Here is a 57671-nt window from a genome sequence, read left to right as displayed (position 1 = left end):
AGACGTCGATGATCGGGCTCAGCCCGGGCACGTAGAGGAACGACCAGAGGATCGTCGCGATGACGCCGGGGATGCCGTACGGCAGGAAGTAGGTGGCGCGGAAGAAGCCCGGCCAGCGGGACGACGCGGACTCCAGGAGCAGCGCCAGCACCGTCGCGGCGATGATCATCACCGGCACCTGCACGACGCCGAACAGGAGCATGCGCCAGATCGACGCGACGAAGTTCCCGTCCTCGAGCACCAGCCGGTAGTTCTCGAACCACGCGAAGCTGCTGGTCACGCCCTCCTCGCCGAAGAGCCCGGCGCGCGTGACCGTCGTGAAGCTCTGCCCGACAGCCACGCAGATCGGCAGCACGAACGTCAGCAGGAACAGCACGAGGAACGGGGAGACGAGGATCCACGGGGCGCGGTTCACCACCGTGCGGCGGCTCGGCGAGCGGCCGGTCGTGGCACGCCGGGCGGACCCGGGGGTGGTCGTGGTCTGGGCGGTCTGCGTGCTCATCGGTCGTCCGCCTTCCGGATCGTCAGGCCCTTCTGCCGGAACACCTCGATGGTCCGCGCCTCCGCGGCGACGACGGCGTCCACGAGCGTGCCGCCCGTGGCCTTGCGCCGGAACCCGTCGCCGAGGATGTTGAACGTCTGCTGCGTGATGGGCCACCACTGCCAGTCGGGGTTCTGGTCGCGGCTGGCCGGCTGGAACACCTCGGTGTTGTACCGCTGGCCGCCGAAGAACTCGCTCGGCTTCTCGCGCGCGGCCCCGATGTAGTCGCGGGCCGGGGACCAGCCGATGCCCGAGTGCTCGATCATCGCGTCGATGCCCTCCGGGCTGGTGTTCATCCAGACGGCGAACTCCATGGCCTCCTTCGGGTGCTTGCTGTTCGCGAGCACCGCCGAGGTCGAACCGCCGATGAACGACGAGCCGTACCCGTGGTCCCAGCGCGGGGCGGGCGCGACCCGCCACTTGCCCTCGGCCCCGCTCACCCCCTCGAGGAGGGCGTCGCCCCAGCTGGCCTGCACGAGGGAGGCGATCTTGTCGTCCGCCGCGGCGGCGAACCACGCCGGGGAGAACGCGTTGGCCGAGGTGGTCACGAGGTCGTCGTCGATCGCCTGGTCGAAGAACCGCGCGACCTCGAGCGTCGTCTCGCTCGCCATGTCGATGACCCAGCCGTCGTCGGCGCTGCGCAGCCACGTCGCGCCCGCCTGCATCGCGTGGCCGGCGAAGATCGAGGCGTCGTCGAGCGCGAACATGTCGATGTAGGCGCCGAGCTCACGGAACGCGGGCGCCACCTCGGCCCACTGGGCCCACGTGGTCGGGACGTCCGCGCCGACCTGCTCGTACAGGTCGGGCCGGTAGTACATGCCCACGGGCCCCGAGTCCTGCGGGATGCCGTAGACGCCGCCCGCGAAGCTCACCTGGCTCCACAGGGTCGGGTCGAACTTGTCGGCGTGCTCGGAGACGCCGTACCGCTCCAGATCGACCAGCCCGTTGACGAGCATGAACTCCGGCACGGTGCGCATCTCCACCTGCGCCAGGTCCGGCCCGCCGCCGGCCGCGAGCGCGGAGTACAGCTTCTGGTACCCGCCGCCGTTGCCTCCCGGGATCCAGGACACCTGGACCTGGACGTCGGGATGCTGCGCGTTCCAGACGTCCGCGACCTTCTGCAGGTCCTTGAGCCACGCCCAGTAGGTGAGCGTGACCTTCTCCCCGGCGGCCGCCGGCACCACCGGCTGGGTGTTGACCGACGTCGTGCCGGGCGTCGCGCACCCGCCGAGCATCGTCGCCGCTCCGCCGGCGAGCCCCCAGCCGAGGAGCTCCCGTCTCGTGACCTCTCGCATCCGTCCCCACTTCGTCGTGACGTCGGCCGGGGCACGTGCCCCGGGCTCGCGTGTGAGCGTGGTCACGTTAACAGCGTCGACGGCCGGCGGGTGAACGCATCCCGGGGCGTGTCAGACGCGCGGCCCGAAACTGTTGTGGGCGTGCGAAGGGGGACTATCCGGAGTCGAATAGTCCCCCTTCGCACGCCCACAGCACGGATCGCGTCAGGCGAGCACGTCCTTGACCGGCGGCCACGGCGTGCCGGTGCCCGCCATGGACGCGTGGAACGGGTCGCCGGCGACGATCTCCCCCGCCCGGACGGTGACGTCGGTGAACGCCGACCGGTAGATCGCCGCGGCGAGCTCGAGCGTGGCGCGGGTGTCCGCGACCGTGACGGGCGGGGTCCGCCCCTCGGCCAGGGCCTGGTAGGTGGGCACGAGCTGCGCCAGGTGGCCGCTCGCTCCCCCGTCCACGGACCCTGCCGACGATGCCGACGACGCCGCGTCGGCGGCCCACGCCTCGGCGACGTCCTCGCGCCCCTCGACCGGGGTGACGGTCCAGCTGGAGTCGTCGTACCCGTACAGGTGCTCCAGCTCGACGGTCGCGGCCTCGGTGTCGAAGCGCAGGCGCGACGTCTGGCGCGGGGAGATGGCGGAGTTCGTGATCGTCGCCATCGTGCCACCCGCGAACCGCACGAGCGCCGTCGAGACGTCCTCCGTGTCCGTGTGCCGCGCGAGGCGCCCGGCCATCGCCCGCACCTCGGTCCACGGGCCGAGCACGGCCAGCAGCAGGTCGAACTGGTGGATGCCGTGGCCCATGGTGGTGCCGCCGCCCTCGGTGTCGAAGCGGCCCCGCCACGGCACATCGAAGTACTCCGGGGTGCGGAACCACAGCGTGTCGCACTGCGCGACGTACGCGCGGCCCAGCGTGCCGTCGTCGAGGAACCGGCGCAGCCGCTGGATCCCCGCGCCGAACCGGTGCTGCACGACCTGCGTGAACCGGCCCGGCAGCCCGGCGTCGACCGCCTGCCGCTCGGCGTCGGCGAGCGCGTCCGCCTCCGCCAGCGACAGCACGGCCGGCTTCTCCACCACCACGTGCGCCCCCGCCCGCAGCGCCGCCACGGCCGCGTCCAGGTGCACCGACGGCGGCGTGCAGACGTGCACGACGTCCACCTCGCCGGCGTCGAGCAGCGCCTGCAGGTCGGTGCCGTGGTGCGGCACGTCGTGCTCGGCGGCGAACGCGGCCGCGCGGTCGGCGTCGAGGTCGACGACGTGCGTCAGCTCGACGCCCGCCGGGCCGCCGTGGGCCGCCAGGGCCCGGATCGCCTGGGCGTGGGCGCCGGCGATCGCGCCGGCGCCCAGGATGGTGACCTTCATGGGTTCCTCTCTGCCGAGGTCGTTCGGATCTCGTCGAGGTCGTTCGGATCTCGCGGGGGTGGTGCGGTCAGGAGAGCTGCGAGTCCGCCATCGTGAACCACTGGTCGACGAACTCGTCGACCGTGATGTTGCCGTACGCGAGCTCCTCGCCGAGGCGCTTGAACTCGGCCTCGAGCGCCCCGAAGCCCTCGACCGGGATGGGCGCCGGCTCGGTGATGTCGTCCGCGTGGTCCTCCTCGTACTGCACCACCCGCTCGTCCACCGAGCCGGGCTCGAGCTCCATGGCGTCGCGCTGCGCCTGCGTGACGGGCACGCCCTTCGAGGTGCCGAAGATCCGGCCCACCTCGGGCTCGTTCACGAAGAAGTCGAGCAGCGCGGCCACCGCGGCGGGGTGCTCGGTGTGCGCCGAGCCCGCCATCTGGAACGTGCGGGCGAACATGTGCTTCTCGCCGTCGGACCCGGACGGCGAGGGCAGCATCGTGATGTCGTCCTGGCCGGACCCGGCGGCGTAGCCGGCGAGGAAGTTGTCCCAGCTCATCTCGAGCGCCTGCTCGTTGACGGTGAACCCGCCCTCCGGCGCGAGCTGCTGCGCGCGCTTCACGGGGAAGTAGGCGCCGGCCTCGCGCAGCGCGTCGCCCGAGTGCAGCCACTCGGCCATGTCGTCCCGGGTGAAGCCGAGGGTGCCGTCGTCGGTGAACGGCGTGACGCCCTCCTGCACCAGGTGCTGCAGGAACGCCCAGAACACGCCGGTGTAGTCGTTGGCGCCGTACAGCGCCGGGTCCTTGCCGGCGCCGGCCTCGCTCGCCTTCGCCGTCCAGGCCGCCAGGTCGTCCCAGGTGAAGTCCTCCGACGGCGGCTCCAGGCCCAGCTTCTCCACGACGGACGGGTTGTAGAACGTGGCCCAGGTGTTCGTGGCGGTCGGCACCGCGTAGACGGCGTCGTCGATCGCGCCCGAGTCGATGAGCTCCGGCGCGACGTCGGACGTGTCGATCGCGGCGTCGTCCTGGTCGCCCAGGTAGGGCGTGACGTCGAGCAGCTGCCCGGTGCCCGCGTACTCGCGCAGGTAGGAGGAGTCGAACTGCATGACGTCGGGCAGGGAGCTGCCCGCCGCCTCGGTGGCGCGCGCCGTCCAGTAGTCGTCGAACGCGACGAACGAGCTCTGGACGGTGATGTTCGGGTGCTGCTCCTCGAAGAGGTCGAGGGCCTCCTCGTAGCGCGCGGCGCGGTCGTCGTCACCCCACCAGGCGACGGTCAGGGTGACCTGCTCGTCCGGGTCGAGCGTCTCGGCGACGCCCGACGGGGTGTCGCCGCCGGAGCAGGACGACGCGAGCAGCGCGACGGCGGCCGCGGGCGCCGCGACGGCGGCGAGCCGGCGACGGCGGGTGGTGATCTTCATGGTGTTCCTCTCTGGCGAGGGAGCTCCCGTCCCGCGCAGGCGCGGTGGGTGGCACTACCTCAGCGACGGGACGGGGACCTGCGACCAGTCGGTGTCGGACGCGAGGTAGAACCCCGGGTACGACGGCTGGTTGTAGGCGGTCTGCTGGCGGGCCACCTCGGCCCGGTACTGCGGGTCGTGCAGGAGCGTGTACATCGCGATGTCGCTCACCTCGGTGGGGGTGAACAGCCGCAGGGCGGACGAGTCCGCCGTCCGGACCAGCACCTCCTCGCGCCAGTCGCCCAGCACGTCGGCGACGAGCGACGGGTTGCCCTTGGTGGAGTTGTTCGTCCGCGTGCCGTCGAGCGTCTCGACCACGGTGCCGTCGCCGTCCACGATCTGCGGGGTCACGTCGACCGCCCCGGTGAGCACCTGCGTGCTGCCGTCGGCGGCCCAGCGCACGGACTGGTTGGTGCCCGGCGTGGTCGTGGCCAGCTGCTCGCCGGTGGCGCTGAGCAGGCCCGAGCCGGCGGTGCCGTCCGGCATCGACGCCCAGACCTCGATCCCCGGGGTGGCGGGGTCGACGTCGCCGGCCAGGCAGCGGCCGGTGTCGCGCCCCGAGTAGGCGCCGAACAGCACCTCGCCGGTGGCGGCGTCCCGCATCGCCGAGCCGTACGGCGCCCACGTGCCGCCCTCGTGGCAGGTCCAGATCTCCAGGCCCGGGCGCGCGGGGTCGATGTCGGTCACGTGCATGGCGTCGCCGTGGCCGAGGCCGGCGGTGGCGCCCGGGTCCGCGCTGCCCTCCGGCAGCGTGTCCGCCGACGAGTAGAGCAGGGAGCCGTCGTCGTCGATCGTCGCCGACCCGTAGACGATCTCCTGCCGCCCGTCGCCGTCGACGTCCGCCGCCGACATCGAGTGGAAGCCCTGGGTGGTGATCGACCCGAAGTCGGGGTCGGTGCCGGGGACGCCGTGCGGCGAGTCGTCGAACGGGTTGCTCATCGGCGTCCAGCCGGAGTCCACGTCCCACCGCTTCGACAGGTGCCGGCCGTCCCAGTCGTAGGCCGCCAGCGCGGTGCGCGTGTAGTAGCCCCGCGCGAAGACGGCCGACGGGTGCTCGCCGTCCAGGTAGGCGACGCCCGCCAGGAAGCGGTCCACCCGGTTGCCGGGCTCGATGCGCGCCATCGCGTAGTCGCCCCAGCGCAGGCCGTCGTCGGTGCGGCCGGGCTCGTAGTCCACGGTCTCCAGCGGCGTGCCGGAGCGCCCCTCGAAGACGCTGAGGTACTCCGGGCCGGAGATGACGAAGCCCTCGAAGGTCCGCAGGTCGTTCCGTGCCGAGCGCGACGGCGCGTAGTCGTCGATGAAGTAGTCCACGAGCTCGCGCGCGTCCGCCTCGGACAGCGGGTAGTCGTAGCGCGGCTCGATGCCGAACGCCTCCTCGAGCGTGGCGGGCCACTGCCCGGACGCCACCTCCGGCTGCTCGGTCCACCCCTGGAACATGTCGACCAGGTGCTCGGCGTAGTCGTCGGCGCTGTACCGGTAGTCGTCGGCGTGCGTGACGCCGGCCCTGCGGTCGTCCTTCGGGATGGTCACGAACTGCGTGCGGCCCGGCTTCCCGTGCCGGTACGTGGTGACCTTGGTGCCCGGCGCGGTCTTCACCATGAGCTCGGCCTGGCCGTCGCCGTCGAAGTCGTACACCGGGAACTGCGTGTAGTGGGCGCCGGCGCGGATGTTCACGCCCAGGTCGATCCGCCACAGCTGGGTGCCGTCGAGCTCGTAGGCGTCGAGGTACGCGGTGCCGGTGTACCCCTTCTGCGACACGTCCTTGGAGTTGGAGGGGTCCCACTTGAGGACGATCTCGAGCTCGCCGTCGCCGTCGAGGTCGCCCACGGACGCGTCGTTCGCGGAGTACGTGTAGCTCTCGCCGGCGGGGGTGACGCCGCCGGCGGGCTTGTTCAGCGGGATGTCCAGGTGGTCGTCGGACCACGCGGTGACGGCGTCGCTGCGCCGCCCCTCCCGCTCCCTGCCGTGCTTGTCCGCGGTGAGGGGCGCGACGGCGTAGCGCGAGGTCGCGGCGCCGTCGGCGTCCACGTAGCTCGTGGAGCCGGTGACCGTGGCGACGCGCTTCCCGTCGCGGTAGACGGCGAAGTCGGGGCCGGCCATGCCGGTGTCGGTGTGCCCCGTGACCTCGTCGCCGAGCAGGCGCCAGGAGAGGAAGACCCCCTCGCTGGTGCTCGCGGCCACGAGCCCGCGGTCGAGGTGCTCCAGCTGGACACCGGCGGCGTCGCCGGGGTGCCCGCCGTGGGCGGGCGGCGCGGCTGCTGCCGTGCCGGTGAGAGCGAGCGCGCTCACGGTCATCGCGCCCACGGTCAGCGCGGCGACGGCGCGCGCGGCGGCTCGGGTCGTTCGCATGGGTCGTTCCCTTCTGCATCGTTGCACTACGGAACCAGCGAGAGTCGGGTCGATCGGGTGAGACGGGGCGGGCGGGCGGGTCGGCCGGTCGGGCCGGGGGGATCAGGCCGGAGCGGTCAGGCCGTGGCGCGGCCGCTGCGGCGGATCTCCACGCCCACCACGGCCAGGGAGAGCAGCCCGCCGACCACCAGCACGAGCGGCGGGAGCATCCACACGAAGACGACGCACAGCGCCGCCGCGACGGCGAGGAGCACCGAGCCGGTCAGGTCGTCCTGCGTGCGCTGCGTGCCCACGGCCAGCGCCTGGCGCGCGGTCAGGCCGGCGCCGTCGGCGGACTCGGACCAGGCTCCCGCCGCGCGGGCCAGCACGACGACGACGGCGGCCGCGGCGACGGCGACCACCACCGCGACGACGCTCGCGCCGGGCAGCACGTCCGCGCGGGCGAGCTGCCAGTCCAGCGCGAGGAGCAGCGCCACGCCGACGGCGGCGAGGCCGAGCGGCCAGAGGGCCCGGACGGCCGCCCACCAGTCGCGGGCGAAGCGGGCCACGCCGATGTCGTGGCCGGTCACCTGGCGGCGGACGTGTGCCACGCCCGCCGCCAGGGAGGGAACCGCGGTGACCAGCAGCAGGCTGCCGAGCGCGACGAGCACGCCGGCGAGCACCACCTCGGCGAACAGCCCGAGGGCCGCTCCCGTGCGGGTCTCGCCCCTGCCGGCGGAGCGCTTCCGCCTGTCGCGGCCGCGCTCGCGCCCGGGTCCTGCCGTCATGGCCACCTCTTCCGTCGTCGTGCCGCCCACCATCCTCAGCCCTTGAGGCCTTGGGTGGCGACGCCGTCGACGATGTAGCGCTGGAACAGGATGAAGAAGATCATCACGGGCAGCAGGGCCAGGACGGCCATGGCCATCTGGGCGCCGTAGTCGGACACGCTGGTCTGGTCGACGTAGAGGCGTAGCGCGATGGGCAGGGGGTACATGTCGGGCTTCTTGAGGTAGAGCAGGGGGCCGAGGAAGTCGTTCCAGGACCAGATGAACGCGAAGATCGAGCTGGTGATGATCGCGGGGCGCATCAGCGGGAGCATGATCGAGCCGAAGATGCGCGCGTGGCCGGCGCCGTCGATGCGGGCTGCTTCGTCGAGCTCGCGGGGCAGGTTGCGCATGAACTGGACCATGAGGAAGACGAAGAACGCCTCGCCGGCGAGGAACTTCGGTGCGAGCAGCGGGATGAACGTGTTCACCAGGCCGAGCTCGTTGAACATGATGTATTGCGGGATGATCACGACGTGGAACGGCAGCAGCAGGGTGCCGATCATGATCGCGAAGAACAGGCCGCGGCCGGGGAAGTCGATCCGCGCGAACGCGTACGCGCTGACCGTGGAGGACAGCACCACCCCGACGACCGAGGCGACGGCCAGGATCATGGAGTTGCCGAAGAAGGTCCAGAACCCGACCCCGCCGATCCCGGACAGCGCGGTCGCGAAGTTCGCGGCCGAGAAGTTGTCCGACCACAGGCTGATGTTCCCGATGATCTCGTTGGACGGCTTGAACGAGCTGGTCAGCATCCACGCCGCGGGATACAGCACCACGATCGTGCACACGATCATGAAGGCGTGGAACCCGACCGAGCGCCCGGTCCGACGCCGCTTCGCGGCCTGCCGCAACGAGGAGTCGATCGCCGGACCCGAAGGGCCGCCCGGACGGGTGCCCGAGCCGACGGGGACACCGGCCGCGGCCGCCTGGGCCGACAAGGGAGGGGTGACGATGTGTGTGTCGCTCATCGGTTGTCTCCGGAGTAGTGGACCCAGGCGTTGGACGTCTTGAACAGGATCGTGGTGATGACACCGACCACGATCACCAGGACCCATGCCATGGCCGAGGCGTACCCCATGTCGAACTGGGCGAAGCCCTTGATGTACAGGTACAGCGTGTAGAACAGGGTCGAGTCCGCCGGCCCGCCGGTGCCGCCGGAGATGATGAACGCCGACCCGAACACCTGGAACGCGCCGATCGTCTCCAGCAGCAGGTTGAAGAACAGCACCGGGGACAGCATCGGGATCGTGATCCGCCAGAACTTGCGGATCGGGCCCGCGCCGTCGACCGCGGCCGCCTCGTACAGCTCGGTCGGGATCTGCTTCAAGCCCGCGAGGAAGATCACCATCGGCGCGCCGAACGTCCACACCGCGAGCAGCACGAACATCGGCATCGTCTTGGACGGGTCACCCACCCACCCCCCGGCCGGGGCGCCGAACAGCTGCTGGATGCGGTCCACGATGCCGTCGTCGATGAACATCGCCTTCCACACGATCGCGATCGACACCGACGCGCCGATCAACGACGGGGCGTAGAAGATCGACCGGTACGCGCCCTGACCCCGGTGCTTCATGTTCAGCACCATCGCCACACCCAGCGCCGCGGCCAGCTTGATCGGCGTGCCGACCAGCACGTAGATCGCCGTGACCTTCGCCGACGTCCAGAACCTCGGGTCCTCGAACAGCTTCACGAAGTTCTCGACACCCACCCACGACGGCGGCCGGAACAAGTCATAGTCCGTGAACGCCAGATACAACGACGCCACCATCGGGAACGCCGTCAACACCACGAAACCCACCAACCACGGCGACAAGAACGCGAACCCCGCACCAGCATCACGCCGGCGGGAGGCGCGCCCCCGCTCGGGGGACGCGGGCCGCGTCCCCCGGGCGGTGTCGAGCGTGGAGCTCGAGGTCACGGCAGTCACGACTGCTTCACCGTGCTGTCGGCGAAGGAGAACCACTGGGTGACGAACTCGTCCACCGTGACGTTGCCGTACTGCAGCTCCTCGCCGAGGCGCTTGAACTCCGCCTCGATCTCGCCGAAGCCCTCGACCGGCACCGGCGCGGACTCGGTCACGTCGTCCGTGACGTCCTCCTCGTACTGCACGACCTGCTCGTCGACCGAGCCCTTCTCGACGTTCATCGCGTCGATCTGGCCCTGGACGGCGGGCACGCCCTTCGACGTGCCGAAGATCTTGCCGACCTCCGGGTCGTTGACCAGGAAGTCGATGAGCGCGGCCGCGGCCTCGGGCTGCTCGGTCTGGGCCGACGTCGACAGCAGCATCGACGGCTTCCAGAACTGCTGCGGCCCGTTCTCGCCCGACGGCATCGGCAGCATCTGGATGTCCTCGCCGGACTCGGCGACGTAGCCGGCCAGGAAGTTGTCCCAGGTCGCCTCGGACGCCGACTGGTTGACGTGGAACCCGCCGAGCGGCTCGAGCTGCTTGGTCTGCTTGATCGGGAAGAAGGCGCCGTCGTCACGCAGCGGCTGGCCCTGGTTCAGCCACTCGGTCATCTGCGCCTCGTCGAAGTTCAGCTGGCCGTCGGCCGTGAACGGCTCCACGCCCTGCTGGATCAGCCACTGCAGGAAGAACCAGAACGTGCCGGTGTAGTCGCCGGAGCCGTAGATCACGGGCTTCTCGCCCGCGCCGGCCTTGGAGACCTCGGCGATCCAGGCGTTGAGGTCGTCCCAGGTGTAGCCCTCGGCGAGCGGCTCGACGCCGATCTTCTTCAGCAGGTCGGCGTTGTAGAAGAGCGCGAGCGTGTTGGTGCTCGTGGGGACGCCGTACTGGCTCCCGTCGATCTGCCCCGAACCCAGCAGCGAGTCGTCGATGTCGTCGACGTCCAGGTTCACGCCCTCCTGGCCGGCGAGGTCGAGGAGCTGACCGGTGGCGCCGTACTGGCGCAGGTAGGACAGGTCCATCTGGATCACGTCGGGCAGGGCGCCGCCGGCCGCCTCGGTGGCCCGGGCGGTCCAGTAGGCGTCCCAGTCCTGGAACTGGGTCTGCACCGTGATGTTGGGGTGGTCCTCCTCGAAGAGGTCCACCGCCTTCTCGTACATCTCGGCGCGGGCGGGCTCGCCCCACCAGGCGAGCGAGATGGTGATGTCCTCGTCGGTGCTCACCGTCTCGGCGGAGCCGGGCTCGGCGGGGTCGGTCCCGCCCCCGCAGGCCGTGAGGGTGAGGGCGACGGCGACCATCGCCGCTGCCGCGCCGGCGGCCTTGCGCGTGATCCTCATGTGAGCCTCCTCGCTCGTCGATCGTCCACGATCGTCGGCGGCGAGGACGCCCCGTTGACTCCCCACCGGCTGCCGACTGAATCGATAAAACAGGATTCGGTAAGCGTTGTCCAGCCCCAGGGTGGTCCGACTCACATCACGATCCGGCAACGAGGGTACGGCCTCCGCGCTCCGCTCCGGACCACGGCTCCCGCGGACCGGCAGCGGGAGCCGCCGGCTCCTCCCGCCGACCGGTTGTATCGATGCAGGTCAGGCGCGACGTGCGCCGGGGCGAACCGTCGCCCGGCGCACGTCCGCGCGCTCCCGGACGGTCACACCGCGGCGAGCGCCGGGACCTCGGCCACGACGGCGTCCACCAGGCGCTCGTCGGTACCCGCGCCGTCGGGCAGGAGGCCCGGCATCGCGAGCAGCGCCCGCGCGACGTCGGCCGGGGCGGCCGCCGCGGGGTCGCCGTCGCCGGCACTGGCCACCGCGTCGGCGAGCTCCTGCGCGCGGGGGTCGTCGAGCAGCCGCCCCGCGGCCGCCTCCCGGCGCACCACCTCGCTCCACGCCGCCAGGCCGAACGCCGCGCCGGCCGGGACCGCGCCCGCCGCGAGCCGGTCGGCGACGATGCCGCCCCACCGGATCGGGATCTTCTGCGTGCCGTCCATCGACACCTGCAGCGTGGTGTGCCCGGTGGCCGGGTTGGCGAAGCGCTCCAGCAGCGACTCCCCGTAGGCCCGCAGGTCGGCGCCGTCCGGCGCGGTCAGCGTCGGCACGGCGTCGTCGACCATGAAGGCGCGCGCCCGCTCGTGCAGCGCAGGGTCGGTCACCGCCTCCGCGAGGGTCGTGTGCCCGGCGAGCCGGCCCGCGTACGCGAGCAGCGAGTGCGTGCCGTTGAGCATGCGCAGCTTGGCCTGCTCCCACGGGGCCACGTCCTCGGTGAGCGTGGCGCCCGCCTCCTCCCACGCGGGCCGGGGGCCGGCGAAGCGGTCCTCGATCACCCACTGCCGGAACGGCTCCCCCACGACGAGGCCCTCGTCGCGCGCGCCGAGCTCGCGCTCCACCGCGTCGCGCTGCGCCGGCGTCGTCGCGGGCACGATCCGGTCGACCATCGAGCACGGGAACGCGACGTCCGCGGCGAGCCACGCCCGCAGCCCGTCGCCCACCGCGCCGGGCAGCGCCGCGTCCACCGCCTCGCCCACCAGGCGCTCCAGCACCCGGCCGTTGTCGACCATGTTGTCGCAGGTCAGCACCGTGACCGGGCGCCGCTCCCCCGACTCCTCCGCGGCGCGCCACCGCGCCGCGAGCCCGCGCACCAGCAGGCCCACCGCCGTCGTCCCCGGTACCGCCTCCGCGCCCGGCGCGACCGCCTGGTCGGCGGCGAGGGCGTCCAGGTCGGGACGCACGCGCTCGACGTCGAGGCCGCCGTCCGCGCCGCGGGCGTACCCCTTCTCGGTCACGGTGAGCGTGACGACGTGCGTCGTCGGCGCCGCGATCGCGTCCAGCACCCGCGCCGTCTCCTCGGCCGGCCACGCGACGTCGAGCACGGACCCGACGAGGTCGAGCCGGCTCTCGTGGGTGCCCGCCGTGAGCACGGAGTAGACGCCGCCCTGCGGCCGCAGCTGGTCGCGCACCGAGGCCGAGCGCTGCGTCACCCCGAGGATGCCCCAGCGGCGGTCGCCCGTGGCGCGGGCGGCCAGCTCGGTGAACACCGCCTGGTGCGCCCGGTGGAACGCGCCGATCCCCAGGTGCACGATGCCCACCTGGTCGGGGGACGCGGGAGCGTCCAGCTGCGCGGGCAGCGCGGTGCGACGGAGTCGGTCGGTCATGGTTCCTCCCGGGCCCGGCGTCGACGCCGGACGGTCGTGGGTCGGCTGATCAGGACGGGTCGGGGCGGTCCACGGCGCCCGGCCGGGGCGGCGCGGTCGAGGAGCGGACGACGAGCTCGACGGGGCGCGTCTCGACCACACCGGGCTCGGACGCGTCGGGCGCACGGCCTTCGATGCGCCGCAGGAGGTGGTCCACGGCGACGCGACCGACGTCGCGCAGGTCGCTGCGCAGCGTCGTCAGCGCCGGCGTCACGAGCTCGGCCACGTACGCGTCGTCGCAGCCCACGACCGAGACGTCGTCGGGCACGGCGAGACCCCGCGCGCGCAGCCGCTCCACCAGCCCGACGGCGACGAGGTCGTTGAACGTCACCACGGCCGTGGCGCCGGTGGCGACCACGAGGTCCGCGGCCGCGCGGCCGCCCTCCACCTGGGGCCGGAAGGCCCCGAGCGGCACGACCTCGACGCCGCCGACCCGACGCGACGCGGCCGCCAGGCCGGCCCGCCGGCGCGCGTCCGACCATGAGCTCTCGGGCCCGCCCACGTACGCCACCCGGCGGTGGCCGAGCGCGCGAAGGTGCTCCAGCGCGCGGAACATCCCCGCCTCGTGGTCGACCACCACCGAGGGCACGCCGTCCACGTGCTGGTTGACCAGCACCACGGGCCGGTCCGCGAGCGCCGCGACGGACCGCTCCGCCGCGCGCGGCGAGCACAGCAGCAGGCCGTCCGTCTGCGGCGCGAGCCCGAGCACCGCCTCGACCTCGAGGTCCGCGTCCTCCTCGGTGTCGACGACGAACAGCCCCAGCCCTCGTTCGCGCGCGCGGGCCTGCGCCCCCTTCGCCATGGCGGCGAAGTACGGGTTGGCGAGGTCGGGGACCACCAGGCCGAGGGCGCCGCTCCGGCCGGCCCGCAGCACGCTGGCGGCCCGGTTCGGGCGGTACCCGAGCTCTCGTGCCGCCGCGGTGACGCGTTCGCGCGTCGGCGCGGCAACACGCTGGGGCGTGGCCAGCGCCCGCGACACGGTCGAGATCGACACCCCCGCGGCGCGCGCCACGTCGTGCACCGTGACCACGGGCCACCTCCATCGGTCGATGCGCTCGTTGCGAACGTTTGCCAGATCATGCCACAGATGCTCGCGGGCTGGCCCAGACCGTCCCTCTTGCGGCCGCCCGTGAAGATCACGTTAGGATGCAAACGTTCGCAACCGCTCGACGACGAGGACACGCCCGTGGACGACCGCTGGACCCTGCACCCCGACCGGGCACTGCCCGCCGACCCGGGCATCCGCCCCCTGGCCCGCGAGATCTACTCCGCGGTGCGCGACCTGCCGGTGGTCTCGATGCACGGCCACGTGCCCGTCGAGTGGTTCGCCGACGACACGCCGTTCCCGGACCCCGCCCAGCTCGTCGTGGTGCCCGACCACTACCTCACACGGATGCTGGTCTCCCAGGGCGAGACGCTGCCCCGCCTCGGCGTGGGCTCGACGGCCGACGAGGACGCCGAGACCGACCCGCGCGAGATCTGGCGGCGCTTCTGCGCCGGCTGGAAGCACTTCCGGGGCACGCCCACGCGGTACTGGCTGGAGCACGCGCTGGTCGAGATCTTCGGCGTCACCCAGCGCCCGTCCGCCGAGACGGCCGACGCGCTCTACGACCAGGTCGCGGCCCGCATCGCCGAGCACGACTTCCGGCCCCGCGCCCTGCTGGACACCTTCGGCATCGAGGTCATCGCCACGACCGACCCCGCCTGGGCCACCCTCGACGCGCACGCCAAGCTCGCCGCGGACGGCTACGGAGACCGGGTGCTGCCGACCTTCCGCCCAGACCCCCTGCTGCACGTCGACCGCGCGACCTGGCGCGACGACGTCGCCCGCCTGGGTGAGGCGGCCGGGGTCGACGTCACGTCGTACGACCGCTACCTCGAGGCCCTGCGCGCGCAGCGCGAGCGCTTCGTCGCCGCGGGCGCGCGCGCCACGGACCACGGCCACCTGTACGCGGACACGACGCCGCTGGACGACGCCGAGGCCCGGCGCATCCTCGACGCCGCGCTCGCCGGCACGGTCACCGCCGCGGAGGCGCAGGCGTTCAGCGGGCACATGCTGTTCCAGATGGCCGCGATGTCGGCCGAGGACGGCCTGGTCATGCAGCTGCACCCCGGCGTGCTGCGCGACCACGCCAGCGCCCCGTTCGCGGCGTTCGGCCCGGACAAGGGGTACGACATCCCCGTCGTCACCGAGTTCACGACGTCGCTGCGCCCCGTGCTGGACGCCTTCGGCCACCACCCGGGCTTCCGCATGATCGCGTTCACGGTGGACGAGGACGTGTACTCACGCGAGCTGGCGCCGCTCGCCGGCGTCTACCCGGCCCTGCGACTCGGCGCGCCGTGGTGGTTCCTCGACGCCCCCGACGCGATGCGGCGGTTCCGCGAGTCGGCCACCGAGACGGCCGGCTTCAGCAACATGAGCGGCTTCGTGGACGACACGCGCGCCTTCTGCTCCATCCCCGCGCGGCACGACCTGGCCCGGCGCGTGGACGCCGGCTACCTGGCCCGCCTCGTGGCGGAGCACCGCCTCGACCTGGACGAGGCGCTCGACGTCGCCGCCGACCTCACCTACCGGCTGCCGCAGGCGGCCTACGCCCGCCCCTGACCGCGCCGAGCGGCGAGCAGGCACGGACGAGAGCAAGGAGTCACGCAGTGAAGATGGGTTTCCGCTGGTACGGCGAGGGCAACGACACGGTCACGCTGGACCACATCCGGCAGGTCCCCGGCGTCGAGACGGTGGTGTGGAGCCTGCACCACAAGCAGGCCGGCGAGGTGTGGGAGCAGGCGGAGATCGACGCCGAGGTCGCGCGCATCTCGGGGCTGTCCGACGAGGCGCGGGCCCGGGGCGTGACCCGCACGCTGGACGCGGAGGTCGTGGAGTCCGTCAACGTGCACGAGTCGATCAAGCTGGGCCGCACCGTGATGGGGCGCAGCCGCGACGAGGCGATCGAGAACTACGTGACCACGATCCGACGCCTGGGCCGCGCCGGCGTGAAGGTCGTCTGCTACAACTTCATGCCCGTCTTCGACTGGCTGCGCACCGACCTGTGGCACCCCCTGCCCGACGGCTCGACCGCCCTGTACTTCGAGAAGGCGGTCGTGGACGAGATGACGCCCGAGGGCCTCATCGCCGACATGGAGGCCGGGTCGCACGGCCTCACCCTGCCCGGCTGGGAGCCCGAGCGGCTGGCGAGCTTCGCCGAGCTCAACACCGCGTACGAGGGCGTCACGCACGAGGACATGTACGCGAACTACAAGTACTTCCTCGACGCCGTGATCCCGGCCTGCGAGGAGGCCGACGTGCGGCTGGGCGTGCACCCGGACGACCCGCCGTTCGACGTCTTCGGCTGGCCGCGCGTCGTGTCCACCCCGGACGACCTGCAGCGCGTGCTGGACCTGCACCCGAGCCCGCACCACGGCCTCACGCTGTGCCTCGGGAGCTTCTCGGCGAACCCCGCGCAGGCCCCGCTGGCGGCGGACACCGTGCGACGCTTCGTCGACCGCATCCACTTCACCCACGTGCGGAACATCAAGCACTTCCCGAACGGCGACTTCACCGAGGTCGGGCACCGGGCCTGCGAGGGCGACGTGGACACCGTCGGGATCATGCAGGCCTACGCCGAGGCCGGGTACACGGGGTACGTGCGACCCGACCACGGCCGGCACCTGTGGGACGAGAACACGACGAACAAGCCGCGCCCGGGCTACGGGCTGTACGACCGCGCGCTGGGCGTCCAGTACCTGCTCGGCGCGTGGGACGCGTTCCGCCGCACGGCGCCGGCCGCCGACCGCTGACCCGCCGCCGTCAGCCGGCGGCGAGCAGCTCGAGGGTGTCGACCACGCGGTGGGAGAACCCCCACTCGTTGTCGTACCAGGCCACGACCTTCACGTGCCGGCCGTCGACGCGCGTCAGCAGGGAGTCGACGATCGACGACGCCGGGTTGCCGGTGATGTCGGAGGAGACCAGCGGGTCCTCGGAGTACTCGAGGATCCCCGCCAGCGGGCCGGCCGCGGCCGCGCGGTAGGCGGCGAGCACGTCGTCGCGCGACACCTCCCGCTCGACGGTGGCGTTCAGCTCGACGAGCGACCCCACCGGGACCGGCACGCGGATCGAGTCGCCCGAGAGCCTGCCGTCGAGGCTCGGCAGCACGAGCCCGATCGCCTTGGCGGCGCCCGTCGTGGTGGGCACGATGTTCACCGCGGCGGCACGGGCGCGCCGGGCGTCCCGGTGCGGGGCGTCCTGGAGGTTCTGCTCCTGGGTGTACGCGTGCACGGTGGTCATGAACCCGTGCTCGATGCCGGCGAGGTCGTCCAGCACCGACGCGAGCGGGGCGAGCGCGTTCGTCGTGCACGACGCGTTGGAGACGATCGTGTGCGCCGCCGGGTCGTAGGCGTCCGTGTTGACGCCGGGCGCGAGCGTGACGTCGGCGCCGGCGGACGGCGCGCTCACCAGCACCTTCCGGGCTCCGGCGTCGAGGTGGGCCCGCGCCGCGTCGGCCGAGGTGAACCGGCCGGTGGACTCGAGCACGACGTCCACCCCGAGCGCGCGCCAGGGCAGCGCCGCGGGGTCGCGCTCGGCGAGCACCGCGACCCGGCGGCCGTCGACGACGATCGCGTCGTCCTCGGCCGAGACCGGGCGGCCCAGGCGCCCCGCCGTGCTGTCGAAGGCGAGCAACCGGGCGAGCGCCGCGGGCGCGGTGAGGTCGTTCACCGCGACGAGCTCCAGGTCGCTGTCCCGGTCGAGCAGCGCGCGCAGCACGTTGCGTCCGATCCGGCCGAACCCGTTGATGGCGATGCGAGTCATGTGACGTCACTTCCTCTCGTGTCGCCCACCAGGCTCGCTGCCCGCGCGCGGACCGAACACCGGCGCGGACGCCACGGTCCGCAAGGATCTCGCCAGGTCACTCCCCGCGGGCGAAGGTGCGGCGGTACTCCGTGGGCGTGGTCCCGAGGATCCGCCGGAAGTGCCCGCGCAGGTTCGCGCCCGTGCCGAGCCCGACGTCGGCGGCGATCTGCTCGACGCTGCGCTCGGAGCGCTCCAGCAGCTCGCGCGCCACGTCGATGCGCGCCCGCATCACCCACGCCATCGGCGTGTACCCGGTGTCGTCGGCGAACCGGCGCGAGAACGTCCGCGGCGACACCCGCGCGTGCCGGGCGAGCGCCTCCAGGGTCAGGTCCTCGCCCAGACGGTGCAGCGCCCACTCGCGCGTGGCCGCGAACCGCTCGCCGAGCGGCTCGGGCACGCTGCGCGGCACGTACTGGGCCTGGCCGCCGCTGCGGTACGGGGCCGCGACGAGGCGGCGGGCCGCGTGGTTCGACGCCGCGACGCCCAGGTCGCCGCGCAGCACGTGCAGGCACAGGTCGAGGCCCGAGGCTGCGCCCGCCGACGTGAGCACGCTGCCCTCGTCGACGAACAGGACGTTCTCGTCCACCCGCACCTGCGGGTGCTTGGCCGCGAGCGCGCGCGTGTAGTGCCAGTGCGTGGTGGCGCGCCGACCGTCGAGCAGGCCGGTCGCGGCGAGCGCGAACGCACCCGTCGAGATGGCGGCCAGCCGCGCCCCGCGGGCGTGGGCGGCCAGGAGCGCGGCGACGACGGCGGGCGGCGGGTCGTCGCGGTCCGGGAAGCGGTAGCCCGGGAGGAACACGATGTCGGCCCAGGCCAGCACCTCCAGGCCGTGCTCCAGGTGGTACGAGAGCCCGTCCCCGCCGGTGACGAGCCCCGGCGCCGCGGCGCAGGCCCGCACCTCGTACGGCATGCTCGGGCGGGTCGTGAACACCTGCGACGGGATGCCGACGTCGAGGGGTTTCGCCCCCTCGAGCACGAGGACGGCGACGCGGCGCTGACGCGGTTCCGGCACGGGTGCAGGCTAGGCGCCGACGCCCGGGGCGGCTAGAGCGCCCCGCCGGCCGCCTTCGGCGCGTCCGCGGAGTCGCCGGAGTCGCCGATGGTCTCCCGCGCGACGTAGTTCTCCAGGTCGAACAGGTTGTCGCCGGCGCGCTTGGCGACGGTGAGCAGCGTGGTCGCGGCCGCCACCTCCTCCACCTGCTCCTCCAGGAACCAGAGCATGAACTGCTCGCCCAGCGCGTCGCCCTCCTCGCGCGCGGCGCGGAAGATCGCCTCGATCTGCCGGGTGACCTGCTGCTCCTGGTCCAGCGCGAGCTGGAGCGGCCCGAGCACGTCGTCGAACTCGTTGCGCACCTCGGGGATGCCCGGGATGGCCACGGGCAGCGACCGGTCCAGGTGGTACTGGACGATCATCATCCCGTGGTTGCGCTCCTCGAGCGCCTGCCGGTAGAAGTGCGCGGCGAGCTGCGGCAGGTCGTGGCCGTCGAACCAGACCGCCATCGCCGTGTACTGGTGGTGGGCGGCGAGCTCGTGCCCGACCTGCTCGCCGAGCAGTGTCCAGAAGCGTGATCCCTCGGATGCCGTCATGACCTCACGCTAGCGCCGGCGGGCCGACGCCGTCGGGCATTCGCGATCCCCGCCGAGGTAGTTCGGATCCCCGCGAGGTAGTGGTCTGGACCACTACCTCGCGGGGATCTGAACTACCTCACGGGGATCTGAACTACCTCGCGGGACTTCGCACTACCTCGCGGCGCGGTCAGCGCTGGACGCGCGCGCTGCCGCCGCCGGCGAGCTTGGCGACCTCGGCGAGGGTCGCCGTCGTCGTGTCGCCCGGCGTGGTCATGGCGAGCGCGCCGTGCGCGGCACCGTACTCGACGGCCTCCTGCAGGGAGCCGAGCTCCAGGAGCCCGTACGCGAGGCCGGACGCGAACGAGTCGCCGCCGCCCACGCGGTCGAAGATCTCCAGGCCGGCACGGTGCGTGGCCTCGACGAAGCCCTCGGCGCGCGACCAGGCGATCGCGCCCCAGTCGTTCACGGACGCCGACGTCACGCCGCGCAGCGTCGTCGCGATGACCTGGAAGTTCGGGTACGCCTCGGCGGCGGTGCCGATCATCGCGCGGAAGGCGCCGGTGTCGAGGTCGGTGAGGTTCTCGTCCACGCCCTCGACCTCGAAGCCGAGGGAGGCGGTGAAGTCCTCCTCGTTGCCGATCATGACGTCGACGTGCTGCGCCAGGCGGCGGTTGACCTCGCGCGCCCGCTCGACGCCGCCGATGCCCTTCCACAGCGACGGGCGGTAGTTGAGGTCGTACGACACGACGGTCCCGTGCTTCTTGGCCGCGGTCATGGCCGCCTCGGCCACGTCGGCGGCCGACTCCGAGAGCGCCGCGAAGATGCCGCCGGTGTGCAGCCAGCGCACGCCGGAACCGAACAGCTCGTCCCAGTCCACGTCCTCGGGCTTCATCTGCGCGATCGCGGTGTTGCCGCGGTCGCTGACGCCGACCGCGCCGCGCACGCCGAAGCCGCGCTCGGTGAAGTTGAGGCCGTTGCGCACGCTGCGGCCGATGCCGTCGTACTCGCGCCACTGCACCCACGAGGTGTCGAGGCCGCCGGTGAGCATGAAGTCCTCGACGAGGCGGCCCACCTCGTTGTCGGCGAGCGCGGTGACGATCGCCCCGCGGAGGCCGAACGCGCGGCGCAGGCCGCGGGCCACGTTGTACTCGCCGCCGCCCTCCCAGACGTCGAACGAGCGGGTGGTGCGCACGCGGCGGTCGCCCGGGTCCAGGCGCAGCATGACCTCGCCGAGCGCGACGACGTCGTACCGGCACTCGGCGGCCGGGCGGGTGGTGATCGAGGGGTTGGTCATGCCGGTCACTTCTCCTTCGAGGTGGCGGGGGCGGCGAGGGCGACGGCCTCGGCGGTGCGGCGGGTGATCTCGGCCCAGTCGCCGGCGGTGACGAGTGCCTTCTCGACCATCCACGAGCCGCCCACGGCGAGCACGGGGGCGAGGCCGAGGTAGTCGCCCAGGTTGGCGGCGCTCACGCCGCCGGTGGGCACGAAGCGCAGGCCGGGGAACGGCGCGGAGAACGCCTTGATCGCGGCGGGGCCGCCGACGACGGCGGCGGGGAAGAGCTTGACGACGTCGATGCCGAGGTCCAGCGCGGCCATGATCTCGGTGGGCGTCGCGACGCCCGGCAGCACGGGGATCCCGTGCTCCTGGGCCCGGCGCACGACGGCCGCGGACAGCCCCGGCGACACGATGTAGCGCGCGCCGGCCTCGACGACGGCGTCGACCTGGGCGGCGGTGGTCACGGTGCCGGCGCCGACGACGACGTCGGGCTGGGTGCGCGCGACGGCGCGGATCGCGTCGATGCCGCCCGCGGTGCGCAGCGTGATCTCGGCGACGGGCAGGCCGCCGGCGACGAGCGCGTCGGCGAGACCCGCGCCCTCGGCGGCGCCGTCGACCACGACGACGGGCACGAGGCGGTGGGCTCCGAGCGCGGCGACGACGTCGCCGCCGGGGGCCGCCGGGGTCGGGGTGTCGGGGGAAGACATCGGTGCTCCGTTTCGCTATGGTGAACGCCTGTTGTTCACTACGGAGCACCCTAAGGGACGTGCCCCGATGACCCAACCCCCGAGCCCGCTGGGCAGCGTCGACAAGGCGCTGCTCACGCTGGACGCCCTCGCGCGCGCGGGCGCCGGCGGCGTGGGCCTGGCCGAGCTCGCGGCCGAGGTCGGCGCGAACAAGTCCACGCTGCACCGCACCCTGGCCGCGCTGCGGCACCGCGGCTACGCCGACCAGAGGGTCGACGGCGCCTACACGCTCGGCCCCGCCGTCCTGTCGCTCGGGGCCGCGTACCTCGCCGAGGACAACCTGCCCGGCCTGCTGCGCCCCGCGCTCGAGGCCCTGCGCGACGAGGTGGACGAGCTGGTGCACCTCGGCACCCTCGCCGGCCAGGAGGTCGTCTACCTCGACAAGGTGGAGCCGCAGCGCCCGCTGCGCGTGTGGTCCGCCGTCGGGCGGCGCATCCCGGTCGCCACGACCGCCCTCGGCCGCGCCCTGCTCGCCGCCGGGCCCGGCGCCGCACCTGGACTAGCAGCGGACGACGCCGACCGCACGCTGCGCGCGGCCCTCACCGCGGCCCGCGAGCACGGGTACGCCTCCGAGACCGAGGAGAACGAGCCCGGCATCGCGTGCGTCGCCGTCGCCCTGCTGCGCGGGGGCCGGCCGGTCGCCGCGGTCAGCATCACCGCGCCCGTGGAACGCATGACCGGCGCCGCCCGCGACGCGCGGGTCGCCGCCCTGCGCGAGCTGCTGCCGTCCGTGCTGCCGACCGGGCTGACCGTCCCCGACCCGGTCGCGGGTCGAGCCTGAGGAACCGGGTCTCGACAGGCTCGACCAGCGAACGCGACAGGCTCGACCAGCGAACGACAGGCTCGACCAGCGAACGCGACAGGCTCGACCAGCGAACTCGTCAGCGCGCCAGCCAGCCGCCGTCGACGGGGATGATCGCGCCGTGCACGTAGTCCGACGCCGGCGACGCGAGGTACAGCACCGCGCCCGCGATGTCCTCCGGCGTCGCCCAGCGGCCCGCGGGGATGCGCGCCAGGATCGCGGCGTTGCGGTCGTCGTCGGCGCGCAGCGCGTCGGTGTTCGCGGTGGCCACGTAGCCGGGCGCGACGGCGTTCACGTTCACACCCCGCCCTGCCCACTCGTTCGCGAGGGCCTTGGTCAGGCCCGCGAGCGCCGACTTCGACGCCGTGTACCCGGGCACGTTCACGCCGCCCTGGAAGCTGAGCATCGACGCGGTGCCGACGATCTTCCCGTGCCCGCGGGCCAGCATCGACCGGCCCACCTCGCGCGAGAGCGTCCACGCGGCGCGCAGGTTCACCTCGAGCACGTGGTCGAAGTCCGGGTCCGGGTGCTCGGCCGCCGGGGCGCGGCGGATGGTGCCGCCGTTGTTGACCAGCACGTCCACCTCGCGCTCCACGAGGAGGGCCGCCAGGGCGGCGACGGCGTCCCGGTCCGACAGGTCGGTGGCGACCGGCGTGAACCGGCGCCCGGCCGCCTCGACGGCCCGCCGCGCCTCCGAGTCGCCGTCGGGCATGGTGGTGCTGACGCCGATCACGTCGGCGCCCGCCCGGGCGAGGAGGGTCGCGACGGCGAGGCCGATGCCCTTGCTGGCGCCGGTCACGGCCGCGGTGCGCCCCTCGAGGCTGAACAGGCCGGCCACGGCGGGGTCGAGCCCGGCGCCGGTCGAGGGGGCGGAGGTGCTGGTGTGGCTCACGTGTCTCGTCTTTCGTCGGTGCCCGGGGGCGGGCGGGCGGTGCGCCCTACCGGTCGCCCCCGAGGGCGTGGGTGATGTCGGCGGCCGTCTTGTGCAGGTCGCCCGCCATCGCGGCGAGCTGGCCCTCCGTGTGCTCGAGCGCGAGCGAGGAGATCGACAGGCCGTAGTTGGAGTGCCCGGAGTGGTCCCGGACGGCGGTGCCGATGCAGACCACGCCCGGCACGTTCTCCTCGCGGTCGAAGGCGTGGCCGTCGCGCCGGACGTCCTCGAGCTCGGCACGCAGGTCCTCGAGGGTCGCGATGCTGCGCGCGGTGCGCCGCACGAGGCCGGCCCGGTTGACGAAGCGCTCGACGGCGTCGTCGTCGAGCCGGGCCAGGATGGACTTGCCGATCGCCGAGGTGTGCAGCGGGATCGACGCGCCCACGCGCGACGGCATCCGGTACGGCTTGTCGGAGTCGGTGCGGACCAGGTAGATGATCTCGTCGCCGCTGCGGACCCCGACGTGCACCGTGCACTGCACCCGCCGCACCAGGTCGTCCACGTACGGCTGGACGATCGTCGAGACGTCCACCCGGTCGTACGCGCGCCCGGCCAGGGACAGGATCTTGGGGCCCGGCACGTGCGCCCCGCCGTCCGCGACGCGGATGAAGTCGCGGTCGACGAGCGTGGCGAGGATGCGGTGCACCGTCGCCTTGGGCAGGTCCACCGCCGCCACGATCTCGCTGAAGCGCTCGTGCGTCATCGCCGCCTCGAGCACCATCAGCGTCTTCTCGCTGGCCGTCGTCGCCTCGCTCATCGACCGTTCCTCCTCGTCCCCGCGCGTCCGCGCGTCGTCCTCAGCGCATCGTGGCGACGTCGAAGCCGTCCATGTCGTCGAACGCCTGGTTCTCGCCGGCCATCGCCCACACGAAGGAGTATGCGGCGGTCCCGACGCCGGAGTGCACCGACCAGCTGGGCGCGATGATCGCCTCGCGGTTCGCGACGACCATGTGCCGCGTCTCGGTGGGCTCGCCCAGCAGGTGCACGACGCGCGCCTCCTCGGGCAGGTCGAAGTACAGGTAGCACTCCGTGCGCCGGTCGTGGGTGTGCGCGGGCATGGTGTTCCACATGCTGCCCGGGTGCAGCGTCGTGACCCCCATGACCACCTGGCACGACCGCACGCCGTTCTCGTGGATGTACTGGTTGAGCGTGCGCCGGTTGGAGGTGAGCTGGTCGCCCAGCTCGCGCACGGTGCCCTGCCCGGGCTCCACGAGCGTGGTCGGGTAGGCGGTGTGCGCCGGCGCGGAGAAGAGGTAGAAGCGCGCCGGGCCCGCCTCCCCCGCCGCGTCGTCGGACGCCAGGACGACGTCGGCCGCGCCGCGCCCCACGTACAGGCACGCGCCGTGCGCCAGGCGGTGCTCGGTGCCGTCCACCGTGATCGTGCCGGGCCCGCCCACGTTGACGATGCCCGCCTCGCGGCGGGAGAAGAACTGCTCCGACCGGATCTCCGGGTACCCGGGCAGGGTCAGGGGCGCCGTGACCGGGCTGATCCCCCCGAGCACCACACGGTCGTGGTGGGTGTAGACGGTGCGGATCTCGTCGTCGACGAAGAGCTCGGGCACCAGGTAGCGCCGGCGCAGCTCCTCGGTGTCCATGCCCGGGACCTGGTCCGGGGCGGTGGCGTAACGCTGTTCCATGTGTTCCTCCGTGGGGTGCGGGACGGGACGGGTGCGGGCTACGACAGGCCGAGGAGGCCCGGCAGCCACAGCGACAGGGCGGGGGTCATGGCGACCACCACGAGCAGGGCGACGAGGGCCGCGAAGAACGGGAGCATCCGCCGCATGACGCTCTCGATCGACATCCCCGAGACGCGGGCCCCGACGAACAGGACCGGCCCCACGGGCGGGGTGATGGTGCCGATGGACAGGGCCATCACCATGAAGATGCCGAAGTGGATCGGGTCCATGCCGAACGCCGTGACCACGGGCAGGAAGATCGGCGCGAAGATCAGCACGGCCGGCGTCGGGTCCATGAAGCACCCGATGACGAGCAGCAGCAGGATGATCAGCAGGAGCAGCACGTACGGGTTGGTGCTCACCGCGAGCAGCCCGTCGGTCACGAGCTGCGGGATCTGCGCGAACGACATCACCCACGACATGACCGCGGACACGCCCACGAGGAACATGACGACGGATGTGGTGCGCACCGTCTCGAGCAGGATCCCGGACAGGTCGCGGACCTTGACGTTGCGGTAGACGAAGGCGAGCACGCCCGAGTAGAGCACCGCGATGCAGGACGCCTCGGTCGGGGTGAAGATCCCCGCCAGGATGCCGCCGATGACGACGACGATGAGCAGCAGGGCGGGCACGGCCTCGCCCACGACGCGCCACCGCGCGGGCGCCGACAGCTTCTCCGTGACCCGGAGCTCCGGCCGCTTGCGGGAGTACAGGTGCACGATCACCATGCAGGCCGCGGCCCACAGGACGCCCGGGACGTAGCCGGCGACGAAGAGCGCCGCGACGGACGTGCTCGACACGAGCGAGTACACGATCATCAGGTTGCTCGGCGGGATGATCATGCCGGACGGCGCGGACGCGATGTTCGTCGCGGCGGCGAAGTCCTTCGGGTAGCCCTCCTTGGCCTGCAGGGGGCCCATCGTCGAGCCGACGGCGGCGACGGACGCCACCGCCGAGCCGGAGACCGCGCCGAACATCGCGTTGGCCGCGACGTTCGTCTGCGCGAGCGACCCGGGGGCGCGGCCCACCAGGACCTTGGCGAAGTTCACCAGGCGTAGCGCGATCCCGCCGTTGTTCATGATGACGCCGGCGAGCACGAAGAACGGGATCGCCAGCAGGGAGAAGTTGTTGACGCCGCGGAACATCTGCTGCGCCGACGTCAGGAGCCCGTTCTCGAACCCCAGGACGGTGATCGCCGCGGCCGCGGACGACGTGCCGACCGCCACCGAGACGGGGATCCCGAGGGCGAGGAGCGCGATGATCCCGACGACCAGGACCAGGCCTGCGAGTGCTGCCACCTCCATGTGGACCTCCTCAGACAGCTTCCGGCTCGCCGTCGACCGTGGCGTCCTCGACGCCACGGACCACGGCCACCAGGTGGTGGACGGTGTAGAAGAGCACCAGCACGCCCGAGACCGGGAGCACCAGGTAGAGCCAGCCGACCATCAGCGGGAGGCTGGGGACGGCCTGCGTCCAGGTGAGCTCGGACAGCTGCCAGCCGCCGTAGACGAGCACCAGGCCGGCGAACACCAGGGTCACGACCTGGCCGAGCACCGCGACGCCGCGCTGCAGGTGCTCCGGCATCCTGCGCACGAGGACGTCGATCGCGATGTGGCCGCGCTCCCCGAACACGAGGGCGGTGCCGAGGAAGCTCAGCCAGACGAACAGGTACTTGGCGAGCTCCTCGGACCACACGCTCGGCGCGGACAGCACCTGGCGGGTGAAGACCTGCCACGCCACGACCAGCACGAGGGCCGCGAGCAGCGCCACGCACAGCCAGCGCAGCGCGACGTCGAGACCGTTCTTGACGCGCGTCATCGGCCGGCCCCCTCGGTCGCCCCGTCCGTCGTCTGCGCCGCCGCGCGTACCGCGTCGTACAGCTCGCGGGACGTGGCGGTGGTCAGCTTCTCGTCGAGCAGCGGCTGGACCGCCTCGCGGAACGGCTCGACGTCGGGCGAGTTGAACTCGGCGCCGGCCTCCTCCGCGGCCTTCTGGCTCTCCGTCATGACCTCGGTCGTGAGGGCGCTCGACTCCTCGTAGGCCTTCCGGAGCTCCTCGAGGAACACCGCCTGGTCGTCCTCGGACATCGCGCCGAAGGTCGCCGGGTTGGTGATGAGGTAGTCCGGGATCATGAGGTGGTTCGTGTACGAGTAGTACGGCGCGACCTCGTCGTGCTTGAGGTTCGCGTAGATCGACTCGTTGTTCTCGCCGCCGTCGAGCACGCCCGACTGGATGGCGGTGTAGACCTCGCCCTGGCCCATGGGCGCGCCGACCCCGCCCATGAGGTCCATCATCCGGGAGTTGGTGTCGGTCTCCATGACGCGGATCTTGAGGCCCGCGAGGTCCTCGGGCGTCTCGACCGGGTGCTGCGCGTTGTAGACGCTGCGCACCCCCGCCGAGAACCCGCCGAGCACGCGGACGTTCTGGTCCTCGATCGAGGAGTACAGGTCCCCCGTGATCGCCGGGTCGTTGAGCACCGACTCCTGGTGGGCCTGCGAGTCGTAGACGTACGGCATGTTCAGGGCCACGAAGTCCGGGTTGACGTTCTCCAGGAGCGACCCGGCGACCAGGGCGAGGTCCACCGCGCCGGACTGCACCAGCTCGACGGTGTCCTTCTGCGCCCCCAGCGTCTCGTTGGGGTACACCTCCAGCGAGTACCGCCCGTCGGTGCGCTCGGCCAGCCGCTCGCCCAGATGGGTCAGCGCGACCGCCTCCGGCTGGTCGGCGTTCTGGTTGAAGGCCACCTTGAAGACCCGCTCCGCCTCGGGCGCGCCCGCCCCGCCGGCTGACGCGTTCCCGGCCGCCGCCGTCGTGAATCCTGCGCCGCAGGCGGTCAACGCGACCGCCACGAGTGCTGCCGACCCTGCGGCGGCCAGCTCTCTGAGCCTCATCGCCCCTCCTTCTGCTCGTCGTCGAGCGGGGCATCCGCCGATGCCCCTGATCCGTCACACGGAACTTAGTTCTGTTGTACGGAACCAGGAGGGGGCGGTGCCTGTCAAACCTGCGGCCCGCGCGCGGTGTCGGGCACGATGGCGGGATGAGCATCCGCACCCCCCGCGACGTCCTGTTCATCGGCGGCTCCGGCGTGATCAGCGCGGCGAGCGTCACGCGCGCCGTCCGCCTCGGCCACCGGGTCACGGTCCTCAACCGCGGCGCGTCGGCCACCCGGCCCCTGCCGGCCGAGGTCGAGACCCTCGTGGCGGACGTGACGGACGACGACGCCGTCGACGCCGCCCTCGCGGGCCGCGACTTCGACGTGGTCGCGCAGTTCCGCGCGTTCGACCCCGGCCACGTGGCGCACGACGTCGAGCGCTTCACCGGTCGCGTCGGCCAGTACGTCTTCATCTCCTCGGCCTCCGCGTACCAGACTCCGCCCGCGCGGCTGCCCGTGACGGAGTCCACGCCGCTGCGCAACCCGTTCTGGCAGTACTCGCGCGACAAGATCGCGTCCGAGGACGTGCTCGTGCGCGCCTGGCGCGACCGCGACTTCCCCGCGACGATCGTGCGGCCCTCGCACACCTACGACCGCACCCTGCTGCCCACCACCGGGGGCTGGACCGACGTCGCGCGGATGCGCGCGGGCAAGCCCGTCGTCGTGCACGGCGACGGCACGTCCCTGTGGACGCTGACGCACACCGACGACTTCGCCGTCGGGTTCGTGGGGCTCCTCGGCCACCCCGCGGCCGTGGGCGACACCTTCCAGATCATGGGCACGCACGCCCCCGCCTGGGACCAGGTCTACCGGTGGCTCGCTGCGGCCGCGGGCGTCGACGAGCCCGAGCTCGTGCACGTCGCCTCCGAGACGATCGCCCGCGCCCTGCCCGACGTCGGGCCCGGGCTGCTGGGCGACAAGGCGCACACGATGCTGTTCGACTGCGCGAAGGTGCAGGCGCTCGTGCCCGAGTTCGGCACCACGATCACCTACGACCAGGCCGCCGTCGAGCAGATGGCCTGGTACGACGCGCACCCGGAGGCGCAGACGGTCGACGACGGCCTCGACCGCGCCTTCGACCGGCTGGCGGCGCACGCGCGCACGGTCTGACCGGCAGTCGTCGGTCGAGCCTGTCGAGACCACGCGCACGTAGCCTGCTGCCGTGACCCACACCCCCGCCCCGCTCGTCCTGCTCGACCTCGACGGCACGCTCACCGACTCCGCGCCCGGCATCGTGGCGGGCATCCGCCACGCCTACGGCGCGCTCGGCCTGCCCGTCCCGGACGACGCCACCCTGCGCTCGTTCGTCGGCCCGCCCATCACCGCCTCGTTCCCCGCGCACGGCGTCCCCGCCGACCGGGTCGACGAGGCGGTGCGCGCCTACCGCGAGGTGTTCGCCGCCGGCGGCATGTACGACAACCGGGTGTTCGACGGGGTCCCGGACGTGCTGCGCACGCTGCGCGCCGCGGGCTGCACGCTGGCCGTCGCGACGTCCAAGCCCGAGGTGTACGCCCGGCCCATCTGCGACCGCTTCGGGCTGACGGAGCTGGTGGACGACGTCTTCGGTGCGCCGCTCGACGAGGGCACGTCGACCAAGGCGGACGTCATCGCCAAGGCGCTGGCCGCGCTGGGCCGCACCTCCCCCGTCGACCCGGCCGACGGGCCCGTGCTCATGGTCGGCGACCGCGAGCACGACGTGCACGGCGCCGCCGCGCACGGCATCCGCTGCCTCGGCGTGACCTGGGGGTACGCCGCCCCCGGCGAGCTCGACGGCGCGGGCGCCGCCGCGCTGGTCGACGACGTCGCCGACCTGGCCGACGCCGTCCTCGCCCGCCTCTCCTGACCCACGACGACCCACGACCTGTCAGAGCCACGTCCGGGTAGGTCCACGTGTGGCTCTGACAGCTCGCGGGGTCAGTCGCGCAGCAGAGCACGACGAAGGCCCCGGATCCAGGTGGATCCGGGGCCTCGCTCCGCCGGTCGAGCCGGTCGAGACCTCGATCTCGACAGGCTCACCCCGCGGGTGACGTCACTCCGCGCCGGCCTGCATCTGGCCGGTCGGGGGCAGGTCGTGCACCGAGACGCCGGTGGGGGCGTCGAGCGCCGCGTTCGCACCGACCGAGACCGGCCCGCGCTCGTGCTCGCTCTTGGAGACCCCGCGGAACGTGAACTCCCCGAGGATGCCCTCGCCCTCGCCGTCGACGATCACCAGCTCGCCGGCCTTGAGCTCGCCGAACAGGATCTTCTCGGACAGCGAGTCCTCGATCTCCCGCTGGATCGCCCGCTTGAGCGGCCGGGCGCCGAGCACCGGGTCGTAACCCTTCTCCGCCAGCAGGTGCTTCGCCGCGGGCGTGAGCTCGATGCCCATGTCCCGGTCGCGCATCCGCTTGTCCAGCTTGGCGATCTCCAGGTCGACGATCTCGATGATCTCGTCCTGCGAGAGCTGCGGGAAGACCACCACGTCGTCGACGCGGTTGAGGAACTCCGGCCGGAAGTGCTGCTTGAGCTCCTCGTTGACCTTCGCCTTCATGCGCTCGTAGGAGGTCACCAGGTCGCCGCCGGCGTTGAAGCCGGTCTGGACGCCCTTGGCGATGTCCCGCGTGCCGAGGTTGGTGGTCATGATGATCACGGTGTTCTTGAAGTCGACCACCCGGCCCTGCGAGTCGGTCAGGCGACCGTCCTCGAGCACCTGCAGCAGCGAGTTGAAGATGTCCGCGTGGGCCTTCTCGACCTCGTCGAACAGGACCACCGAGAACGGCTTGCGCCGCACCTTCTCGGTGAGCTGGCCGCCCTCGTCGTAGCCGACGTACCCGGGGGGCGAGCCGAACAGCCGCGACACGGTGTGCTTCTCCGAGAACTCGGACATGTCGAGCTGGATCAGCGCGTCCTCGTCCCCGAAGAGGAACTCGGCGAGCGCCTTGGCCAGCTCCGTCTTCCCGACGCCCGTGGGGCCGGCGAAGATGAACGAGCCACCGGGGCGCTTCGGGTCCTTGAGCCCGGCGCGCGTGCGGCGGATCGCCTGCGACAGCGCCTTGATCGCGGCCTCCTGGCCGACGACGCGCTTGTGCAGCTCGTCCTCCATGTGCAGGAGCTTGCTGGACTCCTCCTCGGTGAGCTTGACGACCGGGATGCCGGTCGACATCGCGAGCACCTCGGCGATCAGCTCGTCGTCGACCTCCGCGACGGAGTCGAGGTCGCCCGACTTCCAGGCCTTCTCCTTGTCGGCGCGCTGCGCGGTGAGCTGCTTCTCCTTGTCCCGCAGCCCGGCGGCCTTCTCGAAGTCCTGCTCGTCGATCGCCGACTCCTTGTCGCGGCGGGCCTCGGCGATCTCCTCGTCCAGGGCCTTGAGCTCCGGCGGCGCGGTCATGCGGCGGATGCGCAGGCGCGCGCCCGCCTCGTCGATCAGGTCGATCGCCTTGTCCGGCAGGTACCGGTCGTTGATGTACCGGTCGGCGAGCTGCGCGGCGGAGACCAGCGCGGAGTCCGTGATGGACACGCGGTGGTGCGCCTCGTAGCGGTCGCGCAGGCCCTTGAGGATCTCGATGGCGTGCTCGAGCGACGGCTCGTTGACCTGGATCGGCTGGAAGCGGCGCTCCAGCGCCGGGTCCTTCTCGACGTACTTGCGGTACTCGTCGAGCGTCGTGGCGCCGATGGTCTGCAGCTCGCCGCGGGCCAGCATCGGCTTGAGGATGCTCGCCGCGTCGATCGCGCCCTCGGCGGCCCCCGCCCCGACGAGGGTGTGGATCTCGTCGATGAACAGGATGATGTCGCCGCGCGTGCGGATCTCCTTGAGCACCTTCTTGAGGCGCTCCTCGAAGTCGCCGCGGTAGCGGGAGCCCGCCACCAGGGCGCCGAGGTCCAGCGTGTAGAGCTGCTTGTCCTTCAGCGTCTCCGGCACGTCGCCGCGGACGATGTCCTGGGCGAGGCCCTCGACGACCGCCGTCTTGCCGACGCCAGGCTCGCCGATCAGCACGGGGTTGTTCTTGGTGCGGCGGCTCAGCACCTGCATGACGCGCTCGATCTCCGTCGCGCGGCCGATGACCGGGTCGAGCTTGCCCTCGCGTGCGGCCTGGGTGAGGTTGCGGCCGAACTGGTCGAGGACGGCGGAGCCGGACGGCTGCCCCTCCTGCGGGCCGCCGGCGGCCACGGGCTCCTTGCCCTGGTAGCCGCTCAGCAGCTGGATGACCTGCTGGCGCACCTTGTTCAGGTCGGCGCCCATCTTCGTGAGCACCTGCGCGGCGACACCCTCGCCCTCGCGGATGAGGCCGAGCAGGATGTGCTCGGTGCCGATGTAGTTGTGGCCGAGCTGGAGCGCCTCGCGCAGCGACAGCTCCAGCACCTTCTTGGCGCGCGGCGTGAACGGGATGTGACCGCTCGGGGCCTGCTGGCCCTCGCCGATGATCTCGGTGACCTGTGTCCGGACGCCGTCGAGCGAGATCCCCAGCGACTCCAGGGCCTTCGCGGCGACGCCCTCACCCTCGTGGATGAGGCCGAGCAGGATGTGCTCGGTGCCGATGTAGTTGTGGTTGAGCATCCTTGCCTCTTCCTGAGCAAGGACGACCACCCGACGGGCTCGGTCGGTGAATCTCTCGAACATGTGCTGCTCCCTCACGAGCGGCGTTTCCTGCACCCCGTCGGTTGACGGCTACAGCCTGACCGCTACGACTCTATGCGCTCACAACTCACCGACACCCCTCGGTAAGCCCATGTTCGCCAGGGGCGTGACGGCGTGCCGCGTTGCCACCCGCGGGCAGTGCGGTCCACGCTCGGAGGAAGGCGGTCGTCGCCACGGAGGGGGTACCGATGGACGAGATCGAGCAGCAGCCGGGGGCCTCGGGCACACAAGGCCCCGGAGGGGCGCGGCACAGGGCGGGCGCGCAGGCCTGGAACGGCGACGACGACCGCCTGGCGCAGTTCTCCGGCGTCGTCGGGGAGGTGCACGACCCCCTCGTCTGGGGGCTCGACCTGGAGGACGAGTCGCTCACCGGGCCCGCGGACTCCGACGACCCGACCAGCGAGCGGTTCGTGCGCGCGTACCGCTGCTTCACGGGCGAGGCGCTGGAGGTCGAGACGCTGCGCACCCGCGTCCCGGACCAGGACGTGGAGGACGTGGTGCGCGCCGCGTGCACCGGCGCGCTGGCGGCCCCGCTGCACGCCGACATCGCCTCCCCCGTCGAGCTCGAGTCCGGCGCCGCCGCCGACGGCACGGCGGACGGGGCGGCCGACTTCGCCGACTCCTTCCAGGACTACCGCAGCGCCATGCGCGCCCTCGTGGCCGAGGTCGACGAGGCCCCGCTCCGCACGGGGACGTTCGGCGTCGACGGCGAGGACGCGGCGTGCGTGCGCGTCACGGCCCGCGACACCGCCGCCGTGTACGTGACGACGGCCGACCGTGCCCTGGTGGTCACCGGGCCGGAGGACCTCGTCGACCGGGTGGAGGTCGTGACCCACCCCGTCGACGCCCTCCTGTCGGGCCGCGGCGGCGCCGCGCGGGGGACCGCCGAGGACGCCCCGCCCCCCGCCGACGACTGACCCGCGCGGGCCGCCGGACCGCCCCGGACGCGCGTGCCCGATGCCCCACCCGCTCGCCCTGACGGGCGGCGGGGGCCGACCTATGCTGCAGACCAGGACGTCGTCCCACGCCACGAGAGGTCATGACGGGCCGGGCGGCGACACGCACGACGAGAGAGTCGGGGTGGGCGATGCGCGGCATCGTGGTCGGGGTCAACGGGTCGGCCGAGTCCGACGAGGCGCTGGACTGGGCGATGGGCGAGGCCGCGTCGGCCGCCGCACCGCTCACGGTGGTCATGGTCGCCGCGGGGGCGGGCAAGGGCGCCGACGCCGCGGCGCACGAGGTGGCGCTCGCCCCGGTGCGCGAGGAGGCGCAGGCGCTGCTCGCCGCGTCCCGCGTGCGGACCGGGCTCGACGTCGACGGGTCGGTCGTCGCCCGGCCCGGCCCCGCGGCCGACGCGCTGCTCGAGCTCGGCGCGGACGCGGACATGCTCGTCCTCGGCCGCCGACGGCGGGGGCGGCTCGGGCGGGCCGTGCTGGGCTCGGTGTCGACGACCGTCGTCGAGCACGCCCGCGTGCCCGTCACCGTCGTGCGCCACGGCGACCCCGCCCCCGACGCCGACGGGGCGGCCGACGACGCCGAGCCCGCCGCGGACGCGGGCCCGCCCCGCGTCGTCGTCGGCGTCGACACCTCGGGCCCGAGCGTGGCCGCGCTGCGCCACGCCTGCCAGGTCGCCGACCGCACCGGCGCGTCGATCGACGCCGTCTTCGCGTGGCAGATCACCACGCTGGCGCCGCTGCCCGGCTCGTGGGGCTGGGCGCCGCCCATCGAGGACTACGAGGTGTTCGCGGCCGAGTCCCTGGCCGAGGCCGTCCGGGCCGCGGGCGTGACGGTGCCGCCCGAGCGCCTCACGCGGCGCGTCGTGCACGGCCAGGCCGCGAAGCAGCTGGTGGCCGCCGCCCAGGGCGCCGAGCGGCTCGTGGTCGGGGCGCGCGGCCTCGGCGGCTTCGACAAGCTGCTGCTCGGGTCCGTGAGCCGGCAGGTGCTCGACTTCGCCCCCTGCCCCGTCACCGTGGTCCGCGGCTGACCACGCCCCACGACACCGTCAGGCGAGCGCCTGGTCCAGGTCGGCGAGCAGGTCCTCCACGTCCTCGATCCCGACGGAGAGGCGCACGAGGTCGTCCGGGACCTCGAGCGACGTCCCCGCGACCGAGCCGTGCGTCATGCGGCCGGGGTGCTCCACGAGCGACTCCACCCCGCCGAGCGACTCGGCGAGCGTGAAGACCTGCGTCCGCGCGCACACGTCGAGCGCCTTCGCCTCGCTGCCGGCCCGGAACGATACCATGCCGCCGAAGCCGCGCATCTGGCGGGCGGCGACCGCGTGCCCGGGGTGGGACGCGAGGCCCGGGTAGAGCACCTCGGTCACCGCGGGATGGCCGACCAGGAAGTCCGCGACGGCGGCCGCGTTCGCCTGGTGCCGGTCCATCCGCACGGCGAGCGTCTTGAGGCCGCGCAGCGTGAGCCACGCGTCGAACGGTCCGGCCACGGCGCCGGACGCGTTCTGGTGGAAGCCGACGGCGCCCGCGACGTCGGTGCCGCCCGCGGGCGACTCGAGCCCGCCCGGGAGCCGGGCGCCCGCCGCGACCACGAGCGCTCCCCCGACGACGTCGCTGTGCCCGCCGATGTACTTCGTCGTCGAGTGCACGACGACGTCCGCGCCGAGCGCGAGCGGCTGCTGCAGGTACGGGGTCGCGAAGGTGTTGTCGACGACGAGGAGCGCGCCCGCGTCCCGCGCCACGCCCGCGAGCGCCTCCAGGTCGCTGACCCCGAGCAGCGGGTTGGTGGGCGTCTCGACCCACAGCACCCGCGTCTCCGGGCGCACCGCCGCGCGGACGGCGTCCACGTCGGTGAGGTCGACCGGCGTGTGCTCGACGCCCCACGGGCCGAACACCCGCGCGATGAGGCGGTACGTGCCGCCGTACGCGTCGTCGGGCACGATCAGGTGGTCGCCCGGGCGCAGCACGGCGCGCAGCAGGGTGTCCTCCGCGGCCAGCCCCGAGGCGAAGGCGAAGCCGGACCCGCCCGACTCCGCGGCGGCGAGCGCCTCCTCGAGCGCGGCGCGCGTGGGGTTGGCCGAGCGGGAGTACTCGTACCCGCCGCGCAGGCCGCCCACGCCGTCCTGCTTGTACGTCGAGACCTGGTGGATCGGCGGCACCACCGCCCCCGTCGTCGGGTCCGGGTCCTGACCGGCGTGGATCGCCCGGGTCGAGAAGCCGCTCGTCGTCCAGTCGGGGTGCTCGCTCGCGGTGCTCACCGATCCAGCGTACGTGCGTGGCGTCCCGGGCGGCCGGTCACCGGCCCGCGACGAACCCGAGCAGGTCGTGCCGCGTGAGGACGCCGACGGGGTCGCCGTCCTCGACCACGAGCAGCGCGTCGTCGTCGTGCAGCGCGGCGCGGACCGCCTCCACGCCCTCGCCGGCGCCGATGAGGGGGAAGCGCGGCTGCATGTGCGCGTCGACGCGGTCCGCGAGCCCGGCGCGGCCGGCGAAGACGGCGTCGAGCAGCGCGCGCTCGCTCACGGCACCCGCGACCTCGCCGATCTTCACCGGCGGTTCGGCCCCGACGACGGGCATCTGCGAGACGCCGTACTCGCGCAGGATCTCGATGGCGTCGCGCACCGTCTCGCTCGGGTGCGTGTGCACGAGGTCGGGCAGGCGCCCGTCCTTCGCCCGCAGGATGTCACCCGCGGTCACGCCCTGCTCGTCGGGCAGGAAGCCGTACGACCGCATCCACGTGTCGGAGAAGATCTTCGAGAGGTAGCCGCGGCCGCCGTCGGGCAGCAGCACGACGATCACCGCGCGGGCCGCCGCGGCCGCGTCGTCGTCCTCCAGCCGGCGCGCGAGCCGCAGCGCCGCCTCGACCGCCATCCCGCACGACCCGCCCACCAGCAGGCCCTCCTCGCGCGCCAGGCGCCGCGTCATCGCGAAGGAGTCGGCGTCGGTCACGGGGATGACCTCGTCGGGCACCCGCGGGTCGTAGGCCGCGGGCCAGAAGTCCTCGCCTACGCCCTCCACGAGGTAGGGGCGCCCGTCGCCACCGGAGTAGACCGAGCCCGCCGGGTCGGCGCCGACGATCCGCACGCGGCCGCCCTCGGCCGCCGCCCGGTCCGCCGAGACCTCCTGGAGGTAGCGGCCCGTGCCCGTGATCGTGCCGCCGGTGCCGACGCCCGCGACGAAGTGCGTCACGCGGCCGTCGGTGTCCGCCCAGACCTCGGGGCCGGTGGACTCGTAGTGCGACAGCGGCCCGTTCGGGTTGGCGTACTGGTTCGGCTTCCAGGCACCCGGGATCTCCTGCACCAGCCGGTCGGAGACCGAGTAGTAGGAGTCGGGGTGGTCGGGCGGCACGGCGGTGGGCGTCACGACGACGCGCGCGCCGTAGGCCCGCAGCACGTCCCGCTTGTCCTCGCTGACCTTGTCGGGGCAGACGAACACGCAGTCGTAGCCCTTGCGCTGCGCGACGAGCGCGAGGCCCACGCCGGTGTTGCCCGACGTCGGCTCGACGATCGTGCCGCCCGGACGCAGCTCGCCCGACTCCTCCGCGGCCTCGATCATCTTCAGCGCGATGCGGTCCTTGACCGAGCCGCCGGGGTTCACGTACTCGACCTTGGCGAGGATCGTCGCGCTCAGGCCGTCGGTGACACGGGACAGCCGGACGAGCGGGGTGTGCCCGACGAGCTCGGAGATGTGCTCCGCGTATCTCATCTCCCGATCATGCCCCGCGACCAGCGATCGCGCGTCGTGCCGACCATGCGGTTGCGCTCGTTCTCGGCGCTCGGAACGAGCGCAACCGCATGGTCGGCATGGTCGGGGGCGCCGTCAGGCGCGGGTGGCCCAGGTGGCGAGGCCGAGGGCGACGACGTCCTCCGCGAGCGCGGCGGGCAGGTCCGGCCACCCGCGCTCCGCGACGGCCGCCCGCCAGGCCGCTCCGACGAAGGTGCCCGCGAGGCCGCCGGCGGCGCCCGCCGCCGTCGCCGCCGCGGTGGACCCCGCCGAGGCGTGGTGCCGCAGCGCGAGCAGCAGCCCGCCCACGGCACCGCTCCCGGCCCGCGTCTCCGGCCCGGGCGGGTCGAGACGGCTGGGCGTGGCGGGCAGCTTGTCGCCGACGATCTCGCCGGCGACGGCCAGGCCCGCGAGCGTCCGCGCGACGCCCGCCGGCCGGCGCAGGCGGTGGGTGGGCAGCCGGTGCGCCGGGGCCGGGCCGAGCAAAGGGGCCGCGACGCCGAGCGTGGCGCGCGACCCCGCGGCGAGCCCCAGCGCCAGGGCGCGGACGACGAGCGGTGCGGTCATGCGCCCACCCTGGCACCGGACCGCCCCTGCCGCGCGCCCACCCCACCCCGGGTGCCGAACAGGCGGTTGCCACCGCTATCGGGCCGACACGGCGTCGATCACGGGGGCAACCGCCTGTTCGGCGATCGGGGGGGGGCGGGGGCAGCGCGCGACGGCGGCGGCCGGGGCGAGGCCGGCAGCGGGCCCGGCGGCGGCGCCGACCGGGTCGGGCAGGCCCTTGTCGTTGCGCATGAGGAAGCTCGACGCCACCAGGACGGCGAGCACCACGACGCCCATGACGAGGTACGACTGCGAGAAGCCGATCGCCTCGTAGGACAGGCCGAACACCCACGAGAAGATGAAGACGCCGACCTGCTTGGCCGTGTTGAAGCCGATCATGTAGGCCGTCGCGGAGATCCGGACGTCGAACATGCGGGTGATGTACTTCATCACCGAGACCAGCATCAGCGGCATCTCGATCGCGGCGAGCAGCCGCCACAGCACGAGCGCCTCGGTCGAGGTGAACATCGCCGAGCCGACGACGCGGACCACGAGGACGAGCGCGAAGATCTGCAGGCCGCGCTTGGCGCCGATCTTGTTGATGATGAACGGCATCACCACCATCACGGCGGCCTCGAGGAGGATCTGCACGAACACGACGCGGGAGAACAGCACCTGCGGGTCGAGGCTGCCGGTGACGTGCTGGCCGAAGTAGATCGCGAACTGCTGGTCGAAGACGTCGTACAGCGCCGCCGTGCCGAACATCAGGACCATGAACCCGACGAACGAGCGATCGCGCAGCAGACGCTTGACGGTGTCCTTCGAGACCTTCGGCCGGTCCGTCGCCTCGACGTCGGCGCGGGCTGCCTCCTGGGCCGCCTTCGGGGTCCGGGCGGCGAAGAGGAGCGCTCCCAGCACGATGGCCGAGAAGGTGCCGACCCACCAGATGTTGTCCGGGTCGGCCGCCCAGATGAAGCCGCCCACCAGCGACGCGGTCGCCCCGGCCAGCGAGCCGAAGAGGCGCACGTGCCCGTACTCGAAGCCGTTGGCGCGCGAGCCGCGCTCGTTGAAAGCCTCGACCACGCCCACGCCGGAGTTGAGCACCAGGGACAGGAAGATGCCGCCGACGACGGCACCCAGCACCTGGTTGAGGTCCACGAGGGGCGGGAGGACGAACGCGAAGAAGGGACCCATCAGCGCGCCCATGACGACGACGAACGCGAAGAGGTTCTTGCGGAACCCGAGGCGGTCCTGCACGTAGCCGTACAGGGGCTGCAGGCACAGCGCCGTGAGCGCCATCATCGACTGCAGGAGCCCGATGTTGCCCTCGGACATCCCCAGCTGCTCGTTCAGCCAGGGGGCCAGGAACGTGAAGACGAGCTGCCAGCTCGCGAAGTAGAAGAAGAACAGCCCGCCGTAGTTCCAGAAGGCCAGCTTCTTCAGCGACTCCCGGGCGCGGGGCTTGGCGGCGGGGGCGGTGGTGGTGCTCATCAGAACGCTCCGTCGGCGGAGAGGACCTCGGTGGAGGTGGGCGTGGGGCGGGTGTCGGGCACGGGCGTGCCCCAGACGGGGTTGCCGTCCGCGTCGAAGGGCAGCACCTGGGCGCGGGCGTGCCGGTTCGGGTCCCACAGCGGGTCGCCGGAGATCTCGGTGTACGTGCGGGCGTGGTAGACGAGCACCGCCTCGCCGTCGGGCGTCTCGGTGAACGAGTTGTGGCCGGGGCCGTACTGGCCGGCGGCGGGGTCGCTCACGAAGACGGGCTCGGCGCTCTTGGTCCACGACGCCGGGTCGAGGAGGTCGGCGCCCGCGTCGGCGGTGAGCAGGCCCATGGCGTAGTCGATGCCGGTGGCGGCGCCGGAGTAGGTGAGGAAGACGCGGCCGTCGCGCACGAGCACGGACGGGCCCTCGTTGACCCAGAAGCCCTTGGTCTCCCAGTCGAACTCCGGGCGCGTCAGCTCGACGGCGGGCGTCGCGAGGGTCCAGGGGTTCGCCATGCGCGCGATGTAGAGGTTCGAGTGGCCGCGCACGGCGAGGTCCTGCTGCGCCCAGACCAGGTACTGCGCGCCGCCCGTCACGAAGCTCGTGGCGTCCAGGGCGAACGACTCCCAGCCGGTGTCGACCTGCCCGCGCTCCACCCACTCGCCCGAGAACGGGTCGTCGGCGGTGTTCTCGAGGACGAAGACGCGGTGGTTGAACGTCTCGTTCTCGCTCGGCGCGTCCACGGTGCCGTGGTCGACCGGGGCGGCCGCGTAGTAGATGTACCAGGCGCCGTCCACCCGGTGGATCTCCGGGGCCCAGATGAGCTGCGACTGCGGGCCGGTGGCGTGCCTGGTCCAGACGGTCACCTCCTCGGCCTTCTGCAGGTCCTCGAGGCGGTCGGCCCTGCGGAGCACGATGCGGTCGTACCGCGGGTGCGAGCCGGTGAAGTAATAGGTGCCCTCGTGCCGGAGCACGCTCGGGTCGGCGCGCTGCAGCACGATCGGGTTGATCGTGACCTGGTCCGTCATTGGGTGTCCATCCTCCGGTGTCCTGCACTGGTCCGGCAGGGAGCAGCAGGTGCGCTGTTCCACCAAGAATGTAAACGATGTAAACGAGCCCTCGGCCACGCCCGCCACGACGTGGTCCCGCGATCGCCGCGATGACCTGGGGGAAGGGCATTCCGGTGTGACGAGGCCCACGCCGGAGCCCGGCGGCTGGGCGTCAGGGCGTGACGACGAGCCCGAGCCCCTCGGCGAGGACCACCGCCTGGGCGGGGTCGATCACGGCCCCGGCCAGGCGCGCGGCGCGCGGGTCCAGCGCCGACAGGTCGCTGCCGCGCAGGACGGCGCCGGTGAGGTCGACGTCGGCGAGCTCCGCGCCAGACAGGTCGACGCCGGTCACCGTCGCCCCGGACAGGCGCGCCCCGTCGAGGTCGGCCTCGCGCATCCGGAGCCCCTCGAGGCGCACGCCGTCGAGCGCCGCGCGCCGCAGCGTCACGAACGACCAGTCGCCGCGCTCGGCGCGCAGCAGGTCGAACCGGCAGTCGTCGAAGCCGGAGCCCACCAGCTTGCACCGCTCGAACGACGCGTCGAAGAAGTTCACGCGGCTGAACGTGCACGCCGTGAACGCGCACTCGGTCCACGCCGACGCGTTGAACCGCACGCCCCGGAACGTGCACCCGTCGAACGTGGCGCCGGTCGCCGTGACCTCCGTGAGGTCGACCTCGACCAGCTCCACGCCCTCGAGCGTCAGCCCCGACAGGTCCCGGCCGTACCAGTCCTCGCCCCGCACGGTGCCGCCCGGCTCGATGGCTGGCCCGGTTCCCCGCTCGTCCTCGCTCACCCCCCGGACGCTACCGGCGGCTTGCGACACTGGACCCGTGCCCGACACGACGACGCCCCGAGGCCTGCTGCTCACCCCCGGCGCGGGCGCGAGCCGCGACCACCACACGCTCGTGGCGGTGGAGCACCGGCTCGCCGCGCTCGACCCGCCGCTGCCGGTGGAGCGGGTCGACTTCCCGTACCGGCTGGCCGGCAAGCGGATGCCCGACCGGCCGCCGGTCGCGGTCGCCCACCTGCGCGACGAGGCCGCGCGGTTCGCCGCCGGCCTCGGCGTCGGCACGGAGCGGCTGCTGCTGGGCGGCCGGTCGTACGGCGGGCGGATGTGCTCGATGGCCGTGGCCGAGGGCCTCCCGGCGGCGGGGCTGGTGCTGCTGAGCTACCCGCTGCACCCGCCGGGCAAGCCGGAGCGGCTGCGGGTGGAGCACCTCCCGCAGGTCACGGTGCCGGTGCTGTTCGTCTCGGGCGACCGCGACCCCTTCGGCACACCCGACGAGCTGGCCGAGCACGCGGCCGCGATCCCCGGCCCGGTGACGCTGGTGACGCTGCCGGGGGCGCACGACGTCCGGGGCAAGGACGACGACGTCGCGGCGGCCGTCGCGGACTGGGCCCGCACGCTCTGAGCCGAGCGGGCCGCCCCGTGCCTGCGGGACCCGGAGCCCGGCCGTGTCCGCCGAAGCGCGTTTTTGTCCGCTCCCGCTCGACACGACCGTCCGGCTGCCAGCATGCCGTCACGACCGTCGACCGACGGCACATGTGTGCAAGGAGGCCCTCATGTCCACCAGAAGGCTGCGGCGCCCCGGCGTCGCGATGCTCGCCGTCGCCGCGCTGGCGACGACGCTCGGCGCCTGCAGCGCAGGCGACGGCGGCGGCTCGGGCGACGAGGACGTCACCCTCACGTTCGCGTGGTGGGGCGACGCGTCGCGCGCCGAGCGGTACGAGAAGGCGATCGACCTGTACGAGGAGAAGAACCCGCACGTCACGATCCAGTCGTCGTACGCCGGGTTCGGGGACTACTGGACCGCCCGGAACACCGAGGCGGCGAGCGGCTCGCTCCCCGACGTGTTCCAGATGGACGTGTCCTACCTGTCGCAGTACGGCGGCACCGGCCAGATCGCTCCCCTCGACGAGTACACGGAGAGCGGGGCGATCGACATCTCCTCCTTCCCGGAGTCGGTGATGCCGGCGGCCAGAGTGGACGGCCAGATCTTCGGGATCCCCACGAGCACGAGCGGGTTCGCCGGCTTCGTCAACACCGACCTGCTCGACGAGCTGGGCGTCGACGCGCCCGAGGGCGACCTCACGTGGGACCAGTACGACGACCTGCTGTCCGCCGTCGGGAAGGCCGGGAAGGACCACGAGCCCGTGGTGGGAGGCGCGGTCGCGTACACCCAGGTGTGGTCGATCTTCGAGGTCTGGCTGCGCCAGCAGGGCAAGGAGCTGTTCACGCCGGAGGGCACGTTCGGCTTCGACGAGGCCGACCTGACCGCCTGGTGGGAGCGCGGGAAGCCGCTGTTCGCCGACGGCGGGTTCGTGGACCAGGCCCGCGTGGAGCAGCTCGCCGGGGAGGATGCCGTCGGCGCGGGGATCTCCGCGAGCGAGATCAGCTGGTTCAACTTCCTGGTGCGCTACTCGGAGGGAAGCGCGGAGGGCGACTTCGCGATGCTGCTGCCGCCCGCCGACGACCCGGCCAACCGCGGGCTGTACCTCAAGCCGTCGCTCGAGCTGTCGATGTCGGCGAACACGGAGCACGCCGACGAGGCGGCGGCGTTCATCGACTTCATCGCCAACGACCCGGAGGTGAGCAAGGAGTTCGGACTGTCGCGCGGCGGCCCCATCTCCCAGGAGGCCGCTGACGCCCTCGAGCCCGACGAGCTCGACCAGCAGGTCCTGGACTACGCGGCCCGGATCGCCGAGGTCGCGGGCGACACGCCCCCGCCGCCCCCGGAGGGCGCGGGCGCCGTGGAGGTCGAGTTCACCCGCATCGCGCAGGACATCGCGTTCGGCTCGACGAGCCTCGACGACGGCGTCGAGGAGTTCTTCTCCACCGCACCGGGGATGCTCGCCGGTTGAGCCTGTCGACACCCCGCTGGTCGAGCCTGTCGAGACCCCGCTGGTCGAGCCTGTCGACACCCCGCTGGTCGAGCCTGTCGACACCCCGCTGGTCGAGCCTGTCGAGACCCCGCTGGTCGAGCCTGTCGAGACCCCGCTGGTCGAGCCTGTCGAGACCCCCGACGTGGTCTCGACAGGCTCGACCAGCGGAAACGGCGGTTTCGACAGGCTCAACCAGCGGGTCGGCGGGTCAGCGGCCGCCCGCGGGCTTCGCGGGGTACTCGGCGGGGCGCTTGCCCAGCTCGATCGCGAGCTCGTGCCGGCCCGCGAGGATGTCCGCACGTTCCTCGTCGCGCTCGCGCAGGGCGTCCGCCTGCAGCTCGGGCGAGAGGTGGTCCCAGTACAGGGTGCCGTCCAGGTGCTGCGCCTCGTGGATGAAGGCGCGCGCGAGGAACCCGCTCCCCGTCAGCTGCACGGGGCCGCCGTGCTGGTCGACGCCGCGCACGGTCGCGGCCCCCGGCCGCTCCAGCGGCTCGTAGGCGCCGGGCACGGACAGGCAGCCCTCGTCCTCGGTCTCGGGCTCGGCGTCGTGGTCGACCTCGAGCACCGGGTTCACGACGTGCCCCACGTGCCGGTCGCCGCGCTCGTCGGTGATGTCGTAGACGAACAGCCGGATCCCGACGCCGACCTGCGGGGCCGCGAGACCCACGCCCTCGGCGTTCTCCATCGTGGCGAACATGTCGTCCACGAGCCGCGCGAGCTCGGGCGTGGAGAACTCCTCGACGGGAGCGGCCGGGGCGTGCAGCACCGGCTCGCCGATCTCCGTGATCCGCAGCACGCGGCCGCGCGCCGCCTCGGGCGCCTGGGCCGGGTACGGGTCGACCGGCTCCCCCAGCAGGTACGTGGTGGGCCGACGACGCCCGAAGCTCCAAGCCATGCCGCCGAGCCTACCGGCGGCCCCGCGGGCGCCGGGCCCGGCCTCGGGCCTCCTGGTCCTCCCCGAGCGGCGTCATACCGGAGGGGGACCCCGGCCGGCGGCGAATCCGCTCGTGGTCCGACGCGCGGCCACCCCGCCCGCCGCGAGGGTGGGTGCCATGACACCTCTGCTGAGCGCGCGTGGACTGACGATGCAGTACCCCGGCGGGGTCACGCCCGCCCTCGACGCCGTGGACCTCGACATCGCCGCGGGCGAGTCGGTGGCGATCATGGGCGCGTCCGGCTCCGGCAAGACGACGCTGCTGCACTGCCTCGCGGGCATCCTGCGCCCCACCGCCGGGTCGGTCGCCTTCGCCTCGACGCACGGGCCGGTGCAGGTCGCCTCCCTCGACGACGCGGGTCGGTCGCGCCTGCGGCGGGAGGAGCTCGGCTTCGTGTTCCAGCAGGGTCTGCTGCTCGACGAGCTGACGGCTCTGGAGAACGTGGCCGTGGCCCGCATGCTCGCGGGGGTGCCGCGCGGGCAGGCGGAGGCGGAGGCCGCGCAGTGGCTGCACCACCTGGGCCTCGCCGGGCTGGAGCAGCGCCGGCTCGGCGAGCTGTCCGGCGGGCAGGCGCAGCGCGTCGCCATCGCGCGCGCCCAGGTCACCGGGGCGCGCCTGATCTTCGCGGACGAGCCGACGGGGGCGCTGGACTCCGCCACGTCCGTCGAGGTGCTGGACCTGCTGCTCGCCGCCACCCGGGCGGGCCGCACGCTCGTCGTCGTCACGCACGACGCCGACGTCGCGCGCCGCTGCGCCCGCACCGTCGTGCTGCGCGACGGGCGCGTCGTCTCGGACACCGCCGCCACGGCGGCCGCGGCTCCCCTGACCGGCCCCACGACCGGCCCCACGACCGGCGCCGCCGAGGTCGCGCGATGACCGCCGCCGCCGTGCCCGGTGCCCGCCCGGCGGGTGCGCTCGCCACCGCGCTGCACCTCGCTCCCCTGTTCACGCGCCGGCGCGACGGCGACCGGCTCGCCCTCGCCCTGCCCGTGGCGGCCTTCGCCGTGGTCACCGCGCTGCTGCTGGTCGTGCTGGGCGGGGCGCAGGCGTTCTTCGGGTGGGACGACGAGCTCGCGTCCACCTACGCGACGCTCGCCGTCATCGCCGTCGTGCTGCTCCTGGTGCCGCTCGCCACGGTGGGCGCGTCCGCGGCGCGGCTCGCGGCCCGACGCCGCGACGAGCGCCTCGCGTCCCTGCGCCTGCTCGGCGCCACGACCGGCACCATCACCGCGCTGACCGTGCTCGAGGCGGCCGTCACCGCGCTGGTCGGCGCCGTCCTGGGCGTCGTCGGGTACGCCGTGCTCGCGCCGGTCGTCGGGCTGCTGCAGTTCCGCGGCGAGGCTCTCGGCGCGCAGATGTGGGTGCCGTGGTGGTGGCTGCCGCTCGCCGTGCTCGGCGTCGCGCTGCTCGCCGCGGCGAGCGCCGTCCTCGGCCTGCGCGCCGTGGTCGTGACCCCGCTCGGGGTGCGCACCCGGCAGCGGCCGGGCACCGCGCACTGGGTGCGCGTGGTGATCGCCGTCGGCGTGCTCGTCGTCGGCCTCGGGCTCATGCAGGTGCTCGGCGTGCTCGGGGAGCTGGGCGGCATCGTCGCGATCGTCGGCACGCTGGCCGCGATCTTCGGCGGCATGCTGCTCGCCCTCGACGCGCTCGGCCCCTGGTTCGTGCGCGTGCGCGCCCGGCGCCAGGCGCGCAAGGCGGGCACGGTGCCGCGCCTGCTCGCCGCGCGCATGATCCTGGAGGACCCGAAGGCGGCGTGGCGGCAGGTCAGCGGCGTCGCGATGACCAGCTTCGTCGGAGTCTTCGGTGCCGTCGGCCTGGCCATGGCGGACATGACCTCCACCGAGGGCATGGACGCGGACGAGCGCTGGCTCATGCAGGACGTCTCCACCGGCGTCCTCGTCACCGTCGCGGTGTCGTTCCTCATGGTGGCGTGCTCGGTGGGCATCAACCAGGCCGCCGCCACCCTCGACCGGGCCGCCGTGCACGTGTCGCTCGACCGGCTCGGCGTGCCGCGCTCCGTGATGAGCGGGGCGTCCCGGCGCGCGGTGATGTCCGCGCTGTGGATGGTCGCGGGCGGCTCGGCCCTGTGCGCGGCCGTGCTGCTGTTCCCCCTGGTCGGGATGGCGATCTTCGTGCAGCCCGTAGCGATCGTCACGGCACTGGCCGTCTTCGCCCTCGGGTTCCTCGCCGTGCGCGGCGCCGCGGCGCTCAGCGCGCGCCTCGTGCCGGGGATCCTCGCCCGGCCCGAGCGCGCGCTCTGAGCGTGGCTGGTCGAGCCTGTCGACACCCGCTGGTTGAGCCTGTCGTCATGGGACCACTCTGGCACCGCCCCCTCGGGGCGGCGCCACCCGGGATCCCGCCCCGCTGATGCAACGTTGCATATTCGGGCGAACGCCGGTTGAATCGACCTGACGCCGGCCGCGATCGGCGCCGACCTCCGCACAGACGACGGCGTCCGGGAGATGTCCAATGCGCCCCACCGTTCCGCACCGCCGCCCACGCGCGCACGACCCACGGGGAGGGGGTGGGCACCGGCCGAGGCCGCTCGCGACGACCGTCGCGATCGCCTCCCTCGTCGCATCGGCGGTCGTGGGCGTCACGGGTCCTGCCCATGCGGACGAGCCGCAGGGAGGCCTCGACGGGTACGGCGTGTCGTCGCCGGACGGCTCGCTCGAGGCCCGTGTCGCCGTGGTCGACGGCGGCCTGTCGTACGAGGTCGTGCGCGACGGCGACACGACGGTGGTCGCGCCGTCGGCCCTCGGCTTCCGGCTGCGGGAGCCTGCGCTGGACCTCACGACCGGGTTCACCATCACCTCGACCGAGCGCGACGTCGTCGACGAGACCTGGACTCCGGCCTGGGGCAACGACGCGCAGGTGCGCAACCACGCGAACGAGCTCACGGTGCACGGCGTGCACGAGGCGTCGGGCGTCGAGCTCGACGTCGTGCTCCGGGTGTTCGACGACGGCGTGGGCCTCCGGTACGTCTTCCCCGAGCAGGACGCGCTGGGCGACGGCGTCGTCGTGGCCGAAGAGGCCACCGAGTTCGCGCTCCCCGCCGATCTCACGGCGTACTCCATCCCCGCCGGGACGAAGCAGAGCGCGGACGAGCAGCACTACCGCACGCAGCCGCTGCCGGACGTCGCCTCGGCGCAGACGCCGATCACGCTCTCGGGCGACGGCCTGGTCCTGGCCGTGCACGAGGCCGCGCTCAAGGACTTCCCCAGCATGACGCTGAAGCGCGCCGGGACGCCCGGCACCCTCACTGCCGACCTCGTCGCGCTGCCCAACGGCGACAAGGCCGTGATCGACGTCGACGAGGACGGGTTCTCCACCCCGTGGCGCACCGTGACCGTGGGCCGCACGGCCGGTGACCTCGCCGAGTCCCACCTGATCGAGAACCTCAACGACCCGTGCACGATCTGCGACGTCGACTCGGACGGCGACGACACCACGGACACGACCGACTGGATCGACCCGGGCACCTACGTGGGCGTCTGGTGGGAGCTCCAGCGCCGGGACACCACGTGGACCGCCGGGCCGAGGCACGGCGCCACGACCGAGCGGATCAAGGAGTACGTCGACCTGGCCGTGGAGGCAGGGGCCAAGTACGTGCTCGCCGAGGGCTGGAACGAGAACGCCGGCGGCGAGTGGAAGAACCAGGACTTCCTCACTCCGCAGCCCGACGTCGACCTCGAGGAGGTGCTCGCGTACGCCGCAGAGCGCGGCGTCGGCCTCGTCGCCCACAACGAGACGCGCGGCTACGTCGACTACTACGACGAGCACCTGGAGGAGATCTTCGCCCAGTACCAGGAGTGGGGGATCCATGCCGTCAAGACGGGGTACGCGACGCGCTTCGAGCTCGGCGGCGTGAACCGCAGCCACTACGACCAGGAGGCGGTGCGCCACTTCCAGCGCGTGATCGAGACGGCGGCGAAGTACCAGATCTCGATCGACGCCCACGAGGCCATCAAGCCCACCGGGCTGTCGCGCACCTGGCCCAACATGATGACGGGCGAGGGCGTGGCCGGCATGGAGCAGCAGAACTACATGGGCGCCGGCGGCAACCCGCCCGAGCAGGCGACCATCCTGCCGTTCACGCGCTGGATCGGCGGTCCGGCGGACTACACCCCCGGTGTCCTCGACGTCACCTGGGACCCCGCAGGCCTGGGCACGCGCGTGCAGTCGACGACGGCCCTCCAGCTGGCGCTCTACCCCACGTTCTCGAGCCCGATGCAGATGCTCGCGGACACCCCCGAGAACTACGCCGAGCACGCCGATGCCTTCGCCTACCTCAAGGACATGCCCACCACCTGGGACGAGTCGCACGTGCTCGATGCGGTGATCGGGGATCGCACCGTGACCGCGCGCCGCAGCGGTTCCACGTGGTATCTCGGGACGGTCACCGACGAGCACGCCCGCGACGTGCCGGTGCCGCTCACCTTCCTGGACGACGACGTCACCTACGTGGCCGACGTGTACGCCGACGCCGCCGGCACGTCGTGGAAGAGCGACCCCACGGGCGTCGAGGTGACCCACGCGCTCGTGGACTCCACCGACACGCTCGTCACCTCGGCCGCCGCCGGCGGCGGCCAGGCCGTGAAGCTGCGGGTCGCGACCGACGAGGACCTCGCGGAGCTGGAGGACTACGTCGCCCCCGCCTTCTCCCTCGAGGGCGAGCCCGAGGCCGCCTACGACCCGGTCGCCGACGCCGTGACGGTCACCGCGCGCGTGCGCAACGAGGGCACGGCTGTCGGCGGCGTCGAGATCCAGGTCGACGGCGAGTCCGTCGACGGCGCCCGCGGCCGGGTCGGCGGCGGGGAGACCGCGACACTCACGTTCGCCGTCCCCTCCGACGCCGTCGCCTACGCGCCGCTGAACGAGCTGCGCCTCGTCGGCACGGACGGCTCGGCCGGAGGCTCCGTCGAGCTCGAGCTCCTGCCCCGGCCCGGCCGGGACCTGGTCGACCTGGTGGACGACGCCGCGGAGCGCACGGCCCCTGCCCGTGCCGCGCTCCTGGCCGACCACGCCGACGCGGCGCTCGCGGCGGCGCGAGACGGCGACTTCGCCCGGGTCCGGGAGTCGTTGCAGATGCTTCGTCACGTGGTGCTCACCTCGAGTGCCGCCGACCTCCCGCCAGCTGTGGCGGCCGCGCTCGCGCCGGAGGTCGATCCGTACCTCGGCCCGCCCGCCGGCCTCTACGGCATCCTGGCGCTGCTCCGGGACGCCGAGGACGTCGCGGCGCTCGACGGCCCGACCGCCGCGACGCTCCGTGCGAGCGCCGCCCAGGCCGCGACGCACGCCCGCCGCGGAGACCTGGACGCCATGGCCGGGGCGCTCGACGAGCTCGCACGGAAGATCGCCGACGCCGACGGGGACGCGGCGTCCCTCGCCGCGCTGCGCGCGGCGGTCGAGGCTCAGCGCAGCGAGAAGGTCGCCGAGGCCGAGGACGCCGCGCTCGAGGGCGGGGCCCGCACCACCACCGAGCACCCCGGGTACACGGGCACCAGCTTCGTCCGCAACCTCTCGCAGGAGGGCGCCGGCGTGCGGTTCACGTACGAGGCGGCAGCCGCGACCACGGTCGAGCTGTCCTTCCGGTACGCCAACGGGATGGTCGTCGCCCCGCTCGACCGGCAGCTCTCCGTCTCGGTGGACGACGGGGCGGCGACGCCGGTCGCGTTCCCGAACCTCGGCCAGGGCCCCGACCGATGGCGCCGCTGGGACTACTCCCCCGCGACCACCGTCGCCCTCGAGCCCGGGCGCCACGAGATACTCCTCCAGCAGGCCGCCGGCGACACCGGCAACATCAACCTCGACCACCTGCGCGTGGTCGCGTCGTCCGGCGTCCTCGCCGAGACCCCAGCCCCGGCGTGGGAGCAGGGCACGGCCTACGCCGCCGGCGACCGCGTCACGTCGGGCGACGCCACCTGGGTGGCGTCCTGGTGGACGCGCGGCCAGCAGCCGGGCGCCACCGCGACCGGGCCGTGGCAGGAGATCGCCACGACCGACGACGGCACCGCGGTGTGGACGGACTCGCGGATCTTCACCGCGGGCGAGTTCGCGGTGCACGACGGCACCACCTACGAGGCACGGTGGTGGACGCGGAACCAGGAGCCCGGCGACCTGCACGGCCCTTGGCGCCCGGTCGACTGACGGCGGCGACGACGAAGGCCCGGAACCGCGAGGTTCCGGCCTTCTGGGCTACACCACTATCTGGGACTCAACTCCGGGTTTCGACAGGCTCAACCAGCGGGATCGGACGGGGCTCAGCCGGCGGAGCCGTCGGTCTTCTTGCCCGTCTCGCGCTCCCAGGCGTCGAGCTGCTGGGTGAGCGCCCGCGCCAGCTCGAACACCTGCTGCGGGGGGATCCGCACGCGCGACACCACCCGCCCCGGCACCACGCGGCCGGTGACCGCCCCCGTGTCCGGGTCGGTCACCGGCTGCGGCGGCTTCGTGGCCGCCACGAAGTCGATGACGAACGACGTCGACGTGTGCCACAGCGACGCGAAGTCCGCCGGGACCCCTCCCTCGAGCTCGGTGGGGACGTCGATCTTGAACTTGACCTCGTTGCTCGTCATGGGACCACTCTCGCACCGCGGGGTCGGCGCCCATGCCGTTCCGGCATGGAACGGCGACGAGGTGTCTTGGCCGCGCCGGTCGCCCTGCTGAGACGGTCGTTCCTCCATCGGGATCGAGGAGGAACACGCGATGCACGACCTTCGACGCAGGACGGTGCTCACCGCCGGCAGCACGGCGGTGCTCGGCGCCGTCGCCGGGCCGGCGTTCGCGGCCGGCAGCCGGCTGGCCGGGGACGCCCGCGGCGGCGACGTGGCGATGACCTGGCTGGGAAACGCCGGCTGGGAGCTCCGCACCGCCGGGTCCCGGGTGCTCGTCGACCCGTACCTCACGCGGTTCGACACCGGGCTGGCCCGCGGCGCGTTCGACGCGACGACCGCGCTGACCGTGTCGGCGACGGCGGTCGACGACGCGCTCGGCCGGCCCGACCCGGACGACCCGGTCACCGCGACCCTCGTGACGCACACGCACTGGGACCACTTCGGGGACGTCCCGCACGTCGCGACCACCCGGGGCGCCACCGTCTTCACCACGCTCACCGGCTACCACCTGGCCCAGGCGATGGGGCTGCCCGCCGGACGCGTCGCGACCGTCCGGGGCGGCGAGGAGCTCCACGTGGGCGACGTCGTCGTGCGGGTGGTGCGCTCGCTGCACAGCCGGTCGACGAACGGCGGGGTCCTGTTCCCCGGGGTCCGGACGGCGCGGGTCGACCCGCCGCTGACGGTCGCGGACCTGCCCGAGGGGGACACGCTGGCCTACCTCGTGCGGGCGGCGTCGGGCCGCAGCGTCCTGCTCATGGGTGCGAGCGACTTCGACGACCAGGCCCTGCGCGGCCTGCGGCCGGACGTCGTCACGATGCCGGTGCCGAGCAACGCCCTGACCGCCGGGTACGTGGAACGCCTCCTGGACGCGCTCGACGGCCCGCGCACGGTGGTGCCGGTCCACTGGGACCACTTCGAGTCCCCGCTGGCCAACCCGCCCGCTGCGATGGACCGAGGCACCGCCGACCGCCTGCGCGCGATGTGCGACGAGGTCACGCGGCGCGCGCCGCGGACGCGGATCGTGCTGCCCCGTTACCTCGAGCCCCTGCGCCTGCTGTAGGTCTCGCGCCAGGCCCGTCCGCAGGCACGGCGCCCGGGGCCGGTCAGGCGGTCCGGTCCCGGCGGAGCAGGTCGTGCAGCCGCCGGGCCGCCCGCCCGAGCGCGGCCTCGGCCGCCGGGTGGGCGCCCGCCGGGGCCTGCGACCGGCTGAGCGCGACGACGACGAACGTCGTGCCGTCGCGGTGCTCGACGACCCCCGCCTCGTGCCGCAACGACAGCACCGTGCCGGTCTTCGACGACCACGTCGACCGGTCCGTCTCGAACTCCGGCGCGAGCCGCTGCCGGTGCACGTTGGCCGCCATCAGCTCGCGCACGCGCGCCGACACGACCGGGTGGACACGCTCCGCCGCCCAGACCTCCGCGAGCAGCCCCGCGACGTCGCGCGCCGACGCCGTCGTCGCCACGGAGGTGTCCAGGCTCCGGATCGCCGAGCTGCCGTTCGGACGCGTGGCGGTGGCCGCCAGCGCGTACCCGAGGCCCGGGTCGTGGGCGTGCAGGGCCTCGGCCGGCGTCTCGCTCAGCTCGGCGAGCCCGTGCCGGACCGTGAACCCCCCGACGCCCATCTCCCGCAGCACCCGTCCGACGTCGTCCGGCGGCGTGAGCGCGAGCAGCGCGTCGGCGGCGCCGCTGTCGCTCAGCGCGACGGCGAGATAGAGGAGGTCGTCCAGCGCGACGGACGCGGGGTGCCGGAAACGGGTGGTGCCCGGCGGACCCGGCACCGTCATCCGGCCCGGCTCGACCGTCACCGGGGCGGACCCGTCGAGCTCGCCGCGGCGCACCCGCTCGATGGTCGCGACGGCGATCGGGAGCTTGACCAGGGACGCCACGGGCATCGCGACGTCCGCGTCGAGCGCGATCTCGGCACCGTCCGCGAGGTCGCGCACGAGGATCCCCGCGGTGAGGCCGGCGGCGGCGAGGTCGGCCCGGACCCGGGCCACGTCCCGGCGGCGGTCGGCCGCGCCGGGCCCGTTCACCCGGCGGCCCCGAGCGCCAGCGCCACCGAGGGGGCCAGCGCCTCGACCCACGGTCCGGCGCCCGCGGCGTCGCCGGGCCGGGTCTCGAGGCGGTAGCCGCGTCCGAGCTCGAGCCCGCCGAACGGCGCCCAGGCGAGCCCCAGACGCCGCGCCTCCCCCGCCGTGCACACGAGCAGGTCGCGGCTCGTCGTGACCTCGGCCAGCGCGTCGACCAGCGGCGCCACCCGGACCTGCCCCGGCAGCATGCCGCTCGCCACCGCCTGCCGGAGCACGACGTCGCCCACCTGGGCGTGATCGTCCTCGGAGGTGAGCCAGAGCCGGCGGGGCGGCCCGTGGTCCCCGCGCCGCGGCGCGAGCTCGTCGAGGAACACGTGCCCCTCGGGCGTCCCGCCCGTCCCCGCGCCGAGCACCGCGGACCACCGCGCCGCGCCGGGGGCCGCCGGGACGACGGCGGCGTCCGCCCGGGAGTCGCGGACGAGGTCGGCGCGCTCGGCGGCGGGCGCCGCGACCAGCCGTAGCGGCGCCCCCGACTCCTTCGCGTCGCTCACGAGCGCCGCCAGCAACGGCACGGGCAGATCCTGCGGGACCGCGAGCACGAGGGGTGGCGGCTCCGGCTCCGCGACGGCGACCTCGAGGTCGGCGACGGCGTCGACCACCCGCCGCGCCGCGGGGAGCACCCTGCGGCCGAGCGGGGTGAGCGTCACATCCCGCGAGTCGCGGACGAGGAGCCTGCCGCCCGCGTGCGACTCAAGCGCCGCCACGCGGCGGCTCACCACCGGCTGCGGCATCCCGAGCTCGGCCCCCGCCGCCGTGAAGCCGCTCCGCTCGACGACGGCCACGAAGGCCTGGCACCCGGCGACGATATTCAGCACGGGGACCATCGTGGTCGGCCGCGCGACCGAGCGCCAGAGCCTGCCTGCACCGGGGAGTCGCGATCGGACGACGAAGGCCCGGAACCGTGAGGTTCCGGGCCTTCTGGACTGAGCCGCCTGTCGGAATCGAACCGACGACCTATTCATTACGAGCGCCTGTGGACGGTTCCGGGGGCCGGATTTCCGCGTCAGTCCGTGGGCATCGGGTGCGCTCGACGACCGTGTTGCAGGGTCGGGGGTGCGCGGGGGTGCGCGTTCGAAGGGGCGGGGACACTCGGAGGCGCCGTACCGATAGCGGAGCACAAGAGGTCGTCGGAGGCGCGGGTCAAGGGTGGCCGCAGGCCATCGCGAAGCGACGCCGCAGGCGCCCTTGATGCGGGGTGGAGACGGCCGGATGCTCGGCTGTCGGTTCGGGGCCGGTCGGTAGGGCGCGCGGCAGGCGGTACCCCAGTGTGTTCCTTGCTGGCTAGGGTCGGCGCCATGAGCTCCAGCGCCGAACGTGACGGGAAGCGGTCCTCCAACTGGCTTCGAGGGCTTGCGATCTCGCTGCCGATCGGCGTTGCCCTGGGGATGGCGACGCATAACGCCGCGTTCGGCGTCATCTTCGCTGCGGGTCTGGCGCCGGCGTTCGCGTCCGCGTTCAGCAAGTCCGGCGACGGGCCGACCGACTCGGAGGACGGCGACAAGAACTGAGCAAGCCGTAGTGCGACGGGCGGTCACGAGACGACTCGGGGCCGCCTTCGTCGTGCTGCCGGCCGGACGGGTGGGGTGCGCGGAGCGAGCTTGCGAGCGGAGCGCGGGGCCCCGCACGGGAGGCCGGCCGCGCGGCGGAGCCGCGCGCTTGAGTCAGTAGAGAAACTCCTCACGCCGATGAGGCGATCAGGCTGTCCTGTGCCGGGTGATGTGCGACCTGGCCACGCCAGGTGATGTGCGACATCGGGCGTGATCGGCACCCTGGAGCCGGACGTCGCCGCGGGCGTCCCAGTCTGCGGGGAGGCCGGATTGGCACTGGTCGTTTTGTCTGTGGTGGAGCAGCGTCTGGATGTCGTGCGTGCGGTGTTGGCGGGCGCCGAGGTGAACGAAGTAGCGACCCGCGCCGGGGTGCACCGCGCGACCGTGCACAGGTGGGTGACCCGTTATCTTGCGGGGCAGATCGGCGGACTGGCGGACCGGTCGCACCGGCCGGTCTCGAGCCCGAGGAAGGTGGACGAGGCCGTCGAGGTGCTCGTGGCCGAGATGCGTCGCGAGCACCCCCGCTGGGGTGCCAAACGGATCCGGTTGGAGCTGCTGCGCACGAAGGGCCCGTGGGCGCGCGAGGACATCGTGGTGCCCTCGGAGCGGACCATCGTGCGGATTCTGCACCGCCAGGGGCTGGTGCGGGCCCGCCCGCGCAAGCGGCCCAGGTCCTCGTTCGTGCGGTTCGAGCGGCCCGGGCCGATGCAGTTGTGGGGCATCGACATCGTCGGCGGGATTGAGTTGGTCAACACGACGACCGGGGAGTTGCGGGAGGCGAAGATCGTCACGGGCGTGGATGACCACTCCCGGTTCTGCGTGATGGCGGCGGTGGTCGAGCGGGCTACCGGCCGGGCGGTGTGCTTGGCGTTTGCGCAGGCGTTGGCGGCCTACGGGGTGCCCGAGGAGGTGATCACGGACAATGGCACGCAGTTCACCGCCCGGTTCGCCAAGGGCGGGGAGGTGTTGTTCGACAAGATCTGCCGCAACAACGCGATCACGCACCGCCTGACGCAGCCGGCCTCGCCGAATCAGAACGGGAAGGTGGAGAGGTTTCACGGCACGTTCCGGCCCGAGATCGGCGAGCAGGGCCCGTTCACGTCGCTGGCGGAGGCGCAGGCCGCGGTGGACGTGTGGGTGGCGCATTACAACGGGCAGCGACCCCACCAAGGGTTGGACGAGAACGTCCCGGTGGTGCCCGCCGACCGATTCGCCGCGGCCCCGGCAGGCGAGCTGCCGCTGTGGGTCCCGCCCACGCTCGTCCAGGCCCGGCCCGGAGGCGTCTTGCCCGGTGTGGATGACGACGTTGTCTTGGACGTCGAAGACGCTCAGACGCCGATGGATGTCGTTGAGACTGCGCCAGCCCTTGTCGTGTCTGGTGATGCGATCGAGCTGGACCGGGTCGTGCCGGCCTCGGGAAACCTGGCGCTGCGCGGGAACCAGTTCTGGCTCGGGCCGGACCGGTCCGGGCAGACCGTGCGGCTCTGGATCGACTGCGACTGGGTGCACCTGTCCGCGGCCGGGCAGCGGATCAAGTCTTTGCGATCCCGGTTCACCGAAGCCGACCTGCGACTCCTGGTCACCCGGGGCGCCACCGCGGCGGGGCCCGCGCCCGCCGCCTCCCGAAGCGGTCCCGGCGCCCGTGACGGGCTCACCATCATGGAGGTCGAACGCACCGTGAGCCGCAACGGGACCGTCTCGCTCGGCAGTCACGTCGTGCATGCCGCCGACGTCCTGGCCGGGCGCCGAGTCGGGATCTACATCGAGGACGGCAGACCGCTGCTGTTCTTCGACCCGGGCACCCGCGAGCTGCTGCGCTCACGCCCCAACCCGCTCGGCCCGGTCGCGGCCATGCGCCTACAACGGGCCCTTCCCCCAGGCCTGCCGCCACGCCCGTCCATCGAGCCGATCACCGTGCAACGGCGCCCGTCGGCCACCGGGGTGATCGTCGTGGCAGGTCAGAAGATCTCCCTCGGACGGACCCATGCCGGCGCCACCGTGACCGTGCACGTCGCCGAGACGACCCTCGCGATCGAGCTGCCCGACGGTGAGACCACCATCATCGCCCGCACCACCACGACCCCGGTGCGGAGCATCAAAGGTCAGCGTCCCCGCACCGCGAAGACGTCCTAAGGCCCTACCTCGTGATGAGTTCGGCGAGCCGCCAGCAAGCCTGGATCCCCTCGCATATGCGGTGGGACCAGAAACTTGGGCCTGTTGAACAACACGATCGACGCCCAAAGGCCCATGAGGACCACGTTGACCGGGAACACAGCCACTACCGCGGCCACCCACCAGGCCGGCACGCTCCCCGTGACCAGGTAGACCGGTCCAGCGAGAGCAGCCCCGGCGATGACGGCCCCGATGCCCGTCCACGTGACGATCGCCCTGAGGTGCCCCCGCGCAAGGTCGTAGTCGCCACGACCGATCCCAGCAAGCATCCGCGGCATGAGCGTGCGCAACGCGGGCTCGTGGCGCCAGAGCCTCACGCACCAGGACGCCGCATACGCGACGAGCCCGACCCATCCAAGGACGAGGACCAGACGAATCGCCGTCAACAAGCCCGCCTCACCCCCCGCTCCCCGTGTCTCCCGAATCGGGCGCCACGACTGGCGCACACGTCCGACGAGACCCTAGCGACTGAGCCGTTCGACAGGTGAACCGGGGCACCTAACCTGCCAGCACGTAGCATGAGGGACAGCGACCGCGGATCGCTGACACCTCAACTTCCTAGCCTCGATGTCGCGCATCAGCTGACACTCCCACGTCGCACATCACCTGACGCAGGGCATGAGGCGATCAGGCGATGAGGAGAGCCAGACACGCCGCAACCTCTACTCTGAGGATCCGCCGTCTTCTTGCTGCCCCGCCAACATGACCCTCCGACGACTCGTCGTCTCCGCATTGATCGAGCCATAGGCGCCTAGGAGCAGATCATTGATCGCCTGGTCGACCTGGGCCATCACATCCATCAGAACAGCATCGGAATCCGAATCAAGCACCGTCCAAGTCGTGCAACACATTGTGCCGCTCGGGACGTGTACGCCGTCAAGCCTGATTTGGAAAGAGTCGGCAGTCGGATTGGCCCAAGTAACGCCGAGGGAGATAGTGAGCAGATCACGGACGCGAGACCCGTCTGACTGTTCAACATAGCCGGAGAGTTCAAATATGTCGGTGTCCCATACTCCCTGAGTATCCATGCCAGGCGCCGACAGCCCTTGAACCGACTCCCTGCTGAATGCCCGGAAGAACACAGCTGATACTTCTTCTAGCGACTTCGACACACGCCTACGATGCGCCGAAACAACCCGAGTCCTCCAAATGCTGAGCTGGGCGTCTTCGTGCTCACCCTCCGTGATCCTCGGGCGGCAAGCAGGGCCATGGCTGTGCTCCTGAGATGCCGACTGAACTAGGCGCGCACCTTCTACTGGTATCGCAGCGCCAGATGACTCAGTCAGAGCATGAGGCGCAAACGTCATTGCACTACTGACCCATTCGAGAATCTGAACCTCGGCGTCAAGACCGGCGTTTATCAACGACCACTCGAGGACCGGCTTGAGCTGCTCGGAAAACGCACCGCTCACAAT

49 protein-coding genes (2 of these 49 running past the window's edge) are annotated in these 57671 nt (G+C 72.9%); 15 read left to right on the top strand and 34 right to left on the bottom strand.

Features of this window, described 5'->3' with window-relative positions:
• The 11 genes from ACQFYA_RS04185 to ACQFYA_RS04135 all read right to left on the bottom strand — a co-directional run.
• On the bottom strand, positions 1-502 hold the 5' portion of the coding sequence (locus tag ACQFYA_RS04185) for a carbohydrate ABC transporter permease (RefSeq protein ID WP_499121767.1). 461 nt of this gene lie to the left of the window's left edge; only the first 502 of its 963 coding nucleotides appear in the window; it begins with the start codon at positions 500-502; its stop codon lies beyond the left edge, outside the window.
• The gene (locus ACQFYA_RS04180; RefSeq protein WP_499127433.1) at positions 499-1836 is read right to left on the bottom strand and encodes an ABC transporter substrate-binding protein; all 1338 of its coding nucleotides are present in this window, start codon (positions 1834-1836) and stop codon (positions 499-501) included. The genes ACQFYA_RS04185 and ACQFYA_RS04180 overlap by 4 nt, the downstream gene beginning before the upstream one ends.
• A 204-nt stretch (positions 1837-2040) precedes the next feature.
• Complete coding sequence (locus ACQFYA_RS04175; protein ID WP_499121766.1) at positions 2041-3192, bottom strand: Gfo/Idh/MocA family protein; 1152 nt, start codon at positions 3190-3192, stop codon at positions 2041-2043.
• A gap of 67 nt (positions 3193-3259) precedes the next feature.
• On the bottom strand, positions 3260-4588 hold the full coding sequence (locus tag ACQFYA_RS04170) for an ABC transporter substrate-binding protein (protein WP_499121765.1): 1329 nt from the start codon (positions 4586-4588) through the stop codon (positions 3260-3262).
• A 54-nt stretch (positions 4589-4642) separates the two neighbouring features.
• On the bottom strand, positions 4643-6976 hold the full coding sequence (locus tag ACQFYA_RS04165; RefSeq protein ID WP_499121764.1) for a rhamnogalacturonan lyase: 2334 nt from the start codon (positions 6974-6976) through the stop codon (positions 4643-4645).
• Positions 6977-7092: 116 nt separating this feature from the next.
• Entirely contained in the window at positions 7093-7743 is a 651-nt protein-coding gene (locus ACQFYA_RS04160) for a hypothetical protein (protein ID WP_499121763.1), read from the bottom strand.
• Between the two features lie 35 nt (positions 7744-7778).
• Positions 7779-8750, bottom strand: coding sequence for a carbohydrate ABC transporter permease (locus tag ACQFYA_RS04155; RefSeq protein WP_499121762.1), 972 nt, complete (start codon positions 8748-8750; stop codon positions 7779-7781).
• The gene (locus ACQFYA_RS04150; protein WP_499127431.1) at positions 8747-9700 is read right to left on the bottom strand and encodes a carbohydrate ABC transporter permease; all 954 of its coding nucleotides are present in this window, start codon (positions 9698-9700) and stop codon (positions 8747-8749) included. The genes ACQFYA_RS04155 and ACQFYA_RS04150 overlap by 4 nt, the downstream gene beginning before the upstream one ends.
• 5 nt (positions 9701-9705) lie before the next feature.
• Positions 9706-11022 carry an ABC transporter substrate-binding protein gene (locus tag ACQFYA_RS04145; RefSeq protein ID WP_499121761.1) on the bottom strand — a complete coding sequence of 439 codons (1317 nt, stop codon included), beginning with the start codon at positions 11020-11022 and terminating at the stop codon, positions 9706-9708.
• Between the two features lie 311 nt (positions 11023-11333).
• On the bottom strand, positions 11334-12833 hold the full coding sequence (locus ACQFYA_RS04140; RefSeq protein WP_499121760.1) for a mannitol dehydrogenase family protein: 1500 nt from the start codon (positions 12831-12833) through the stop codon (positions 11334-11336).
• A 49-nt stretch (positions 12834-12882) separates the two neighbouring features.
• Complete coding sequence (locus tag ACQFYA_RS04135) at positions 12883-13902, bottom strand: LacI family DNA-binding transcriptional regulator (protein ID WP_499121759.1); 1020 nt, start codon at positions 13900-13902, stop codon at positions 12883-12885.
• Positions 13903-14058: 156 nt separating this feature from the next.
• Here ACQFYA_RS04135 and uxaC point away from each other — a divergent pair, with 156 nt between their 5' ends.
• Positions 14059-15477: a glucuronate isomerase gene (uxaC, locus tag ACQFYA_RS04130; RefSeq protein ID WP_499121758.1), complete on the top strand. Its 1419-nt coding sequence runs from the start codon at positions 14059-14061 to the stop codon at positions 15475-15477.
• A 53-nt stretch (positions 15478-15530) separates the two neighbouring features.
• On the top strand, positions 15531-16667 hold the full coding sequence (locus tag ACQFYA_RS04125) for a mannonate dehydratase (protein ID WP_499127429.1): 1137 nt from the start codon (positions 15531-15533) through the stop codon (positions 16665-16667).
• Between the two features lie 10 nt (positions 16668-16677).
• On the opposite strand, the gene gap is transcribed toward ACQFYA_RS04125, so the two are convergent.
• The 5 genes from gap to eda form a co-directional block, all read right to left on the bottom strand.
• Positions 16678-17676: a type I glyceraldehyde-3-phosphate dehydrogenase gene (gene gap / locus ACQFYA_RS04120; protein WP_499121757.1), complete on the bottom strand. Its 999-nt coding sequence runs from the start codon at positions 17674-17676 to the stop codon at positions 16678-16680.
• A gap of 97 nt (positions 17677-17773) precedes the next feature.
• Entirely contained in the window at positions 17774-18730 is a 957-nt protein-coding gene (locus tag ACQFYA_RS04115; protein ID WP_499121756.1) for a GlxA family transcriptional regulator, read from the bottom strand.
• 32 nt (positions 18731-18762) lie between these two features.
• On the bottom strand, positions 18763-19305 hold the full coding sequence (locus ACQFYA_RS04110) for a ferritin (protein ID WP_499121755.1): 543 nt from the start codon (positions 19303-19305) through the stop codon (positions 18763-18765).
• 169 nt (positions 19306-19474) lie between these two features.
• Positions 19475-20581, bottom strand: coding sequence for a sugar kinase (locus tag ACQFYA_RS04105; protein WP_499121754.1), 1107 nt, complete (start codon positions 20579-20581; stop codon positions 19475-19477).
• Positions 20582-20586: 5 nt separating this feature from the next.
• A complete protein-coding gene (eda, locus tag ACQFYA_RS04100) occupies positions 20587-21270 on the bottom strand; it encodes a bifunctional 4-hydroxy-2-oxoglutarate aldolase/2-dehydro-3-deoxy-phosphogluconate aldolase (RefSeq protein ID WP_499121753.1) in 684 nt (227 codons plus the stop codon).
• A 67-nt stretch (positions 21271-21337) separates the two neighbouring features.
• Between eda and ACQFYA_RS04095 the strand changes: the two genes are divergently transcribed.
• Positions 21338-22090 (top strand): IclR family transcriptional regulator, encoded by a 753-nt coding sequence (locus ACQFYA_RS04095; RefSeq protein WP_499121752.1) that lies wholly within the window; start codon positions 21338-21340, stop codon positions 22088-22090.
• A 100-nt stretch (positions 22091-22190) separates the two neighbouring features.
• Here ACQFYA_RS04095 and ACQFYA_RS04090 read toward each other — a convergent pair whose 3' ends face one another.
• From ACQFYA_RS04090 to ACQFYA_RS04065, 6 genes are all read right to left on the bottom strand, one after another.
• On the bottom strand, positions 22191-22949 hold the full coding sequence (locus ACQFYA_RS04090) for an SDR family oxidoreductase (RefSeq protein WP_499127426.1): 759 nt from the start codon (positions 22947-22949) through the stop codon (positions 22191-22193).
• Positions 22950-23049: 100 nt separating this feature from the next.
• Positions 23050-23799 (bottom strand): IclR family transcriptional regulator, encoded by a 750-nt coding sequence (locus ACQFYA_RS04085; RefSeq protein ID WP_499121750.1) that lies wholly within the window; start codon positions 23797-23799, stop codon positions 23050-23052.
• A gap of 40 nt (positions 23800-23839) precedes the next feature.
• Positions 23840-24679 carry a 5-dehydro-4-deoxy-D-glucuronate isomerase gene (gene kduI / locus ACQFYA_RS04080; protein WP_499121749.1) on the bottom strand — a complete coding sequence of 280 codons (840 nt, stop codon included), beginning with the start codon at positions 24677-24679 and terminating at the stop codon, positions 23840-23842.
• A 38-nt stretch (positions 24680-24717) separates the two neighbouring features.
• A complete protein-coding gene (locus ACQFYA_RS04075; RefSeq protein WP_499121747.1) occupies positions 24718-26022 on the bottom strand; it encodes a TRAP transporter large permease in 1305 nt (434 codons plus the stop codon).
• Between the two features lie 10 nt (positions 26023-26032).
• A complete protein-coding gene (locus ACQFYA_RS04070; RefSeq protein WP_499121746.1) occupies positions 26033-26536 on the bottom strand; it encodes a TRAP transporter small permease in 504 nt (167 codons plus the stop codon).
• Entirely contained in the window at positions 26533-27609 is a 1077-nt protein-coding gene (locus tag ACQFYA_RS04065) for a TRAP transporter substrate-binding protein (RefSeq protein WP_499121745.1), read from the bottom strand. The genes ACQFYA_RS04070 and ACQFYA_RS04065 overlap by 4 nt, the downstream gene beginning before the upstream one ends.
• A 146-nt stretch (positions 27610-27755) precedes the next feature.
• On the opposite strand from ACQFYA_RS04065, the gene ACQFYA_RS04060 reads away from it, so the two are divergent.
• Together ACQFYA_RS04060 and ACQFYA_RS04055 are read left to right on the top strand one after the other, a co-directional pair.
• Positions 27756-28760 carry an NAD-dependent epimerase/dehydratase family protein gene (locus ACQFYA_RS04060; RefSeq protein WP_499121743.1) on the top strand — a complete coding sequence of 335 codons (1005 nt, stop codon included), beginning with the start codon at positions 27756-27758 and terminating at the stop codon, positions 28758-28760.
• Positions 28761-28812: 52 nt separating this feature from the next.
• Positions 28813-29493: an HAD hydrolase-like protein gene (locus tag ACQFYA_RS04055; protein ID WP_499121741.1), complete on the top strand. Its 681-nt coding sequence runs from the start codon at positions 28813-28815 to the stop codon at positions 29491-29493.
• A 186-nt stretch (positions 29494-29679) separates the two neighbouring features.
• On the opposite strand, the gene ACQFYA_RS04050 is transcribed toward ACQFYA_RS04055, so the two are convergent.
• Positions 29680-32247 (bottom strand): ATP-dependent Clp protease ATP-binding subunit, encoded by a 2568-nt coding sequence (locus ACQFYA_RS04050; protein ID WP_499121739.1) that lies wholly within the window; start codon positions 32245-32247, stop codon positions 29680-29682.
• Positions 32248-32453: 206 nt separating this feature from the next.
• Here ACQFYA_RS04050 and ACQFYA_RS04045 point away from each other — a divergent pair, with 206 nt between their 5' ends.
• Together ACQFYA_RS04045 and ACQFYA_RS04040 are read left to right on the top strand one after the other, a co-directional pair.
• Complete coding sequence (locus ACQFYA_RS04045; RefSeq protein WP_499121738.1) at positions 32454-33182, top strand: hypothetical protein; 729 nt, start codon at positions 32454-32456, stop codon at positions 33180-33182.
• 170 nt (positions 33183-33352) lie between these two features.
• Positions 33353-34249 carry a universal stress protein gene (locus ACQFYA_RS04040; RefSeq protein WP_499121737.1) on the top strand — a complete coding sequence of 299 codons (897 nt, stop codon included), beginning with the start codon at positions 33353-33355 and terminating at the stop codon, positions 34247-34249.
• An 18-nt stretch (positions 34250-34267) separates the two neighbouring features.
• On the opposite strand, the gene ACQFYA_RS04035 is transcribed toward ACQFYA_RS04040, so the two are convergent.
• From ACQFYA_RS04035 to ACQFYA_RS04010, 6 genes are all read right to left on the bottom strand, one after another.
• On the bottom strand, positions 34268-35476 hold the full coding sequence (locus tag ACQFYA_RS04035; protein WP_499121736.1) for a cystathionine gamma-synthase: 1209 nt from the start codon (positions 35474-35476) through the stop codon (positions 34268-34270).
• A gap of 37 nt (positions 35477-35513) precedes the next feature.
• Positions 35514-36923 carry a cystathionine beta-synthase gene (locus ACQFYA_RS04030; RefSeq protein WP_499121735.1) on the bottom strand — a complete coding sequence of 470 codons (1410 nt, stop codon included), beginning with the start codon at positions 36921-36923 and terminating at the stop codon, positions 35514-35516.
• Between the two features lie 114 nt (positions 36924-37037).
• On the bottom strand, positions 37038-37508 hold the full coding sequence (locus ACQFYA_RS04025; protein ID WP_499121734.1) for a hypothetical protein: 471 nt from the start codon (positions 37506-37508) through the stop codon (positions 37038-37040).
• A 75-nt stretch (positions 37509-37583) separates the two neighbouring features.
• Complete coding sequence (locus ACQFYA_RS04020; protein ID WP_499121733.1) at positions 37584-38978, bottom strand: oligosaccharide MFS transporter; 1395 nt, start codon at positions 38976-38978, stop codon at positions 37584-37586.
• Positions 38978-39994 (bottom strand): glycoside hydrolase family 43 protein, encoded by a 1017-nt coding sequence (locus tag ACQFYA_RS04015; protein ID WP_499121732.1) that lies wholly within the window; start codon positions 39992-39994, stop codon positions 38978-38980. The genes ACQFYA_RS04020 and ACQFYA_RS04015 overlap by 1 nt, the downstream gene beginning before the upstream one ends.
• A gap of 193 nt (positions 39995-40187) precedes the next feature.
• A complete protein-coding gene (locus ACQFYA_RS04010; RefSeq protein WP_499121731.1) occupies positions 40188-40808 on the bottom strand; it encodes a pentapeptide repeat-containing protein in 621 nt (206 codons plus the stop codon).
• A gap of 37 nt (positions 40809-40845) precedes the next feature.
• Between ACQFYA_RS04010 and ACQFYA_RS04005 the strand changes: the two genes are divergently transcribed.
• Together ACQFYA_RS04005 and ACQFYA_RS04000 are read left to right on the top strand one after the other, a co-directional pair.
• On the top strand, positions 40846-41427 hold the full coding sequence (locus ACQFYA_RS04005) for an alpha/beta hydrolase family protein (protein WP_499121729.1): 582 nt from the start codon (positions 40846-40848) through the stop codon (positions 41425-41427).
• A gap of 151 nt (positions 41428-41578) precedes the next feature.
• Positions 41579-42877 (top strand): ABC transporter substrate-binding protein, encoded by a 1299-nt coding sequence (locus ACQFYA_RS04000; RefSeq protein ID WP_499121728.1) that lies wholly within the window; start codon positions 41579-41581, stop codon positions 42875-42877.
• Between the two features lie 229 nt (positions 42878-43106).
• Here the strand turns inward: ACQFYA_RS04000 and def are convergent, their stop codons facing one another.
• Positions 43107-43793, bottom strand: coding sequence for a peptide deformylase (def, locus tag ACQFYA_RS03995; RefSeq protein WP_499121727.1), 687 nt, complete (start codon positions 43791-43793; stop codon positions 43107-43109).
• 157 nt (positions 43794-43950) lie between these two features.
• On the opposite strand from def, the gene ACQFYA_RS03990 reads away from it, so the two are divergent.
• The 3 genes from ACQFYA_RS03990 (at position 43951) to ACQFYA_RS03980 (ending at position 49983) form a co-directional block, all read left to right on the top strand.
• Positions 43951-44709 (top strand): ABC transporter ATP-binding protein, encoded by a 759-nt coding sequence (locus tag ACQFYA_RS03990; RefSeq protein ID WP_499121725.1) that lies wholly within the window; start codon positions 43951-43953, stop codon positions 44707-44709.
• Positions 44706-46094 (top strand): FtsX-like permease family protein, encoded by a 1389-nt coding sequence (locus ACQFYA_RS03985; protein WP_499121723.1) that lies wholly within the window; start codon positions 44706-44708, stop codon positions 46092-46094. Before ACQFYA_RS03990 ends, ACQFYA_RS03985 begins: the two co-directional genes overlap by 4 nt.
• A 328-nt stretch (positions 46095-46422) precedes the next feature.
• Positions 46423-49983, top strand: coding sequence for a glycoside hydrolase family 97 N-terminal domain-containing protein (locus ACQFYA_RS03980; RefSeq protein ID WP_499121721.1), 3561 nt, complete (start codon positions 46423-46425; stop codon positions 49981-49983).
• A 113-nt stretch (positions 49984-50096) separates the two neighbouring features.
• Here the strand turns inward: ACQFYA_RS03980 and ACQFYA_RS03975 are convergent, their stop codons facing one another.
• Positions 50097-50408, bottom strand: coding sequence for a DUF3467 domain-containing protein (locus ACQFYA_RS03975; RefSeq protein WP_499121720.1), 312 nt, complete (start codon positions 50406-50408; stop codon positions 50097-50099).
• 130 nt (positions 50409-50538) lie between these two features.
• On the opposite strand from ACQFYA_RS03975, the gene ACQFYA_RS03970 reads away from it, so the two are divergent.
• Positions 50539-51507, top strand: coding sequence for an MBL fold metallo-hydrolase (locus tag ACQFYA_RS03970; RefSeq protein WP_499121719.1), 969 nt, complete (start codon positions 50539-50541; stop codon positions 51505-51507).
• A gap of 43 nt (positions 51508-51550) precedes the next feature.
• Here ACQFYA_RS03970 and ACQFYA_RS03965 read toward each other — a convergent pair whose 3' ends face one another.
• Together ACQFYA_RS03965 and ACQFYA_RS03960 are read right to left on the bottom strand one after the other, a co-directional pair.
• Positions 51551-52480, bottom strand: a complete 930-nt coding sequence (locus tag ACQFYA_RS03965) for a serine hydrolase (RefSeq protein ID WP_499121717.1) — start codon at positions 52478-52480, stop codon at positions 51551-51553.
• The gene (locus ACQFYA_RS03960) at positions 52477-53352 is read right to left on the bottom strand and encodes a LysR family transcriptional regulator (protein WP_499121715.1); all 876 of its coding nucleotides are present in this window, start codon (positions 53350-53352) and stop codon (positions 52477-52479) included. The genes ACQFYA_RS03965 and ACQFYA_RS03960 overlap by 4 nt, the downstream gene beginning before the upstream one ends.
• 480 nt (positions 53353-53832) lie before the next feature.
• On the opposite strand from ACQFYA_RS03960, the gene ACQFYA_RS03955 reads away from it, so the two are divergent.
• Both ACQFYA_RS03955 and ACQFYA_RS03950 read left to right on the top strand, forming a co-directional pair.
• Positions 53833-54045 carry a hypothetical protein gene (locus tag ACQFYA_RS03955; protein WP_499121714.1) on the top strand — a complete coding sequence of 71 codons (213 nt, stop codon included), beginning with the start codon at positions 53833-53835 and terminating at the stop codon, positions 54043-54045.
• A gap of 309 nt (positions 54046-54354) precedes the next feature.
• Positions 54355-56217 (top strand): IS481 family transposase, encoded by a 1863-nt coding sequence (locus ACQFYA_RS03950; RefSeq protein WP_499127423.1) that lies wholly within the window; start codon positions 54355-54357, stop codon positions 56215-56217.
• 701 nt (positions 56218-56918) lie between these two features.
• Here ACQFYA_RS03950 and ACQFYA_RS03945 read toward each other — a convergent pair.
• Positions 56919-57671, bottom strand: partial view of a DUF2971 domain-containing protein gene (locus ACQFYA_RS03945; protein ID WP_499121713.1) — the 3' portion only. The gene runs 672 nt beyond the window's last position; the window shows 753 of its 1425 coding nt (coding positions 673-1425); the start codon falls outside the window, past its right edge; its stop codon occupies positions 56919-56921.

Origin of the sequence: Promicromonospora sp. Marseille-Q5078 (assembly GCF_050315395.1) — a bacterium.
Lineage (GTDB): Bacteria > Actinomycetota > Actinomycetes > Actinomycetales > Cellulomonadaceae > Isoptericola.
This window is presented reverse-complemented; position numbering and strand designations above follow the sequence as displayed.

Bases quoted from the DNA above. Each gene is read 5' to 3' on its own strand.
- ACQFYA_RS04180 (WP_499127433.1), bottom strand. From the start codon at position 1,836: ATGCGAGAGGTCACGAGACGGGAGCTCCTCGGCTGGGGGCTCGCCGGC.
- ACQFYA_RS04175 (WP_499121766.1), bottom strand. From the start codon at position 3,192: ATGAAGGTCACCATCCTGGGCGCCGGCGCGATCGCCGGCGCCCACGCC.
- ACQFYA_RS04170 (WP_499121765.1), bottom strand. From the start codon at position 4,588: ATGAAGATCACCACCCGCCGTCGCCGGCTCGCCGCCGTCGCGGCGCCC.
- ACQFYA_RS04165 (WP_499121764.1), bottom strand. From the start codon at position 6,976: ATGCGAACGACCCGAGCCGCCGCGCGCGCCGTCGCCGCGCTGACCGTG.
- ACQFYA_RS04160 (WP_499121763.1), bottom strand. From the start codon at position 7,743: ATGACGGCAGGACCCGGGCGCGAGCGCGGCCGCGACAGGCGGAAGCGC.
- ACQFYA_RS04155 (WP_499121762.1), bottom strand. From the start codon at position 8,750: ATGAGCGACACACACATCGTCACCCCTCCCTTGTCGGCCCAGGCGGCC.
- ACQFYA_RS04145 (WP_499121761.1), bottom strand. From the start codon at position 11,022: ATGAGGATCACGCGCAAGGCCGCCGGCGCGGCAGCGGCGATGGTCGCC.
- ACQFYA_RS04140 (WP_499121760.1), bottom strand. From the start codon at position 12,833: ATGACCGACCGACTCCGTCGCACCGCGCTGCCCGCGCAGCTGGACGCT.
- ACQFYA_RS04125 (WP_499127429.1), top strand. From the start codon at position 15,531: ATGGGTTTCCGCTGGTACGGCGAGGGCAACGACACGGTCACGCTGGAC.
- gap (WP_499121757.1), bottom strand. From the start codon at position 17,676: ATGACTCGCATCGCCATCAACGGGTTCGGCCGGATCGGACGCAACGTG.
- ACQFYA_RS04110 (WP_499121755.1), bottom strand. From the start codon at position 19,305: ATGACGGCATCCGAGGGATCACGCTTCTGGACACTGCTCGGCGAGCAG.
- ACQFYA_RS04105 (WP_499121754.1), bottom strand. From the start codon at position 20,581: ATGACCAACCCCTCGATCACCACCCGCCCGGCCGCCGAGTGCCGGTAC.
- eda (WP_499121753.1), bottom strand. From the start codon at position 21,270: ATGTCTTCCCCCGACACCCCGACCCCGGCGGCCCCCGGCGGCGACGTC.
- ACQFYA_RS04095 (WP_499121752.1), top strand. From the start codon at position 21,338: ATGACCCAACCCCCGAGCCCGCTGGGCAGCGTCGACAAGGCGCTGCTC.
- ACQFYA_RS04085 (WP_499121750.1), bottom strand. From the start codon at position 23,799: ATGAGCGAGGCGACGACGGCCAGCGAGAAGACGCTGATGGTGCTCGAG.
- kduI (WP_499121749.1), bottom strand. From the start codon at position 24,679: ATGGAACAGCGTTACGCCACCGCCCCGGACCAGGTCCCGGGCATGGAC.
- ACQFYA_RS04075 (WP_499121747.1), bottom strand. From the start codon at position 26,022: ATGGAGGTGGCAGCACTCGCAGGCCTGGTCCTGGTCGTCGGGATCATC.
- ACQFYA_RS04070 (WP_499121746.1), bottom strand. From the start codon at position 26,536: ATGACGCGCGTCAAGAACGGTCTCGACGTCGCGCTGCGCTGGCTGTGC.
- ACQFYA_RS04065 (WP_499121745.1), bottom strand. From the start codon at position 27,609: ATGAGGCTCAGAGAGCTGGCCGCCGCAGGGTCGGCAGCACTCGTGGCG.
- ACQFYA_RS04060 (WP_499121743.1), top strand. From the start codon at position 27,756: ATGAGCATCCGCACCCCCCGCGACGTCCTGTTCATCGGCGGCTCCGGC.
- ACQFYA_RS04050 (WP_499121739.1), bottom strand. From the start codon at position 32,247: ATGTTCGAGAGATTCACCGACCGAGCCCGTCGGGTGGTCGTCCTTGCT.
- ACQFYA_RS04045 (WP_499121738.1), top strand. From the start codon at position 32,454: ATGGACGAGATCGAGCAGCAGCCGGGGGCCTCGGGCACACAAGGCCCC.
- ACQFYA_RS04040 (WP_499121737.1), top strand. From the start codon at position 33,353: ATGCGCGGCATCGTGGTCGGGGTCAACGGGTCGGCCGAGTCCGACGAG.
- ACQFYA_RS04030 (WP_499121735.1), bottom strand. From the start codon at position 36,923: ATGAGATACGCGGAGCACATCTCCGAGCTCGTCGGGCACACCCCGCTC.
- ACQFYA_RS04025 (WP_499121734.1), bottom strand. From the start codon at position 37,508: ATGACCGCACCGCTCGTCGTCCGCGCCCTGGCGCTGGGGCTCGCCGCG.
- ACQFYA_RS04020 (WP_499121733.1), bottom strand. From the start codon at position 38,978: ATGAGCACCACCACCGCCCCCGCCGCCAAGCCCCGCGCCCGGGAGTCG.
- ACQFYA_RS04015 (WP_499121732.1), bottom strand. From the start codon at position 39,994: ATGACGGACCAGGTCACGATCAACCCGATCGTGCTGCAGCGCGCCGAC.
- ACQFYA_RS04000 (WP_499121728.1), top strand. From the start codon at position 41,579: ATGTCCACCAGAAGGCTGCGGCGCCCCGGCGTCGCGATGCTCGCCGTC.
- def (WP_499121727.1), bottom strand. From the start codon at position 43,793: ATGGCTTGGAGCTTCGGGCGTCGTCGGCCCACCACGTACCTGCTGGGG.
- ACQFYA_RS03990 (WP_499121725.1), top strand. From the start codon at position 43,951: ATGACACCTCTGCTGAGCGCGCGTGGACTGACGATGCAGTACCCCGGC.
- ACQFYA_RS03985 (WP_499121723.1), top strand. From the start codon at position 44,706: ATGACCGCCGCCGCCGTGCCCGGTGCCCGCCCGGCGGGTGCGCTCGCC.
- ACQFYA_RS03975 (WP_499121720.1), bottom strand. From the start codon at position 50,408: ATGACGAGCAACGAGGTCAAGTTCAAGATCGACGTCCCCACCGAGCTC.
- ACQFYA_RS03970 (WP_499121719.1), top strand. From the start codon at position 50,539: ATGCACGACCTTCGACGCAGGACGGTGCTCACCGCCGGCAGCACGGCG.
- ACQFYA_RS03955 (WP_499121714.1), top strand. From the start codon at position 53,833: ATGAGCTCCAGCGCCGAACGTGACGGGAAGCGGTCCTCCAACTGGCTT.